The sequence below is a fragment of the Roseateles sp. P5_E8 genome, from assembly GCF_054177665.1.
Window position 1 is genome coordinate 1 of the sequence record NZ_JBGCUM010000043.1, and the last position, 50,824, is coordinate 50,824.

A 50,824-nucleotide genomic window follows, 5' to 3' on the forward strand; every position below is an offset into this window, starting at 1 on the left:
GCAGCAAAGAGGCGAGATTTTGATCTGCTTTCGCAGCATCGTCAAGTACTTTTCAAAAATTCTTTCGAACCCTTCGAAGCACCCGCCGACTTGTCTCAAGCCCGCCCAGGTCTTTCAACCCGACTCCGCCAACCCCTCTACGCCCTGCAATCCGCTTCCAGATCACTCAGCGCTTTGTCATCAGCGAAGCCCACGACTGTAGCACAGGTTTTTGCTTAGGTGGAAGCCCTGGCTGCACTTTGCGTTGAAGGTCGCCGGGTTCCTTATGCGGTCGCCAGGCGCTGCTGCTTCTTTCTATATGGATAGATCAGCGACTGAGCGCCGCGCCGCCGCAACTGCCGGACAGCCGGCGCCAGGCGCCAGGCGCCAGGCGCCAGTCTCAAGCCTCTTCCTGAAACGCTTCCTCGCGCTTGTTCTTGATGGACGGCAGCATGACGACCACGATCATCAGTGCGGCGGCGATCAGGAGGCCGGCGGACAGCGGGCGGGTCAGGAAGGTACTCCAGTCGCCGCGTGCCAGCAGCAGCGCCCGGCGGAGGTTCTCTTCCATCATCGGGCCGAGGATGAAGCCGAGCAGCAGCGGCGCGGGCTCACAACTGAGTTTGTAGAAGATGTATCCCAACAGCGCGAAGCCGGCCGTCATGAAGACGTCGAAGCTGTTGTTGTTCAGCGAGTAGGTGCCGATGCAGCAGAAGACAACGATGGCGGGGAAGAGGAAGCGGTAAGGCACCGTCAGCAGCTTGATCCAGATGCCGATCAGCGGCAGGTTCAGCACGATGAGCATCAGGTTGCCGATCCACATCGACGCGATCAGGCCCCAGAAGAGCTCGGGGTTGCTGGTCATGACCTGCGGGCCGGGCTGTATACCCTTGATGGTCATGGCGCCGACCATCAGCGCCATCACGGCGTTGGGTGGGATGCCGAGCGTGAGCATCGGGATGAAGCTGGTCTGTGCGCCGGCGTTGTTGGCGCTCTCGGGGCCGGCCACGCCCTGGATGGCGCCCTTGCCGAAGGGCACGCGGGGGTTGCGGACGACCTTCTTCTCCAGTGTGTAGGACGCGAAAGAGGCCAGCAACGCGCCGCCGCCGGGCAGCACGCCGAGGACGGACCCCAGGGCGGTGCCGCGCAGCACCGATGGCCAGGCATCCTGGAAGTCCTCCCGCGTGGGCCACAGGCCCCTGACCTCCTTGGTGAAGACTTCGCGGTGCTCCTCGGGCTGGCCGAGGTTGGCAATGATCTCGCCGAAGCCGAAGACGCCCATGGCAATGACGACGAAGCCGATGCCGTCGGTTAGCTCAGGGATGTCAAAGGAAAAACGCGCAGCGCCGGTGATGACGTCGGTGTTGACCTGGCCGAGCAGCAGACCGAGCACGATCATCGAGATCGCCTTGACCAGCGAGCCGGACGCCAGCACGACCGCGCCAACCAGGCCGAGCACCATCAGCGAGAAGTATTCGGCGGAGCCGAACTTGAAGGCCAGCTCGGTCAAGGGCGGCGCGAAGGCCGCAATGATGATGGTGCCGACACAACCGGCAAAGAAGCTGCCCAGGCCGGCGGCGGCGAGCGCGGCACCGGCGCGGCCGCGGCGGGCCATCTGGTAGCCGTCGATGGCGGTGACGACCGAGCTGGACTCGCCCGGCACGTTGATCAGGATCGCGGTGGTCGAGCCACCGTACTGGGCCCCGTAGTAGATGCCGGCCAGCATGATGAGGGCCGGCGTGGCGTCCAGCGTGTAGATGGACGGCAGCAGCATCGCGATGGTCGCGACAGGGCCAAGGCCCGGCAGCACGCCGATCAGCGTGCCGAGCACGGTGCCGAAGAAAGCGTACAGCAGGTTCTGCAGGCTCAGCGCGGTCTGGAAGCCGAGGGCGAGGTTGTTGAGCAGGTCCATGGCGTCGCCTCAGCCGGTGAAATAAATGGGCCAGAGCGGAATGGTCAGCTTCAGGCCCACGATGAAGAGAGCCCAGCTGCCCACAGTCAGCAGCACACAGCTGATCAGCACACCGCGCCAATGGAAGTCGCGGCCGGCCAGGGAGGACAGCACGATGGTCAAGGGCAGCGTGCAGGACAACCCCAGCCGCGGCAGCGCGAGGCCGAAGACCGTGATGGCCAGGATGATGACCAGCAGCGGTCGCCAGGCAATGTCGCCGATGGGGTCGCCGCCTTCGGACTCCAGCGTCAACGCCTTGAACAGCACAAAGCCACCGAGCACCGCCAGCAGGATGCCGAGGCCGAAGGGGAAGTAGGCGGGGCCCGGGCGTGCCGAGGACCCGAAGGAGTAGTCGGTGGCACCCCAAGCGAATGCCACGCCGATGGTCAGGAACATCAGCCCCGACCAGAAATCCCGCTGGCTCTTGATCTTCATCGCGTCTTGTCTCCGGCGCCGCGGGAAGGCGCGATATGTTGTGGAGAGAATTCTGGCAGCGGGGGGCGGGCGGCGGCCTGTGGATTACACGTAAGCCAGCCGGTCCAAGCTAACCTTCCCACGCTGGCGTGCTGCGCAGTACTTCTTCCACGGTCGTCACTCCCTCGGCCACCTTCATGGCACCGGCCAGGCGCAGCGGCCGCAGGCCTTCCTGCATCGCCTGCCGACGCAGCCCGGTGAGATCGCTCAGCGTCGACTTGACGCCCTCGGTCACCGTCAGCAGTTCATACAGGCCCGCGCGGCCGCGGAAGCCGGTGTTGCGGCATTCCAGGCAGCCGACCGGCTTGTAGGGCTTGACGCCGCCGCCCAGCCGCCAGTGCTTCACCAACTCGTTCAAGCTTTCGCGCGTGACCAGCGGGTCGGGCTCCTTGCAATGCGGGCACAGCGTGCGCACCAGGCGCTGGGCCAGCACGCCGATGATGGTGGCGCTGAGCAGGTAGCTCGGCACGCCCAGGTCCAACAGGCGGGTGATAGCCGAGACCGAGTCGTTGGTGTGCAGCGTGCTGAAGACGAGGTGACCCGTCAGCGCGGCCTGGATGGCCATCTCGGCCGTCTCCAGGTCGCGGATTTCGCCGACCATGATGATGTCCGGGTCCTGGCGCATCAGCGCGCGCAGGCCCTCGGCAAAGCCGAAGTCGAGGACGTTCTGCACCTGGGTCTGGTTGAAGGCCGGTTCGATCATCTCGATCGGGTCTTCGATGGTGGTGACGTTGACCTCGTCGGTGGCCAGGCGCTTGAGCGTGGAATAGAGCGTCGTCGTCTTGCCGCTGCCGGTCGGGCCGGTGACGAGGATGATGCCGTGCGGCTGCTTGACCAGGCTCTCCCAGCGGTCGGAGTCGTGGCTGCCGAAGCCCAGCGACGCCAGATCCTTGACCGCAGTGTCGGGGTCAAAGATGCGCATGACCATCTTCTCGCCGAAGGCCGTGGGCAGCGTCGACAGGCGCATTTCGACTTCGTCGCCGGCCGGGTTGCGCGTCTTGATGCGGCCGTCCAGCGGGCGGCGCTTCTCGACCACATCCATGCGTCCCAGCAGCTTGATGCGCGAGGTCATCGCCGCCATCACGGTGGGTGGCAGCTGATAGACCGTGTGCAGCACGCCGTCGATGCGAAAGCGTATGACGCCCATCTCGCGGCGCGGCTCCAGGTGGATGTCGCTCGCACGCTGGTCGAAGGCGTATTGCCAAAGCCAGTCGACGACCTGCACGACACCCTGGTCATTGGCATCGAGCTGCTTGTTGTTCCTGCCCAGCTCGACGAGCTGCTCGAAGCTCGCCACCTGACTCTGCTCGCCGGCCTTGGYGGCCTGGCGCACGGAGCGGGCCAGCGTGAAGAACTCGGTCGTGTAGCGCGCAATGTCCAGCGGGTTGGCGATGACGAGCTTAATGGGCTTGCGCACATGCGACTCGATCTGCGGCACCCAGGCGGTGTCGAAGGGCTCGGAGGTCGCCACCGTCACATCGTTGGCGCCGAACTGCACCGGCAGGCAGCGCTTGGCCTCGGCATAGCCGATGGACATCACGTCGCCGACGCGGCCCACGTCGACCTTCAGCGGATCGATGCGCAGGTAGGGCAAGCCCACGCGCACGGCCAGCCATTCGGACAGCGCCTCCACGTCCAGCGGCTTGCCTGTGGTGAGGCGCACCAGGCTGGCGTGGCCCAGGCGCACCAACGGGTGCAGCGAACTGTCGCCGGCCGCAAAGCGCTGCTCGGTGCGCAGGGCCTGGGCTTCGTCGATGAGTCCGTCCTTGAGCAGCCATTTCAGCAACTGCCGCCATTCCAGGCGACCTTCGGGCTTGGACGGTGTCGCGGGCGCTGGATTGGGCTTGGGGGTCATCGGCGTCGGTTCTAAAGCGCTTGCAGGATGCTCACGGGCAGCGGCCTCACGAGGCGCAGCCATTTCTGGGCCGGCAGTTTGAAGCGCGATTCGATATTAGCCGCGCGCTGCTCCAGCACGTCGCGGTGCGGCACCTGCACACCACGCGCCGCGACGACGACGGTGTTGCCCTCCTTGGTGGGCGCCAGGCTCCAGACCTGGTCCGACCCGAAGGCCCGGGCGATGCGCAGCGCACTGCGCGCAAAGCTGGCGCTGCGGCCGAACAGGTTGACCGTCATCAGCCCACCATCGGCCAGCACGCCACGGCAGGCGGCGTAGAAGGCCTCGTCGTCCAGCACGGGCGAGGCGGCCTCGTGGTCGTAGAGGTCGACGTTGAGGACATCGACAGTCTGCAGGTTCGCGTCGTCGCTGACCCAGCGCGCGGCGTCCTCGTTGACGACCTTGAGGCGCGCGTCGTCGGCGGGCAGGCGGAACCAGTGCCGGCAGGCGGCGATGACTTCGGGGTTGATCTCGACGGCCGTGGTGCGCATCTTCAGCTGGCCATGGCAGAAGCGTGTCAGCGCCGCCGCACCCAGGCCCAGTTGCACCGCGTGGCCTTCGGCCAGCGCGGTCGGGTCGCGCCACAGCATCCACGCACACATGCGCTGGATGTATTCGAGTTCGAGCTGGTCGGGCTTGCGGATGCGCATGGCGCCCTGGACCCAGATCGAGTCCAGGTGCAGGAAGCGCACGCCGTCGAACTCGCTCAGCGTGGCCGGGCCCCAGGTGGGTGTCTTGGATTTCATTGGCGAGGCATCCTAGGCCACACGTCCTTCGCCCGGCAGGTAAAGCTGCAGTGCCGCGCGCCAAGCCTCGATCTTCGTGGCCAAGCTCAGGCCCGCGTGCGCCGGGCTGGTGGACGGCAGGCGCAGCACAGGCAGGTTCGTGTCGCCCAGCGCCAGCATTGTCTGTTTGTGCGCCAGCGCGCCGTTGCAGGCGATGGCGCGCAGCGCTGGAAGCCGGGCCACCAACTCGCGCAGGTCGCTCGGCTCGGCGGCCTCGATGGCCGTATCCAGGCTGCCCTCGCGGTGGCAGGCGGCCACGGCATCCCACAGCGCGACCTGGTGGCGGCGCAGCGTCTGCAGACGTTCCTCATACGGCCGCGCGAGCAGGTCGGCCTCGCCGAGCAGCGCGCCCATCAGCGGCCAGAAGGCATTGCGCGGATGGGCGTAGTACTGCGCCGCCTGCAGCGAGGCCGCACCGGGGAAGCTGCCCAGCACCAGCAGCCGGGCCTGGGCGTCAAAGACCGGCGCGAGGCCGACAAGACGCTCAATTTCGGGGTTTGGAGGCTTGGCAAACCGGGCCGGCGGCTGCGACGATGCGCGGGTTTTCACAGGGAGTGACTCGACATGATGAATACGGAAGCCATCTGGCTGTTTCTCAGCACCCAGGGCGTGGACTTCGGCCTGAAGATTCTCGCGGCCATCGCCGCCTGGGTCGTGGGCCGGTGGCTCATTTCAATCGCGCTGCGCGTGTTCTCCGCCGCACTGCAACGCGGCCACCGCATCGATTCGACGCTGGCGACCTACCTGCGCTCCATCCTGAGCGTGCTGCTGAACCTCGTCCTCATCCTCGCGATCCTGGACATCTTCGGCGTCAAGACCACCTCCTTCGCCGCGCTGCTGGCCGGCGCCGGCCTGGCCATAGGCACCGCCTGGGGCGGGCTGCTGACGCACTTTGCGGCCGGCGTCTTCATGCAGGTGCTGCGGCCCTTCAAGGTGGGCGACTTCGTGCAGGCCGGCGGCGTGACCGGCACCGTCACCGAGATCGGCCTGTTCGGCACCACCATCAACACGCCGGACAACGTGCACACCTTGGTCGGCAACAACACCGTCTTCAGCAGCGCCATCCAGAACTATTCGGCGCAGGCCTTCCGCCGTGTCGACTGCCTGGCCAAGGTGGCCAACAGCGTCGACCCGCTGGACGCCATCGCGCGGCTGCGCCCGGCCATCGCAGCCATCCCCAATGTGCTGGCCACGCCGGCGCCCGACATCGAGATCCTGCAGTTCACGCCCGAGGGCCCGCTGCTGTGCGTGCGGCCCTACTGCCACACCGACCATTACTGGCAGGTCTACTTCGACACCCACAAGGCCGTCGTCGCAACCTTTGGCGCGGCGGGCTATCCGGTGCCCGAGACGCCGCTGGCGCCGCGCAACCGAGAAAACTGAGTCGACCATGGCTGATCTGATCGCCCGCATCGCCGGGCTGTGGCGCTACCCCGTCAAGTCCTGCGCCGGCGAGGCAGTCGACACGTTGCAACTCGACGCCGACGGCTGGCCCGTGGGTGACCGGGGCTGGGGCATCGTTGACGCCGGTGGAGAGCTGACCTGGATGGGCGCCTACTCCCGGCTGGCCCTCATCCATGCGCGGCTGCTGGGTTCGGACCTGGAGTTGCAAGCCGAGGGACGTTCGTTGACGGTGCCCGGCGAGGGTGGCGACGCGTTGGAGGTGCGCGGCTGGAACGGCGAGCGGCAGGACTTCGACGTCCTGCAAGTCTGGGACGCTGGCGAAGACGCTGCCGCGCTGCTGAGGGCGACCACTGGGGAGCGGCTGCGGCTGGTCAGGCTGAGCATCGAGGCGCAGCGCCGGCCGATCCTGAACGCGCTGCATGTCGTTGGTGACGGCTCGCTGCAGTCCTGGCAGGAGGCACTGGCCCAACCGCTGAACGGGCTGGCCCAGCGTGCACGCCCCAACCTGCTGCTGCGCGCTGAAGACGGCGGTGAGCTGCCACCTTTCATCGAAGACCTCGTGACCGAGGCCCGCATCGGCGCGCTGACATTGCGCCGCACGACGGTCTGCGTGCGCTGCGTGGTGCCGACGGTGGACCCCGATACCGGCGAACCGCAGCAAGTGGCGCTGGACACACTGACAAAGCTCAGCGCCGAGCGAGCGCCGGGCGCGCCGGTGCAGTTCGGCATCTATGCACGCGGCAGCGGCGCAGGCACGCTGCACGTCGGTGATCGCGTGGAACTGAGTCTCGATTTCGGCGCGGCTTGATGAAGACGGGCCTCATTGTCGTTTTGTTGGCCGGGCTGTTGTGGCTGAGTGAGACGACGTACCGGCTCTTCCTGCGCCCGGTCGATCCGCCCACGGCAACGATGCTGGCGCTGGCGGACCATTTCAACGCCCGCGGAATCAAGGGCCATATCTACGCCGTGCGGCACGGCTATCGCCATTCGGAGATGACGGCCGCGGCCGCGTTCCAGATCGACGGTTTTCCCCTGCCAATCTCATTCGACGACTGCCCGAATGAAGTCGCCGCCGAGGCGCTCTATCAAGCTATCCAGCGCTCGCCCAATCTGACCCATCCGCAGCGCAACGGCACGCTAGTCCTGAACCTGCCGATGTGGGGCGACGACACTGACGCGATGGCTGCCCGCGTCCGCGAGGCCTTCGGCACGTTCAGGCCGGCCCGCTGACGCGCCACTGCGGCAGCCTGTGCAGAGCAGCGCACGCGTTCGCGGTCGTGATCTCGGCGGTCCGCTCCAGCGTCCAGCCGCGCAGTTCGGCCAAGCTCCTGGCAATTCGCGGCAGCTCCGACGACTCGTTGCGTGCCTGGCCGGGGTCGGCCTCGCGTTCCTCGGCCGTCTTGTAGAGCCAATGCGGCGGGATGTCCGGCGCGTCGGTCTCCATGACCAGCGCGGTCTCCGGCACTTGTGCCGCGATGCGGCGGATCTGCAGCGAGCGCTCGAAGGTCAGCGTGCCGCCAAAGCCGAGCTTGAAGCCCAGGGCTATGAAGGCCTGCGCCTGCTGCTCACTGCCATTGAAGGCATGCGCGATGCCGCCGTGCGTAAAGCCGACGCGGCGCAGGCCGGCGAGCAGCTTGTCGGCGCTGCGGCGCACATGCAGCAGCACCGGCAGGCCAAAGCGCTTGGCGAGCTTGAGCTGCTCGACGTAGAAGTGCTGCTGGGTATCGGGGTCAATGCCCGGCACGAAGAAGTCCAGGCCGATCTCGCCGACGGCGACGAGGCGCGGGTCGATGTGATGCGTTTCCAGCGCCTCGGCCAGCTTGTCGAGATCACCCTCGGCAGCACCCATCACGCACAGCGGATGAATGCCGAGGGCATAGGTGAAGTCGTGCTCGATGGCCAGCAGGCGCACCGTGTCGAGGTTGGCCGCAGCGACGGCCGGGATGACGATCTGCGTGACGCCCGCCGCCTTGGCGCGTGCGACGACCGCGTCACGGTCGGCGGCGAACTCGGCCGCGTCGAGGTGGCAGTGGGTGTCTATCCACACTGCCGTTCTCCTTCAGCGGAACACGACCGTCCGGTTGCCGTTCAACAGCACCCGGTGCTCCGCATGCCACTGGATGGCCCGCGCCAGCGCCACGCATTCCATGTCGCGGCCAATGCCGACGAGTTGCTCGGGCGGCATGCTGTGGTCGATGCGGGCCACTTCCTGCTCGATGATCGGGCCCTCGTCGAGGTGGCTGGTCACGTAGTGGGCCGTTGCGCCAATGAGTTTCACGCCACGCTCGTAGGCCTGGTGATAGGGCTTGGCGCCCTTGAAGCTGGGCAAGAAGCTGTGGTGAATGTTGATGGCCTTGCCGCTCAAGTCGCGGCACAGCTCGGGCGACAGGATCTGCATGTAGCGGGCCAGCACGACGAGGTCGATCTGGTTGTCGGCGACGACTTCGCGGATCTTGTCTTCCTGCGCGGCCTTCTGCGCATCGGTGGCGCCCAGCAGCGGGAAGTGGTGGAAGGGAATGTTGTGCGACGCCGCGAGTTGGTAGAAGTCGCGGTGGTTCGACACGATGGCCGGGATCTCGATGGGCAGATGCCCGGTCTGCACGCGGAACAGCAGGTCGTTCAGGCAATGGCCCAGCTTGGAAACGAGCAGCAGCACGCGCGTCTTGCGGGCGCGGGCGACCAGTTCCCAGTCCATGCCGAACTCGGCGGCCAGCGGCGTGAAGGCGGCTTGCAGCGCCAGTTCCTCGGCCGCCGCTTCGAACTCGATGCGCATGAAGAAGCGGGCGTGGTCCGCATCACCGTGCTGGTGCGACGTCAGGATGTTGCCGCCCTGCTGCAACAGCATGCCGGTCACGGCGTGAACGATGCCGGCGCGGTCGGGGCAGGAGAGCTTGAGGACGAAACGAGGATTCATGACGCTTGAAATTGACCCGCGACGAGCAGCAGCTGCCGGTCGCAGCGCGCCGCGAGGTCGCGGTCGTGGGTGACGAGAACGAAGGCGGTGCCCTGCTCGCGGGCGCGCTCCAGCATCAGCGCGAAGACGGCGTTGGCGGTGTCGCGGTCGAGGTTGCCGGTGGGCTCGTCGGCGAGCACGCAGGCCGGGCGGGTGACCAGGGCACGGGCGATGGCCACGCGCTGGCGCTCGCCGCCGGAAAGCTCCGATGGGCGATGCAGCGTACGCTCCTTCAAGCCGACGCGGGCCAGCATTTCGGCCGCCACCTCGCGCGCGTGGGCTGGCGTCTGGCGGCGGATGCGCAGCGGCATCGCGACGTTATCCAGCGCGCTGAACTCGGGCAGCAGATGGTGGAACTGATAGACAAAGCCCAGCTGCTGGTTGCGCCAGCGGCCGCGCTCGGCCTCGTCCATGGACGCGAGCGACTTGCCCATCAAGGTGACGCCACCCTGAGTCGGCGAGTCCAGTCCGCCCAGCAGATGCAGCAGCGTGGACTTGCCCGAGCCCGACGCGCCGACGATGGCCAGCGTCTCGCCGCGCTTCACGTTCAGGTCGACGCCGCGCAGCACGGTCACATCCAGGCCGCCTTCCTCGAAGCGGCGGGTCAGCCCAGTGGCCTGAAGAATGAGTTCACTCATAACGCAGCGCCTCCGCCGGCTGCACGCGGCTGGCGCGCCAGCTCGGGTAGAGCGTGGCGAAGAAGGCCAGGCTCAACGAGCCGATGGCGATGGGCACGATGTCGGCCTGCTGCGGGTCGCTGGGCATCTGGCTGATGAGGTAGATGCTGCCCGGCAGGAAGCTGACGTTGAGCAGGTGTTCGATGGCCGGCACGATGATGTCGATGTTGAAGGCAATGAGCAGGCCCAGCACCACGCCGGCCAGCGTGCCGATAACGCCCGACACCGCGCCCTGCACGATGAAGATGCTCATGATGGAGCGAGGGCTGGCGCCCAGCGTGCGCAGGATGGCGATGTCGCTCTGCTTGTCGGTCACCGTCATCACCAACGTCGACACGAGGTTGAAGGCCGCGACGGCGACGATCAGCGTCAGCACGATGCTCATCATGCGTTTCTCGATCTGCACGGCGTCGAACCAGGTCGCGTTGGAGCGCGTCCAGTCGCGCACGCGGATGTCCGGGCCCATGCGGGCGGCCAGCTCGGCGGCCACGCGGCGGGCGTCGTGCACGTCGCGCAGCTTGAGCTGCACACCTGTCGGGCCGCCGGTGCGGAAGAGCTTGGCGGCGTCTTCCACATGCACCAGTGCCAGACCGGAGTCGTACTCGTAGTGGCCGGAGTTGAAGATGCCGACGACGTTGAAGCTCTTCAGCCGCGGCACGACGCCGGCCGGCGTGACCTGGCCGCCGGGCGCAACAACGGTGATCTTGTCGCCCTCGCCCACGTTCAGCTGGCGGGCCAGCTCGGCGCCCAGCACGATATTCCAGGCGCCGGGCACGAGCTTGGCGTAAGCCGTGTCCTTGAGCTGGGCGCCCAGGCCCGTGACGGTGGCTTCCTCGGCCGGCGAGATGCCGCGGATGACGGCGCCGCGCATGTCTTCCCCGCGGGCGATGAGGCTCTGGCTGGCGACGAAGGGCGCCGCGCCGATGACCTCGGGCATCTGCCGCGCCTTGGCGGCCGTGGCCTGCCAGTCCGGCAGCGCCTGGCCGGCATAGTCCAACAGCTCGACGTGGGCGATGACGTTGAGCATGCGGTCGCGCACTTCGCGCTGGAAGCCGTTCATGACCGACAACACGACGATCAGCGCCATCACGCCCAGCGCGATGCCGATCATGGACGCGCCAGAAATGAAGCTGATGAAGCGGTTGCGCCGCCCGCCCCGGCCGGCGCGGACGTAGCGCCAGCCGACCTGGAGTTCAAACGGCAAGGACATGGGGCGGGGAAAAGGCGTGCGGCATGGGGCCGGGATGGTAACTGGCGAGGCATTGCGAGAATGGCGCAAGCCCTTGTGTGGAGATGCGATGAAGCACCTGTCTGTCCTGTCCGCGGCGTTGTGGCTGACAACCGCCGCCTTCGCCTCACCGGCCATGGCCCTGCCAGAACTGGTCATCCTTGTGCGCCATGCCGAGCGCGCCACCGAGCCTGCAGGTGACCCGGCGCTGACTCCGGCCGGCGAGCAGCGTGCCCAGGACCTGGCCCAGGCGCTGGCCGGGCTGCGCGTGAATGCCATCCTGACGACGCAGTACCGCCGCACGCGCGACACCGCGGCGCCGTTGGCCAAGGCGCTGGGCATCCAGCCGCAGGTGGTCGACGCAAAGGCCGGGCATGTGCAGGCGGTGGCCGAGGCGGTACACGCACAGAACGGCGTCGTCCTCGTCGTGGGCCATAGCAACACGGTGACGGCGGTGCTCGCCGCCCTGGGCGGACCGAAGCTGGCGGATCTGTGCGAGACGAGCTTTCACCATGCCTTCGTACTGCAGCCGGCGGTGGAGTCGCCCAGGTGGGCGCAGTTCAGCTTTGGTGGCCCAAGCACCGCACCTCAAGCCGGCTGCCTCTAGTTGGCGCTGCCTCGCCTCAACTCCCACTGCGCCAGCGTGAACTCACGATACGGCACAGCCTGCGTCGTCAACGTGCGCTCGAACCACGGCAGCGCCTCGCCGCGCCGGCCTTGGGCCGCCAGCTGTTCGCCGATGAAGAAATAGGCCTCGGCCAGGCGCAGGCGCTCCTGGTCGGGCTTGGCCTTGGCGGCCTTGAGCAGCGCGTCGCGGTCCAGCGTGCCGCCCAGGTAGCGCAGCAGCTGGCCGCCCCATTCGTCAGCACGGCCGGCGTCGAGGTTGTCCACCTCGCCGGCGATTGCCGCGCGGCCGCGGCCGCCCTGGCGCTCGGCGGCCAGGTAGAGCCACAGCAGTGTGAAGTGGCGGGCCTCGCCGCTGGCGCTGGCGGCGCTGTCGCGCAGCACGGTCTCGGCCTGGGCGTAGTCGCCCAGCATGAAGTGGGCCGTGCCCAGCCAGGCGCCGGGCGTGTTGCCGCTGCCGAGCTGGGCCTGGCTGTTGAAAGCGGTCAGCGCGTCGGCGGGCCGGGCCAGGCCGATCAGGGCCACGCCCTTGGCCTCCAGCGCGGCGGCGGCGTCCTCGGCGGGCGGGTCGGCCTTCAGCGCCAGCTCGGCGTCGCGCAGGCCGGCGGCAAAGTCGCCCAGCGTGTTGGCGGCCTGGGCGCGCTCGGCCAGCACGCGGGCCGCCAGGCGGCTGCCCGGCGCCAGCCTGGGCACGAGGGTGAGGCCGACGAGGCGGGTGATCTCCTGGGTCTGCAGGATCTGCAGCAGCGCGTCGGGACGGGCGGCCTGGAACTTCACGAGGCGGCGGTCGATGGCGCCGAACTCGGCCTCCAGCGCCTTGTCGCGGAAGTCGATCAAGGACAGCCGCGCGCGGCTGCCCGACAGCAGGCGGGCGCGGCCGATGCGCTCGCGGTAGCTGTCGAGGTCGGCGGGCAGCACCTCGTCGCCACGGCGCTCGTAGCGGCTGGTGGACACCAGCTTGCCGCCCTGGTTCTCCACCCGTGCCTGGAAGCTGAAATGCTTGTCGCTGACCTGCTGCGGCGCCGGCCCCGGCGTGGTGATGGGGTGGGGGCCGGTGAGGGTGATCTGAAGCTCCATGCGGCGGGCGCCGTCCAGCATGAAGGGCTGGCGGCGGCGCGCCTCGGGCGGCAGGGCCAGCGCGTCGCCCAGCTCGATGGCCGGCAGCTCGATCTCCAGCATGCCGCGCTGGTATTGGCCCGGCGCGGGATGCTCGAAAGCGAGCTTGAGCTCGACCTCGTTGGCCGCGCGGTCGTCCAGGAGCTGAGGCGTGCCGACGCTGACCAGGCCCGGCAAGGCCTTGACGTAATGGCCGCCAATGCCTTCGGCGATGCGGTCAGTGCCGGCCTGCGCCGCAGCGGCGCGCCAGCGCTCGGCGGCCAGGCCCGAGGCCTTGAACGACGTGGTCAGGCGCGCCGGTCGCTTCAGGTCGGAGAGATCCCAGTCCTGCCGGTAGCTCAGGCTGTCCACGGCGAAGGCAGGCGGCTGGATGGCCACCGGTGCCTCGGTGCCGGCGGCGACGACAAGGCCGGCGCCGTAGGGCAGGTAGCCGCGCTTTTCCAGCGACAGGCCCTGGCCGTTCAGCGTCGGGTCGAGAAAGTAGACCTGCTCGCCGATCTGCACGCGGCTGATGACGTGGTCGAACACGTCGTGCGAGGGCAGAAAGTTATTGATGCCGCGGTTTCGCTGCACCGAGACCAACGTGGGCCGCGCGTCCAGGCCCAGGCCGGTGAGCAGTGCGTTCAGCAGCAGGGTCTTGTCCTTGCAGTCGCCCAGGCGTTCGGCCAGGGTGCGTGAGGCGGGCTTGGGGCGGTGCGAGCTTTCGCCCAGGCTGGCCGAGAAATAGCGCACCTCATCCTGCACAAAGCGCAGCGCGGCGGCCACCTGCTGTTCGGGCGTGCCACCCACAGCCTTGAGGGCGGCCACGCGCTCGGCGACGGCTGCATTGGCCGGCTCGGCCACGAACAGGGTTTGAGCCCACTGGTTGACCTCGGCCCAGCTCGCGTACTCGCTGATGTGGATGGCCGGGTAGACCTTGAACCAGGGTGGCGTGGCGGCCTCCTCCACCACCGCCGGCACATGCTCGCGCAGCACGCGCAAGACCTGGCGCCCGCCCTCCTCGAAGCGCTCGGGCTGCAGGTCGGTGGCCAGGCTTTTGACTTGCAGGCGCCGCTCGGCCGGGCCTTCCACGCGCAGGTGCAGGCGGTCGATGGGCACGTCGCCCGCCACCGGCAGCAGCGCGGCAAAGCGGCCGTCGAAGATGGGGCTCTCACCCACCAGCGTGTAGGCCACGTCGACGATGTCGCCCACGCGCACGTCGCTGATGACGACCAGCGCCGTGCGCACGCCGTCGATCATCTGGCGCTCCAGCAATTGCTCGCGGCGCATCAGCTCGATGCGGGCGTCCTTCAGCCGGTCCAGCCGCTGGCCGCTGCGGATGACGCCGATCTGGTGGATGACGAGCTGCTGGTAGGCGGGGTTGAAGCTGATCTGCGGCTCGGACACCTCGCGCAGCGTTGACGTATCCAGCGCCACATGCTGCAGGTGCAGCCAGGTGGCGGTGGCGGACTTGGGCGCGAGCTGGGTCTGGATGTCGACCAGCGCCTCGCGCCTGGCCTTGGCGCCCGGCGCGGGCGGCTTGGGCGACGCGGCGCTGGCCTCGGGCACGGGCTTGACCCAGGCGGGCACGGGGCCGAAGCGGTAGCCGGCGCCGGCAGGGACGGCGGGGTAGGGAGAGGTGGGCTTGGTCGCGGCGGCCTTGGCGGCGGCCGGCTTGGTCGGCGCAGTCTGTGCGTGGGCCATGCCCAATGACAAGGCCAGCACGAGGGCTGGCCAGAACTTCGAACTCATCCACTTCCTCCCGGCTTTTCCGGGCGATTGTGCTGGCTTCAGTGAAGCATCTGCTCCACCTCAGCCGCCGGGTCGCCCGCTGCGGCCACCTTGGCGGCCAGCAGGTCGAGGTCCAGGTGCAGATGCTCGATCAGCTCAGGCACGGCCACCTTGAGCGCATGCACCGGCTCGTCGTGGTGCTCGGCGGCGTCGGCCAGCACCTCGGCCACGTGCAGCACGGCGGCGATCAGCGAGAAGGGGCGGATCTCCAGCGGCGTGTTGGCGTCCTTGAAGGCCTCCACCATGCGGTCCGGGAAATGCCAGTGCTCGGCCAGCGACGCAGTCACGTCGGCGTGCGTGCAGCCAAAACGGTGCTCCTCCAGCGAGAAGCGGCTGCCGGGCTCGGCGGCGTGGGCCTCGACGTCGGCCACCAGCTGCGGCGCGTCAATGGCCATCAGCAGCTGGCCGGTTCGCAGCATCAAGCCGGCGAGGTAGGCGGTGTCGGTGGTGGCGCTGTCGGCGCCCAGCATGCGGGCGAGGATGCGCGCGTAGTTGGCGGTAGCGATGCTGTGCCGCCAGAACACGGTGCGGTCCAGGCCCTGCACCTTGGGGAAGGCGCCGCTGAGGCAGGCGGCCATGGCCAGGTTGCGCAGCGTCTCCAGGCCCAGCGCGTGGGCGGCGTCGATGACGGTAGAGATCTGGTGCGAGGGGCTGTAGTGGGCCGAGTTGGCCAGGCGCAGCACCTTGGCGGTCAGCGCTCCATCCTTCTCGATCAGGGCCGCGATCTGGGCCAGGCCGACGCGGTCGTCATCAAAGCTCTTGAGCAGCCTTGACGCCACCTCTGGCATGGTGGGCAGGGCGTTGTGCTTGACGACGAAGCGTTCTGCGGCAGCTGCACTCATCTGTGGCCTCCTTTGGCGATGTGGCCGAACCAGTCTAGGCCCAAGGCCTAGGGCACGCCACGAGCTTTGCCGGAGCTAAACGATCAGCAATGCACGGAAGTCATTCACGTTCGTGAAGCTGGGCCCGGGCGCGAGCAGGTCACCCAGCGGCGCGAAGAAGCTGGCGCTGTCGTGGCCGTCCAGCAAGGCCTGCGGGTTCAGCCCAAGCGCACGGGCGCGGGCCAGGCTGGTGGGCGTGAGCAGTGCGCCGGCATGGGKGCCAACGCCGTCGATGCCGTCGGTGTCGGCCGCCAGCGCGTAGACACCCGGCTCGCACTGCAAGGCCAGCGCGCAGCCGAGCAGGAACTCGGTGGCACGGCCACCCTGCCCTGTGGGCTTGGTGGCATCGACAGTCACCGTCGTCTCGCCGCCGGACAGGATCACGCAAGGCCTGGCGAAGGGCTCACTGCGGCGCGCGACGGCCCGGGCCAGGGCCGCATGCATGCCGCCGACGACGCGCGACTCGCCCTCGATCTCGTCGCTGAGGATGTGGGCGGAGAGGCCCTGCGCGCGGGCGGCGTCGGCGGCGGCCTGCAAGCTCATCTGCGGCGTGGCCAGCATGACGAGTTCATGGCCGGCCAGGGCGGCGTCGCCGGGCTTGGGCGTCTCGAACTGGCCCGACGCGAGGCCGGCGCGGGCGGCGTCCGGCAGATGGATGCGGTAGCGGCGGCAGATGGCCAGCGCGTCGGCGCAGGTGCTGGCATCGGCCACCGTCGGGCCGGAGGCGATGACGGCGGGGTCGTCGCCGGGCACGTCGCTGATGGCCAGGGTCAGCACGCGGGCCGGTGCGCAGGCTGCGGCCAGGCGCCCACCCTTGATCGCCGACAGGTGCTTGCGCACGCAGTTCATCTCGGCGATGGAGGCGCCGCTGTTCAGCAGGGCGCGGTTGACGGCCTGCTTGTCGGCCAGCGTGAGGCCCGGTGCCGGCAGGCTCAGCAGCGCCGAGCCGCCGCCGGAGATGAGGCAGATGACGAGGTCGTCGGCCGTGAGGCCTCGGGTCAGCGACAGCAGCGTCTGCGTGGCGGCCAGGCCGGCGGCGTCGGGCACGGGGTGGGCGGCTTCGACGAGCTCCAGCCGCCTGGGCTTGTAGCCCGGCGGCACATGGCCGTAACGCGTGATGACCAGGCCTGACAGCGGTGCGTCGGCCGGCCAGGCGGCCTCCAGCGCCTGGGCCATCGCCCCACCCGCCTTGCCGGCGCCGAGCACCAGGGTGCGGCCTTTCGGGGGCGGCGGCAGATGCGCGGCAAGCACCCGCCCGGGCAGCGCGCTGGCCACGGCCACCTCATAGAGCTGGCGCAGCAATGCACGCGGGTCCAGGGTCATGGTTGTTGAGCCCATTTGCCGATCAAGGCGCGTTCTTCCTCGGTCAGCCCGGTCGCGTTGTTCAGCGGCATCGCGCGCTGCACGACGACCTGCTGGTAGATCTGCGCCTTGTGCGCCGTCAGCGCCTCGGCCGAGTCCAGCCGCACGCCCTTCTGCGCGACTTCGCCGGTGTGGCACATCAGGCAGCGCTGCGCGGCGATGGCCTGCACTTGTGCCAGCATGACCGGTGCGACCGACGCAGCGGCCGGCTGGGGTACTGGCGCCATCCTGTAAATGAGCCCACCGATGAGCAACAGCGCCACGCCTATCGAGTCCCAGCTCTGGACGCCCTTGTGGCGCTTGACGAAGAAGATCCGGATCGAGACGCCTGCGTACATCAGCACGCACAGCACCAGCCAGTTGTCGGCGTGCTGAGTCAGCATGCCGTAGTGGTTGCTGAGCATCGCAATCAGCACCGGCAGGCCGAAGTAGGTGTTGTGCACGCTGCGCTGCTTGCCGCGCTGGCCGTGGATGGGGTCGGGCTTCTGGCCGGCACGCATCTGCGCGATGACCTTCTTCTGGCCCGGGATGATCCAGTGCGCGACGTTGGCGGTCATCATGGTGGCCAGCGTGGCGCCGACGATGAGGAAGGCCGCGCGGCCGGCGAAGAGGTGGCAGGCCAGCCAGCTCTCGAAGATGACGAAGGCCACGACGACCGCCATCACGCGGCCGTCATTGCCGATCTGCCCGTCCTTCGTGCGGCCCAGCGCCTGGCAGGCGATGTCGTACACCGCCGTGCCCACGACGAGAAAGCCCAGCGCCGCGCACACCGCCTGCCAGGGCTGGCCCCAAGCGTAGACGCGCGGGTCGATCAGCATCTGGCTTGCGTTGAAGAGATAGAGCACGACGAACAGCGCAAAGCCGCTCATCCACGTCCAGTAGCTCTCCCAGTAGAACCAATGCAAATCCTGCGGCAGGTTGCTGGGCGCCACCATGTATTTCTGCGGGTTGTAGAAGCCGCCACCGTGCACGGCCCACAGCTCGCCGTCGACGCCCTTGGCCTTGAGGTCGTCGGCCGTCGGCTTGACGAGGTGGTTGTCCAGCCAGACGAAGTAGAACGACGCGCCTATCCAGGCGATGACGGTGATGACGTGCAGCCAACGCAGCAGCAGGTTGGCCCAGTCGAGGAGGTAGATGTCCATGAAGCGGTGGTGCGGTGGTGTCGTTTGCACGGCCCCACCACGGCGGGTGCTGTGGGGCCCAAGGGTCGCGTCTGCGAGCCAGGGCCTGTCCCCCGAGGCCCGACACCGCTGCGACTGGCCCGCAGTGTATGCAGGCACCGTGCCAGGCGCGGCCGGTCGCCACGTTCACAATCGGCCCATGCCCGGCAACCCCTTGCTCCTGCTCGCCGCCATCGCGCTGGCCGCCATCCCGGCGCGGGCGCAGGAGCCCGCCACGGTGAACATCGCCACCAATGTCGAGCGCAGCTATTTCCCGCCTGCCGAGGTGCTGCTGCGCAAGGCCTACGCCACGCTGGGCCTGCAGGTCGAGTTCTCGCCCTGGCCACTGCCGCGCACCCAGGTCGAACTGCGCAGCGGCCGCGTCGACGCCGTGGCCATGCGCGTGGAGGCCTATTTCGAGCAAACGCCCTTCGTGCGCAAGGTCGACGTGCCGCTGCTCAACCTGCAGGTCTATGCCTTCGGGCGCCCGCCCTGCCCCGCCGCGCTGCCGGCAGAGGAACTGGCAAAGCGCCGCGTCAGCTACCAGCGTGGCATGGTCGCGGCCGAGGTGCTGGTGCCCGAGGGCTCGCGCCTGCCGGCCAACACGCCAAGCGATGCCTTCCTCAACCTCAGCTCCGGCGCCGCCGACTACGCGCTGGTGCTGACGACTCCGTGGATGGCCGGCATGCCGGTGGACACGCGCCAGGGCACGCTGTGCCGTGTGCCCACGCCGCTGAGCCGCGCGACGCTCTTCCACGGCGTGCACGAATCGCACTCCGCCTGGGTGCCGCTGCTGGAGCAGGCGCTGCGCGCGATGCGCGACCGCGGCGAGATCCAGCAGGCCTGGGCCGACTACGAGCGCCAGATCGCCGGGCAGGAGAACCGGCTGCAGGCCCAGCCCGGCCGCAGCCTCACGGTGACGCCGGCAACGTCAGCATCTGCGCCCGCACGGCCATCGCCATGACGCCGGCGCCAGCGCGGCTCCGATGTAGTCGGCTGCCTTAGCGATCGAGACGGAAAAAAGCGACAGCCTCCACCAACTGCTGAGCCTGCTCCCGCAGGCTCTCGGCCGCAGCGGCGCTCTGCTCGACGAGGGCCGCGTTCTGCTGCGTGGCCTGATCCATCTCGCCGATGGCCTCGCCAACCTCGTTGACACCGGCCGCTTGCTGGGCACCTGCGCCGCTGATGTCGTTGACGATGCGGTCCACCTTCTGGATGGCCTGCACCACCTGCTGCATCGTCGCGCCGGCGTTGTCCACCTGCGTGGAGCCCTTCTGGATCTGGTCAACGCTGGCGGAGATCAGCTGCTTGATCTCCTTGGCTGCCGTGGCGCTGCGCTGCGCGAGGCTGCGAACCTCGCCGGCCACAACGGCAAAGCCACGACCCTGCTCGCCCGCCCGCGCCGCCTCGACCGCCGCATTCAGCGCGAGGATGTTGGTCTGGAAGGCAATGCTGTCGATGACGCCGATGATCTCGGCGATGCGGCTGGAGCTGGTGGAGATGCCGCGCATGGTGTCGACGACGCCGCCCACCACCTCGCCGCCCTTGGCCGCAACGCCCGAAGCCTGCGTGGCCACGCCGCTGGCCTCCTGGGCATTGCTGGCACTCAGCAGCGCCTGCTGGCGCAGAGACTCCATCGAGCTTGATGTGCGCTGCAGCGCCGCCGCCTGCTGCTCGGTGCGCTGCGACAGGTCGTTGTTGCCCATGGCGATCTCCTGGCTCGCCGTGGCCACGCTCTCGGCGCCCTGGCGCACCTGGGCCACCACGCTGGCCAGGCGCTGCTGCATCTGCGCGAGGCCGGCCATCAGGCTCTCGTCGTCGGCCGACTTGACCGACACCGGCTGCGTCAGGTCACCCTCGGCAATCGCACGCAGCTGGCGCGCCGCCTCACGGGGCTCGCCGCCCAGCTCGCCGATGAGGCTGCGCGACAGCAGCACCGCCAGCGCCAGCCCCGACAGCACGCTCAGCAGCACCAGCCCCCAGGTCAGGCGTCTGGCGTCGATGAAGACCGCCTCCGCCTTCAGGCCGGCGGCCTCACCGGCCTTGAAGCCGGCTGCGGAGAGCCGGTCGAGCGCCGCCACCATGTCGTCGAAGTTGGACTTGCCCGCCCCCTCGCTGATCTCCTTGGCGTCCTCCTGCTTGCCACCCTTGCCCAGCGACACGACCTTGGCGGCAACGTCCAGATAGGCTTTCAGGCCCTTGTCCAGCGCCAGGCGCAGCGTCTGCTGTTCCCCTTCAACGCCGAGGCCCGCGTGAGCCGCCAGCGCCTCCTGGGCGGCCTTGAGCGCGCCGCCCATCTTCTCGCCGTACTCGTCCATGTAGCCGGCATCGGCCGCCGTCGAATGCTTGACCTCGAACTCGCGGTACTCCAGCAGCGCCGCGCGGGCCCCCGCCAGATGCCCCGCGCCGGGCAGCGAGCGCTGCGCCAGCTCGCCCGAGGCCTCGTGCACACGGCTCAGCGACGTCAGCGACGCGACACCCAGGCCGGCGCTGAGCAGCAGCAGCCAACCGAAGGCGAGCGCCAGCTTGTGTGCGGTGGCGAGACCCCCGAGCCGGCGGCGGATGGCCGCCAGCGCGCTCTTGGCGGGCCCGAACATTTCAGCTCTTCTTGAAGCCGACGTAGGTCACGCCGATGACGGCGCCCTTGCCATCTTTCACCGGGTTGTAGCAGGCGGAGAAGGGCGTGCCGAGCACGTCCACATCGCCGCAGAAGCCCTGGCCCTTGCTGACCGCCTCGTAGGCCTTGGCGCGGGCCAGCGCCGTGCCAACGCCGCGCTTGCCTTCCGGCGTGAGCACATTGGTGCTGACACGGACGAACTCGTCGCCGTCCTTGACGAAGATCGTCGCCGTCGCGCCGCTCTTCTTCTTGATGTCGTCCACCACGTCGTAGTTGTTGTTCAGCTTGCGCGTGCCGAAGAAGATGCCCGGCACCTCCTTGTCGCCTGCCTTCTCCTTGCCTTCCAGCTTGGCAGGGCCAAGCTTGGCCAGACGCGCGTCGAGTTCGGCGATGGTGGCCTTGGGGTCGTTGGCCTGGGCCGAAGCGCCGCAGGCCACGGTCAACACAGCCAGGGACAGGAGCGACTTGATGGCGATGGTCTTCATGGGGTCTCCACAGTTGCGAAGAGTGCTCAGAAATGAGCAGGCTGCAGCCATCTTCTACAGCGCCTCCAAAATTGGCAAGACCAATTTCGACCAATCGCCCAAGCGGGCCGGACATTTCAGCGCAAAGCGAGGATTTGTGCCAACACCGCCACGGCGATGACGGCCGGCTGCTTGCCAGCAAGACCCGGCACGCCTATAGGGCAGACAACCTGGGCCAGGTCCGACTCGCCGAAGCCGCGAGTGGCCAGGCGCTGCCGAAAGCTCGCCCATTTCGTGCGGCTGCCAATGAGGCCGATGAAGGCCAGGTCGCCACGTTCGCGCTGGCGCTTCAGGCAGGCGACCACGATGTCGAAGTCCTCGGCGTGGCTGTGGCTCATGATGAGCACGGCCGAGCCGGGCGCAAGGTCGGGCACCGCATCGGCGGGCGGGTCCACCGCCTCCTGGCGCCAGCCGCGCGCGGGCGGCTCGGCGGGGAACTGGTCGGCGCGGCTGTCGATCCAGTGCAGGGCCAGTGGCAGGTCGCGGGCAATGCGCGCGATGGCCAGGCCGACATGGCCGGCGCCGAACAAGGCCAGGGGTTTGCGTGGTTCGTCGGGCAGATGGGCGGTCAGGTCTTCACCCGCCGCGATGCGCTGGAAGTGCAGCCACACGACACCGCCACAGCACTGGCCCAGCGTGGGGCCGAGCGGGTAGCGCACTTCGTCTTCCAATTCGCCGCCAGCCAGCGCGGTGCGCGCCCGAGCAATGGCGTCGAACTCCAGATGCCCGCCGCCGACCGTGCCGGTGATGCCGTCCGGCGTCACCGTCATCCACGCCCCGACCTCGCGCGGCACGCTGCCCGACGTGCGGGAGACGGTGACGAGGATGCAAGCCACTTCAGCCACGCGTAGCCTTCCTCTTCATGCGCAGGCGCTTGAAGCGCAGGAACACGCCCAGCCCGAGCGCGGCCAGTGCACCGCCCAGCAGGAACTGGCCCATCGCGATGGCAATGCCAGCGCCGCTCCACACACCAAAGTTGGCCAGCCCCTCAAAGATGGCCAGGCCGCCATCGCCCAGGCGGTCCAGTCGCGAAGGCTTGTCAGCTGCCACGGTAGGTCGAGTACGCCCACGGCGAGGCCAACAGGGGTACGTGATAGTGGCTGCTCTCGTCGGCAATGCCGAAGTCCAGCGGCACTTCGTCCAGAAAAGCCGGCTCCGGCAGCACCGCACCCAGCGCGCGGAAATAGGCGGCGACTTCGAAGACGAGGCGGTAGCGGCCGGCCGTCAACGTGGGGCCGTCCAGCAGCGGGCCATCGGCGCGGCCGTCACCATTCAGGTGCAGGCTGCGCAGCCATTTGGGGCCTTCCGCATCAAAGCGGTAAAGGCGCACGGCCATGCCGGCGGCGGGGCAGCCGTTGGCGGTGTCGAGAACATGTGTTGTCAGTTTGCCCATGGGCTCTCCGGGTTCGGTACGGCTTGATGCAAAGTGTAGGGATGAGCACAGCCCAGCAGCCTCGGTATCCCCGCGACCTCATCGGCTACGGCGAGAACCCGCCTCACGCGCAATGGCCGGGCCAGGCCCGCGTCGCCATCCAGTTCGTCCTGAACTACGAGGAAGGCGGCGAGAACTCGGTGCTGCACGGCGACGCCGGCAGTGAGCAGTTCCTGTCGGAGATGTTCAACCCGCCCAGCTTCCCGGCGCGGCACCTGAGCATGGAAGGCATCTACGAATACGGCTCACGCGTGGGCGTGTGGCGGCTGCTGAAGGAGTTCGAGCAGCGCGCGCTGCCGCTGACCGTGTTTGGCATCGGCATGGCGCTGGAGCGCCACCCGGATGTGACGCAGGCCTTTGTCGAGCTGGACCACGAGATCGCCTCGCACGGCTGGCGCTGGGTGCACTACCAGAACGTCGACGAGGACACCGAGCGCGCCCACATGGCGCAGGCCATGGCCAGCCTCAAGCGCCTGACGCTGGGCCGCGACCCGCACGGCCTGGGCTGGTACACCGGCCGCGACAGCCCCAACACGCGCCGCATGGTGGCGGACTTCGGCGGCTTCGAGTACGACAGCGACTACTACGGCGACGACCTGCCCTTCTGGCTGCAGGTGCGCAAGACCAACGGCGACCTGGCGCCGCATCTCGTCGTGCCCTACACGCTGGACTGCAACGACATGCGCTTCGCGTTGCCGCAGGGCTTCAGCCACAGCGAGCCCTTCTTCGAGTACCTGAAGGACTCGTTCGACGTGCTGTATGCCGAGGGCGCGGAGAGCCCGAAGATGATGAGCATCGGCATGCACTGCCGCCTGCTGGGCCGCCCGGGGCGCATGCGCGCGCTGCAGAAGTTCCTGGACCACATCGAGGCGCATGACCGCGTGTGGGTATGCCGGCGCCTGGACATCGCGCGGCACTGGAAGACGGTCCACCCTTTTGACGCCCGCACCGCTTTTGTTTGGGAATGATGAAGCTAGCCGACCTCAACAACGCCAGCACCACCGACTTCGTCACGCTGCTGGACGGCACCTACGAACACTCGCCGTGGATTGCGGAGCGCGCTGCCGCTGCTCGACCGTTCAAGTCACTCGCCGCGCTGAAGGTGGCGCTGGCCCGCGTCGTGCGCGAAGCCAGCGTCGATGAACAGCTGGGCCTGATCCGCGCCCACCCCGAGCTGGCCGGCAAGGCCGCCGTGGCCGGCGAGCTGACGGCCGAGTCGACGAACGAGCAGCAGAAGGCAGGCCTCACCGCCTGCACGCCCGAGGAGTTTGCCAAGCTGCAGAAGCTCAACGCCGACTACAACGCGCGCTTCGGCTTCCCGTTCATCCTCGCGGTGCGCGGCCCGCGCGGCACGGGCTTCACGCGCGCCGAGATCATTGCCACCTTCGAGCGCCGGCTGCGCGCGCACCCGGACGTGGAGCGGGCCGAATGCCTGCGGCAGATCCACCGCATCGCCGAGATCCGGCTGAACGACAAGTTCGGCGTGCGCTGCGAGTTGGGCGAGCAGCTCTGGGACTGGGCCGCCGAACTGGCCGCGCACAGCGAGGACGAGGCCTTCCTGACCTGCACCTACGCCACGCCCACGCACACGGCCGTGGCCGAGCAGTTGATGACGTGGATGCGCGACTGCGGCTTCGACGACGTGAGCCGTGACGCGGTCGGCAATGTCATCGGCGTCTACAACGGCACGGGCGACCAGCGCCTCATGACCGGCAGCCACTACGACACCGTGCGCCGCGCCGGCCGCTTCGACGGGCGGCTGGGCATCTTCGTGCCCATGCTGGTCGTGCGCGAGCTGCACCGCGCCGGCAAACGCCTGCCCTTCGGGCTCGAAGTCATCGGCTTCGCGGAGGAAGAGGGCCAGCGCTATGCCGCGACATTCCTCGCCTCCAGCGCGCTGACCGGCGCCTTCGACCCCGCCTGGCTGGAGCAGACCGACGCCGCCGGCATCACCATGCGCGACGCGATGCGCTCGGCCGGCCTGCCCGCCAAGGTGGCCGCCATCACCGCGCTGAAGCGCGACCGCAGCCGCTACCTCGGCTTTGTCGAAGTCCACATCGAGCAAGGCCCGGTGCTGGACAGCCTGGACCTGCCGCTGGGCATCGTCACCAGCATCAATGGCAGCTACCGATACACGGGCGAGATCGTCGGCATGGCCAGCCACGCCGGCACCACGCCGATGGGCCAGCGGCGTGACGCGGCGGCGGGCGTGGCCGAGCTGATCCTGTTCGCGGAGAAGCGCGCCACGGCCGTGCCCGACATCGTTGCGACGGTGGGCATGCTGGAGGTGCCCTCCGGCTCCATCAACGTCATTCCCGGCCGCTGCCGCTTCAGCCTGGACATGCGCGCGACGACCGACAAAGCCTGCAATGCGCTGAGACTCGATGTGCTTTTCGAGCTGAACGACATTTGCAAGCGCCGCGGCCTGAGCTACACGCTGCAGGCCACCATGATGGCCAACGCGGCACCCAGCGACGGGAGGTGGCAATCGCGCTGGGAAGCCGCCGTCACCGAGCTGGGCCTGCCCCTGCACCGCCTGCCCTCTGGCGCCGGGCATGACGCGATGAAGATGCACGAGCTGCTGCCCCAAGCCATGCTGTTCGTGCGCGGCGGCAATGGCGGGATCAGCCACAACCCGTTGGAGTCGGTGACGGTGGATGATGCGGAGCTGGCGGTGCAGGCCTTCAACCATCTCCTGCAAGGCCTGGCCTGAGTTCATGCATTACGTCGCAACGAGTCTTGGAACGGATTGGCCGAGAAAGGAACAGGCCGTACCGATCTGGTTTCGTGCGCTCAAGCGCGTGGTGCCGGTCGCGAACCCCGATATCGAGTCGCTGTTTCCGCAGGTGCGATGCTGGTGGCTTGAGGTCGATGACGCCGGTGTCCCGCAGCGGGAAGTAGGTCTGGATGCGACGGGCACCGTGGTCGTCGCCGCGCCCGTCGACGAAAACATGGGCTTCTGGACGGACTCGTCCATGACCTTCCCGCCCTCCGAACAGAATACCGTTTCGCTTGACGATTTCGAGAGCGCCTGGCGCGCGTTCGTCGACAGATGGGATGCCGCGAAGTAGCCCCAGTCAAGCAAACGAATGAACCAGCAAGGAACAGAACCCATGTCATCCCTGGACCAGCAGATCACTTCCCGCTTCGACGCGCAAGTCCGATTCCTCCAAGAACTCGTCCGTATCCCCACCGACACCCCACCCGGCAACAACGCGCCGCATGCGGACCGCACGGCCGAGCTGCTGACCGAGCTGGGCTTCACCGTCGAGAAGCATGTCGTGCCCACGCCGGTGGTGAAGCGCGGCGGCATGGAGTCCGTCACCAACCTCATCGTGCGCCATCGCTTCGGCACCTACGGCCCCAAGATCGCGCTGAACGCCCACGGCGACGTGGTGCCGCCCGGCGAAGGGTGGACGCACGACCCCTATGGCGCCGAGATCGTCGACGGCAAGCTCTACGGCCGCGCGTCCGCCGTCAGCAAGAGCGACTTCGCGACCTACACCTTCGCGCTGCTGGCGCTGAAACACTCGGGCCTGCCGATGCGCGGCGCGGTGGAGCTGCACTTCACCTACGACGAGGAGTTCGGCGGCGAGCTGGGCCCGGGCTGGCTGCTGCGCGAAGGCGTGACGCGGCCGGACCTGCTGATCGCCGCCGGCTTCAGCTACCAGGTCGTCACGGCCCACAACGGCTGCCTGCAGATGGAGGTGACGCTGCACGGCCTGGCCTCGCACGCGGCCTATCCGGAGACGGGCGTGGACGCGCTGCAGGCCGCAACCAAGCTGCTGACGGCGCTGTACGCCCACAACGAGGTGCTGAAGACGCGCCGCTCCGAGGTGGAGGGCATCACCCACCCCTACCTGAACGTGGGCCGCATCGAGGGCGGCAGCAACACCAATGTCGTGCCCGGCAAGGTGGTGCTGAAGCTGGACCGCCGCATGATTCCGGAGGAGCAACCCGCTGCCGTCGAGGCCGAGGTGCGCGCGTTGATCGAGGCCACGGTGGCACAGTGCCCCGGCATCCGGCTGGAGATGAAACGCCTGCTCCTCGCCAACTCCATGAAGCCCCTGCCCGGCGCCGAGCGGCTGGTGGCCGCGCTGCAAAAGCACGGCGAGGAAGTCTTCGGCGAGCCCATCCCGACCTCGGGCACGCCGCTCTACACCGACGTGCGCCTCTACACGGCCCAGGGCATCCCGGCCGCCATCTATGGCGCGGGGCCGCGCACGGTGCTGGAGAGCAATGCCAAGCGGGCGGACGAGCACCTGGACCTCAACGACCTCAAGCGCGCCACCCAGGTGGTGGCACGCACGCTGGCGGAGCTGCTGGAGCGCCGCTCCGGGGCATGAACACGTCCCGATCGGCGCTACTGGGTTGCCCGCGATGAAACCGCGTCGCCGTGACGGCGCTGATCTGCAGGAGCTGCTGGCGCTGAACCTCGCCGACCTGCAGCTGCTGGCCGTGCTGCTGCAGGAAGGCAGCGTCACGCGGGCCGCCGAGCGCACCCGCCAGCCGCAGCCGGCGGTCAGCCGCAAGCTGCAGCGCCTGCGCGCGGTGATGGGCGACCCGCTGCTGGTGCGCAGCGGGTCCAGCCTGGTGCCGACCGAGCGCGCCGCGCTGTTGCGCGAGCCGCTGGCCGAGATCCTGTCGCAGGTGGCGCGGCTCAGCGCCGGCAGCGGCTTCGACCCGGCGACGACGCAGCGCGCCTTCGTCATCGCCTCGGCCGACAGCCTCGCGCCAACCTTCCTGCCCGAGGTGATCGCGCGCGTCACGGCGGCGGGCTCGCGCATCGCCATCCATGTGCGGCCGGTCGACCCGGCGTTCGACATCGCCCAGGCGCTGGACGCCGGCCACATCGACTTGGTCGTCAGCAACGAGCCGCGGCCCCGCGAGGACCTGCGCCTGGGGCCGCTCTACAGCGACGAGGTGGTCTGCATCATGCGTGAGGGCCACCCCCTCGCGCAGGAGCGGCGGCTGTCGCTCGCGCGCTACCTGCGCATGAGCCACCTGGTGCCGCACGCCGGTGCGACGCCACGCACCGGCCCCATCGACGGCGAACTCGCCAAGACGGGCTACCAGCGGCGCATCACCGCGACGGTGCCGGAGTTCAATCTCGTGCCCTATGTGCTGACGCGCTCCAACCTCGTCTTCACCACCGCACGCCGCTTCGCCGAACACTACGCGGCCATGATGCCGCTGGTGATCGTGCGGGCGCCGAGCGAGCTGCCGCCGATGAACTTCTACCAGCTCTGGCACGAACGCAGCCAGGCCAGCCCGGCAAGCCGCTGGCTGCGCGAGCAGGTCAGCGCCGTCGCGCAGGATCTGACGAGGGCTTGAGAAGCGCGGGGCCTGCATGGCCTGAGTGATATGAGCGGCATGGCCGGCGCATGGCTTTTGCTATGCCCCGCCGGTTCCTAGACTGAAGTCATTCATCCAGGAGCCCGCTCATGCAACGCCGCCAATTGCTCAAGTTCGCCGCCGCCTGCGCGCCGACGCTTCCCGCCGCCGCACGCGCCGCCACCGCAACCGCCAAGCTGACGCCAATCAAGTTCACGCTGGACTTCCGCGTCAGCGGTCAGGTCGCGCCATTCTTCGTTGCGCTGGCGAAGGGCTACTACCGCGAGCAGGGGCTGGACGTGAGCATCGACGTCGGCAACGGCTCGGTGGCGTCGATCACGCGTGTGGCCAGCGGCGCCTATGACATGGGCTTCGGCGACATCAGCGCGCTGACCGAGTTCAACGCCGAAGCGGGCCGCGCCGACCTCGTGCGCGCCGTCTACCAGTACTACAACCGCGCGCCCTTCGTCATCATCGGCCGACGCGACCGCGGCCTGGGCAACGACTGGCGCAGCGTCGCCGGCAAGCGCATCGCCGCCGGCGCCGTCGAATCGACGCGCCGCGCCTGGCCCATGGCCGCCAAGCACCTGGGCATGAAGACCGACGCGTTCGAGTGGGTCACGACCGACTTCTCGCAACGCGACAACGTCATCATCCGCGGCGACGTCGACGGCGCGACCTACTTCCACGACTCCGCGGTGTCGCTGTTCCAGCGCGTGCCGGTCGAGCAGCTCGCGGTATTGAAGTATTCGGACGCCGGCCTGCAGCTCTACGGCAACGCCATCCTCACGTCGACCAAGCTGGCCGCCGCCAACCCGAGCGCCGTTGCCGGCTTCCTGCGCGCTACCCAGCGTGGGCTGAACGAAACCCTGGCCGACCCGGCAGCCGCGATGGCGCATGTCATTGCCCGCGAGCCCCTGCTGGCCGCGGCAACCGAGATCGCACGCTGGAACATCACGGCCGGCTACGTGACCGGCGCCGACACGCGCCAGCACGGCCTGGGCGGCGTACACCGCACGCTGGCCGAGCAGCAGATCGCCTCGGTCGCCGAGACCTTCGGACTCAAGTCGAAGCCGGCTTTCGACGCGGTCTACGACCTGCGCTTCCTGCCGCCGCAATCGGAACGCATGGCCAAGGCCTGATCACCATGAGTGATTCCCTGAACGACACCGACGCGCTCTACCTGCGCCATGCCATCAAGCTCTCCGCGCAGGCCGGCGAGCGCGGCAACCGGCCCTTCGGCGCGGTCATCGTCGCGGGCAGCGGCGCGGTGCTCGGCGAGGCCCGCAACGACAACGCCGAGACCGGCGACTGCACGGGCCACGCCGAGGTCAACGCACTGCGAGTCGTCGCGCAAACGCACCCGCGCGGCGCCTTCGGTGGCGCCACGATGTACGCCTCCGGTGAGCCCTGCGTGATGTGCGCAGGCGCGATCTTCTGGTCTGGCATTCGGCGCGTCGTCTTCGGCATCGATGCCGTCAGCCTGCGCGGCTTCCGTGCCCTGCAGGCCGGCGCCGACGACCTGGAGATGTCCTGCCGCGACGTCTTCAAGACCTCTTCCCACCCCTTCGAGGTGCTCGGCCCGGCGCTCGCCGCCGAAGCCACCGCCCCCCATAACGCCTTCTGGCAACGCTGAACGGACATTGACATGAACACGATGCAGGAACTGCAGAGAGAGTCGCGCATGGGCGCGATGGGCTCCGAGACCCACCAGCGCGAGGTGCGCGTCATCGACCTGGCCGACTTCGAAGCCCGCCGCGCCGAGATCGCCGACCAGCTCTGGGACGCCGCCGTCGACGTCGGCTTCTTCCAGCTGAAGAACCACGGCATCGCGCCGGCTGCCATCACGCAGGCGTTCGCGCAGACCGAGCGCTTCTTCGCCCTGCCCGACGCGGTCAAGGCCCGGCACCCGCTGAAGAAGCAATTCAACGCCGGCTGGGAAAGCCGCGCCCAGGTGCGCCCGTCGACCGGCACGCCGGACCAGAAGGAGTCCTACCAGATCACCCGCCCGCACATGGAGGGCCTCTGGCCCGACGACGAGCTGCCGGGCTTCCAGGCCACGATGCTGGGCTTCGAGCAGCAGGCCTGGGCCGTGGGCATGCGCGTGCTGTCCTGCTTCGCGGCCAAGCTGGGCTTTGCGGACGACTTCTTCACCGTCGCGCACGACCCCTCAAAGCCCGGCTACCAGAGCACGCTGCGCCTGCTGCACTACTTCGCGATCGACCCGGCGCAGCGCGACCGCCTCGGCCTGTGGCGTGCCGGCGCGCACACCGACTTCGACTGCCTCACGCTGCTGTTCCAGCGCGCCGGCCAGGGCGGCCTGCAGGTGCTGCCGGGCAAGGACATGGCGTCGCAGGCCTGGACACCGATCAAGCCGGCCGACGACCTCATCACCTGCAACATCGGCGACATGCTGATGCGCTGGAGCGATGACCAACTGCCCTCCAACTTCCACCGCGTGAAGAACCCTGCGGCCGATGAGTACCAGGGTGCGCGCTACAGCCTCGCCTTCTTCGCGCAGGCCAACCGCGACGTGCTGATCGAAAGCCCGTCGGGGAAGTACCCGCCAATCACTGCGGAAGACTATTTGCAGCAGCGTGTAGCGGCGAACTTCGCCAAGTACTGACACCACCGCACTACATCGGGGCGAAAGGCCGTCGAGCCTCGCTCTCCCGTGGTGCAGGCAATGCCGCAAGGCCGCAACGTCCCGCACCACCGCAGGCATGGAACTTGTGTATTGCGTGGAAGCACCGCATCGCTCGCCCCCTCAAGGAAACCGAATGACCTTCTCCCAGCACGTCGGCAAGCTGATCACCGCCTTCGCCTTGCTCGCCGCGCCGCTCGCACAGGCACAGGACACGCCGATCAAGTTCCAGCTCGACTGGCGCTTTGAAGGCCCCGCGGCGCTGTTCCTGCTGCCGGCGGCCAAGGGTTACTTCAAGGCCGAAAAGCTGGACGTGAGCGTGGACGCCGGCAACGGCTCGGGCGGCGCGGTGACGCGCGTGGCCTCCGGCGCCTACGACATCGGCTTTGCGGACATGGCTGCGCTGATGGAGTTCCACGCCAACAACCCCGACGCGCCGAACAAACCGGTCGCCGTCATGGTGGTCTACAACAACACGCCGGCCGCSGTGCTGRCGCTSAAGAAGWSSGGCATMAAGACSCYGGCCGACCTGAMCGGCAAGAAGCTCGGCGCGCCGGTGTTCGACGCCGGCCGGCGCGGCTTCCCCATCCTGTCCAAGGCCAACAAGCTGGGCGCGGTGACCTGGGTCAGCATGGACCCGCCGCTGCGCGAAACCATGCTGATGCGCGGCGACGTGGACGCGATCACCGGCTTCTCGTTCACGTCGCTGCTCAACCTGGAGGCACGCGGCGTGAAGGCGGCAGATGTGACGCTGTTCCCCTACGCCGAGAACGGCGTGAAGCTGTACGGCAACGTCGTCATCGCCAGCCCCAAGTTCATCAAGGAAAAACCGGAGGCGCTGAAAGCCTTCCTGCGCGCCTTCACCAAGGGCGCCAAGGAAGTGCTGGCCAAGCCGGACGACGCGATCGCCTTCGTCAAGGAGCGCGACGGCATCATCAACGTCGACCTGGAGAAGCGCCGCCTGCGCATGGCCATCGCCGACGCCATCGCCAGCCCTGATGCGCGCACCGAGGGCTTCGGCCAGCTGAACGCGGGGCGCCTGTCGCTGATGGCCAGCCAGGTGTCCGACACCTACGGCACCAAGACGCGCGTGGACGCTGGCGCCGTGTGGAACGGCAGCTTCCTGCCCAGCACGGCCGAGTTGAACATCCTGCCGCCGGTGAAGAAATGAGGGTCTATGGGCCCAACGGCCGCCCGCGTGCGGTCGAACGACCGGCCGAGGCCGGTGGTGCCAGCGCCGGCAGCACCGGCAGCGCAGACAAGGCGGTCGTCGCTCCATTCGTCGACTTCCGCGACGTCTGGCTGGCCTACAACGACGAGCTGCTCGCGCAAGGCAAGTTCGCCGTCGAGGCCATCGACCTGAAGGTCGCCCGCGGCGAGTTCATCGCCATCGTCGGGCCGTCGGGCTGCGGCAAGTCCACCTTCATGAAGCTGGCCACCGGGCTGAAGCCGCCGTCCCGCGGCGAGATCCGTGTGGATGGCAAGACCGTGCACGGCCCGCTGAAGATCAGCGGCATGGCCTTCCAGTCGGCCTCGCTGCTGCCCTGGCGCACGACGCTGGCCAACGTGATGCTGCCGCTGGAAATCGTCGAGCCCTTCCGCTCCGAGCTGAAGACCAAGCGCGCCGAGTTCGAGGCCCGCGCCCGCGCGCTGCTGGCCCGCGTCGGCCTGGCCGGCTATGAAGACAAGTTCCCCTGGCAGCTGTCCGGCGGCATGCAGCAGCGCGCCAGCATCTGCCGCGCCCTCATCCACGAGCCCCAGTTGCTGCTGCTGGACGAGCCCTTCGGCGCGCTGGACGCCTTCACGCGCGAAGAGCTGTGGTGCATCCTGCGCGACCTGCAGGCGGCGCAGGGCTTCAACGTCATCCTGGTCACGCACGACCTGCGCGAGTCGGTCTTCCTGGCCGACAGCATCTACGTGATGACGCGCAGCCCGGGCCGCTTCCTGCTGAAGCGCGACGTGCCGCTGCCACGCCCCCGCGAGCTGGACGTGACCTACACGCCCGAGTTCGGCGAGATCGTGCTGGAGCTGCGCGGCCACATCGGCGCGCTGAAGAAGGCTGGCGCGGAGATCTCGCAATGAAGGCTCGCCGACTTCAAAAGCAGGCCCACTGGATCCTGCTCGTCCTCATCCTCGCCATCTGGCAGAGCGTCTGCGGCCTGTTCGACGTGTCGGAGTTCCTCTTCCCCAGCCCGTCGCGCATCGCGCAGCAGTTCTGGGAGCACCACACCACCATCCTCGGCCACGCCTGGCGCACCTGGTGGGTGACGATGCTGGGCTTCGGCATCTCCATCGTCGTGGGCGTGCTGCTGGGCTGCCTGATGGGCAGCTCGCGGCTGGCCTACGACGCCATGTACCCGCTGATGACGGCCTTCAACGCGCTGCCCAAGGCGGCCTTCGTGCCCATCCTGGTGGTGTGGTTCGGCATCGGCGTGGGGCCGGCCGTGCTGACGGCGTTCCTCATCAGCTTCTTCCCCATCATGGTCAACATCGCCACCGGCCTGGCCACGCTGGAGCCGGAGCTGGAGGACGTGCTGCGCGTGCTCGGCGCCAAGCGCACCGACGTGCTGTGGAAGGTCGGCCTGCCGCGCTCCATGCCCTACTTCTTCGGCGCGCTGAAGGTGTCCATCACGCTGGCCTTCGTCGGCACAACGGTGTCGGAGATGACCGCCTCCAACGAAGGCATCGGCTACCTGCTGATCTCGGCCGGCTCGTCCATGCAGATGGGCCTGGCCTTCGCCGGCCTGCTGGTGGTGGGCGCAATGGCCATGGCCATGTACGAATTCTTTGCCGTCGTCGAACGCCGCATGACCGGCTGGGCGCACCGCGGCCAAAACTGATTTCTATAACGAGGAGAACCCAAAGATGAAAAAGAAGACCCTGCTGGCCGCCCTGATCGCATGCTCAGCCGGCCCGGCGCTGGCCCAGAGCAGCGTGACTCTCTACGGCCTGGTCGACATGAGCGTCGGCAGCACCAAGGCGCCCGGCGCGACGGGCTCGGTGAAGGGCGCCGAAAGCGGCAAGATGTCGACGAGCTTCTTCGGCTTTCGCGGCAACGAAGACCTGGGCGGCGGCCTCGCGGCCATCTTCCAGATCGACAGCTTCCTGCGCGCCGACACCGGGCAGAGCGGCCGCTTCACCGGCGACGGCTTCTGGGCCCGCAATGCCTTCGTCGGGCTGACCAGCAAGGAGTGGGGCACGCTCAAGGCCGGCCGCAACACGACCAACCTGTTCGTCGCTACGCTGAGCTTCAATCCCTTCGGCGACTCCTTCGGCTACTCGCCCAGCATCCGCCACATCTTCAGCAGCAACACCGTCACCGGCGACTCGGGCTGGAGCGACTCGGTGATGTACACGACGCCCAACTTCAGCGGCTTCACCGCCACGGCCCTGGTTGCCGCCGGTGAAGGCGTGGGCGGCCGCAACGTGGCCGCCAGCGGCACCTATGTCAGCGGCCCGCTGGCCGCCGCGCTGGTCTACCAGAAGGCGCAGAAGGACGGCGCCACGGCCGTGGACGACACGACGGTCTGGCAGGGCAACGGCTCCTACGACTTTGGCATGGTCAAGGTCTTCGGCCAGTACGCCAAGGCCACCAACGACACCAGGAAGATCGACTACAAGATCTACGAGGGCGGCGTGAGCGTGCCCATAGGCCTCGGCAAGGTGCTGGCCCAGTACGGCCAGATCAGCCCCAGCGCGGGTGCCGGCCGCAAGACCTGGACCGTGGGCTACGACTACTTCCTGTCCAAGCGCACTGACCTGTATGCGATGGCCATGAGCGACAAGCTGAGTGGGCAGTCGACGGGCGAAAGCTATTCGGTGGGCATGCGCCACCGGTTTTAACGCGGCTTCAGCACCTGCTGCCGCTGCGCCAGCTCAGCCGCACCGAAAGGGCTCCAGCCGGGCTTGTCGGCATAGACGCGGTAGAGCGCCGCGAGGTTGGCGCGCAGCATGGCGTCGTCCGGCGCCATCGCCAGCGCCCCGAGCAGGCTGCGGTTCAGGCGCTGAGCGCTGTCCGGGCTGCCCTGCACGTTTGTGAGGGCGGTCACGGCGGCGAGGTTGGCGGCGGCGGCTGAGGCCGGCAGGCGCTCCTTGGCAGCGGCAAAAAGCGCAGTGGCCGCGCGGCGGTCGCCCTGGGTCCAGGCAAGTTGGCCGCGCAGCGCGGCGGCCAGGCCCCAGGCGGCGGGTGCCTGGTCGGCCGGCACGGCGGCCTCGTAGCGGGCCAGGGCGGCGTCCACGCCGCGTGCCAAGCTGGCGCGCTCTGGCTCGGGCATTCCCCCCACCTGCAGGCGCAGCCAGCCAGCCACGGCTTCGGCGTAGGCCAGCTCGGGCAGCCAGCGCGCGAGAGACCAGTCCGGTTGGCCTTCGCCCGCGCGGGCCAGCACCCAGCCGGCCGGCAGGCCCGGTCGCATGGGCTCCAACTGCATCCAGTCGCCGCGCGACCCGGTGATCCAGTAGGGGAAGCTCTGCCTGGCCGAAGCGCCGAAGGCCACGCCCGGCAAAGCCGCGTCCGGCGACGGCCGCACACGCAGCGCCTCGCGGCAGGCGGCGTCGATGCGGGCCAGGTCGGCCAGCGAGATGCGCCGCGGCGCAAAGGACAGCGCCTGCATGGGCAGGCCGGCCTGCAGCTCGGCGCCACCCCAGCTCAGCGCGATGCGCTCCGGCGTGAGGCCGCCCTCACCTTGGCGGGCAAAGCGCAGATAGGTCTGCACGAAGAGTTCGCCGTCCTGCTCGAAGAGCCGGCCCCAGATGGCCAGCACGGCCTGGCCCGGCGCCAGCGTGCCGCCCTGCACACCGCCACGGCTGACGCGCAGCAACACCTGCTCCACGTCGCAGACGGCGCCGTGTTCGGCCAGCAGGTCCACGGCGCCGACCGAGCCTATGGGCAGCATGGCCATCAGCAGCTGCAGATGGGCCAGCGACGAGATCTGCCGGCTGGCCGCCTGCAAGCGGGGCGAGCCGCCGTCTACCCGCCAGGGCAGCACCAGCGCGTTGACGGCCGCGCCGCGGAAGACGACGGGGTCGGAGCAGTCGCGGTTGAACATCGCCGCCTGCGCCGAGGTGGCGAGCAGCAGTGCCAGGAACAGGGTAAGGAAACGGCGCAGCATCATTCGTTCCCTGCACAGGGCTGGGCCGGCTGATGCAGGCGCAGCACGCCGGCCTTGGGGTAGGCCGGGTCGAGCAAGGCCTCGCGCAGCGTGCGGGCGGCGCTGGCGTGCACATGCTCGCGCAGCGCCGTCAGCTCGGTCTTGGCTCGCCCGGCCAGCCCGCGCTTGAGCATGGCGCCAAGCAGGCTGTGGGCACGGCAGAGGTTGGCGTGGGCCGGCTCGTAGGCGCGCTCGCGCAGCAGCTTCAGGCCCAGGGCGGTGGCGACGAAGGCGTCCAGGTCCAGCGGGCGGGAGACGAGTTGCACGGCGTCCTGGGCGGGCACGGCGCCGGCCTCGGGGTAACGCAGGCGCTGCAGCCCTGCCGGCACCGTCTCGCGCTGGTCGGCGGCAAAGCGCAGCGGCACGAGCAGGTAGTTGATCTGCGCGGACAGCACCGGCGGCGTGCCGTCGCGGTCCACCGCGCCCCAGACCTCCAGCAGCACGCGCTGGTCATTGAGCTGCTCGACGAGTTCGGGGCTGAACTCGCTGCCGTCCAGCGCCGGCGACCGCTTGGGGCAGGCACGAAAGGCCACGGGCGTCGCACCGGGGTTGATCCATTGCTCGTCGCGTTCCTGGTCCAGCTCGAACTGCAGCTTGTTCAGGAAACGCTCGATGGCCGCGCGGTCGGGCATGGCGCCGCCGCTGGGCTCGCTGAGCAGCACGGTGAAGCTGCCCGGCGCGGCAGGGCAGTTGACGACGGCGGCCTGGGTGTTGGCGCACAGCAGCAGCACAAGCAGGAAGGTTTTCATTTCATTCCAAGTTCGCTATGGCTTCGTCCACCGTCTGCTTCAGGCGCGGATACGCCTCGGCCGGCGCGGCGATGTCGCCACCGATGCGCTGGCGCAACTCGTCGGGCTTGCCCGCCACCGCCGCGTTGACGAGGTCGCGGTAGCGGCGCAGTTGCGGCAGCGCCTTGCGGCAGCCGTTGTCGCCGATCAAGCCCACCAGCGTGCGGTGGGCGCTGATGTCGTAATGCTGGTTGCGTTTGAGCAGCAGCGGCGGCAGCACGCGGCACAGCAGCTCGGCGTCGCGCACGGCCATGGCCTCCAGGCCCCGCGTGGCGGCCACGGCGTGCAGGTCGGTGCGGCGCAGCTCCATCAGCAGGGCCGGCAGCGCGGGCTCGCCGAAGGAAGCCAGCACGACGGCGCTGTTGTTGAGCTTGCCGAGGTCCTCCTCCTCGGTGAGCTTTTGCAGCACCACCAGCATCTCTTTCGTGTAGCTCAGGTTGAGCTGGCCCTGCTTGACGGCCAGGTCCACCGAGTCCTTGATCCAGAAGCCCAGCACCAGGGTGACGATGCCGGCCAGCAGCTTGGGCGCCTCGGCACCCATCCAGCCGAGAAAGCGGGCCGGCAGCGGCTTGGGGGGCGGGGCGGGGGCGTCCATGGCGCGCAGTGTGTGCCTGCGGGTACGCGCCGCACAACCCTAATTCAGCTAGCGGGCGCGCTGGCGGCTGTGGCCCTGGCGGCCAGCGCGCCATTGACGTGCTTGATGATGTCTTCGAGGCAACCGGTCTCGCACCAGCCGGACATCGTGGTGGCGATGGTGCCGTCCCCGCGCACTACCACGGTGTAGGGCACGCCATTCGCCTTGGCAAAGGCCTTGGCAGCGGCACCGTCCGGGTCATAGATGTGCTGCATCTGCATCTTCTCCGCCAACCCCCGGTGCAGTGGGCGGAACACGTCCCGCTCCTCGACGTTGACCGCGACGACGCGCACGCGCTCCTTCCTGGCCGCGATCTGAAGCCGCTCCATCTGCGGCAACTCGTTGCGGCAATGCGGGCACCAGGACGCCCAGAAGAACACGACCACCGGCATGCCTTCGAAGTCGGACAGGCGCACGGTCTTGCCGTCCAGCGTCTTGCCCAGCGGCACGTCCAGCGGCACGCGCTCCAGTGGCGGTGGCTTCGGCTTGTCCTCGGCTCGCACGGAGCCAGTCAGCGTCGCCAGGCCGGCCCAGGCCAGCAGGCCGCGCCGGTGCAGTTCGTTGTTCATGTCATCTCCCTTGGTCAGGCGCGTCAGGCACCGGACGAGCGCGATCTTAGGCAAGCGATGGCGCTGCCTAGAATCGCGACATGCCCGCCCTCCATCGCGCCCTCAGCAGCGCCCACCTGCGCCGCCAGTCCTGGTGGCTGCTGGCCGTGCTGGTGCTGGGCCTGCTGGCGCCGGGCATCAGCGCAGCGCTGGCGCATGCGCGGGGCGACTTCTCGGCTTGGCAGGACATCTGCCGTGCGCCCAGCGTCAACGGCAAGGCGGCCCAGCCAAAACCCATCGAGGCGGCGCTGGACCTGCTGGCCCACGGCCATTGCCCGGCCTGCCACATCGGCGGCGCAGACGGGGCCGGTCCGCCCCCGGTACCCGCGCTGCTGCTGCGCGACGACCTCGTGGCCGAGGTGCCCGAGCGCTTCTGGACCGCACCGGTCACCGGCCACGCCTGGCGGCCCGCCAGCGCCCGCGCGCCACCCGCGCAAGCCTGAGTCCCCTGCCCCGCCACCGCTGCTGCGGTGGATGCCGCCGCACCCGCGCGGCCGACTCTTGCTTGCCCTGATCCATGAAACTCCACCCGCTCGCGCTGGCGGCCGCTCTTTGCGCCGCCAACGCTTGGGCCTGCGACGACTGCGCCCCCGAAGCGCACGTCGCCGCCGTCCAGGAACCCGCCCCCCGTACCGCCCTCGGCCTGGTCACCGTCAACGGCGCCTCGTCCACGTCGCTGCCCACCGTCATCCCGACGACGCTGGAGGGCGTCACCGCCGCCGACATCGCGCGCAGCATCAACGCCACCGACGCCGAGGACGCGCTCAAGTACCTGCCCAGCCTGCTGGTGCGCAAGCGCTACCCCGGCGACTACAACCACGCCGTGCTGTCCACCCGCGCCTCGGGCACGGGCAACAACGCGCGGGCGCTCGTCTTTGTCGACGGCATCCCGCTGGCCAACCTGCTGGGCAACGGCGCGGCCTTCACGCCGCGCTGGGGCCTGGTCGGCGCCGAGGAGATCGCCCGCGTGGACGTGCTCTACGGCCCCTTCTCGGCGGCCTACAGCGGCAACTCGGTGGGCGCCGTCGTCGACTACCAGACCCGCCGGCCCCAGGCCTTCGAGGCCCACGCCGAGGTCGGCCTCTACAGCCAGCGCTGGCGCTATGGCGGCGATGACACCAGCTACCAAGGCCGGCACGCCAGCGCGTCGCTGGGCGACAAGGCGGGCGACTGGAGCTGGTGGCTGAGCCTCTCGCGCCACGACAACGAAGGCCAGCCGCTGACCTTCCCGACCCGCGCCGTCGCCACCACAGCGCCCGCCGGCAATGCCCAGCCGGTGACCGGTGCCGTGGCCGGCCAGGACCGCTTCGGCCAGCCCTGGTGGCTGCTCGGCTCGGCCACACAGATGCACACGGTGCAGGACCAGGCCAAACTGCGCCTGGCCTGGCAGCCCACGACCGAGTTGCGCGCGCAAGCCCTGCTGGGCCTGTGGCGCAACAGCGGCGATGCGAGCAGCCAGAGCTGGCTGCGCGACGCGGCCGGTAATGCCGTCACGACGGGGGCCGTCAGCATCGACGGCCGTGGCTACACGCTGGCCGCCAACGAGTTCGGCCTGACGCATGACGAAGCCGAGCACCGCATCCTCGGCGCTACGCTCAAGCGCAGCGTGGCCGATGGTTTGAACTGGGAACTCGCCGCCAGCCACTATGACTACGCCAAGGACCGCAGCGCCYAACCGCTGGCCCGCACCGGTGGCGCCGGGCGCATCACGCGGCTGGACGGCAGCGGCTGGACGACGCTGGCCGCCAAGGCCTCGGTGAGCGGCTGGGAGGGCGGGCTGCAACGCGAGCACCATGTCTGGCGCCAGCGCGTCGACGACGCCAGCGATTGGCTGAACGAGGGCACGCTGACACCCTTCACCGCCTTCAATGGCGAAACCACGCTGACCAGCGCCTTCGCCCAGCGCGTGCTGGACCTGACGCCCGGCCTGCGTGCCGTGCTGGGCCTGCGCCAGGAGAGCTGGCAGGCGCAGAACGGCAGCAAGACTGCGGCCAGCGGCCAGACGGTGAGCTATGCCGGCCGCCGCGAAAGCGCCCTCTCGCCCAAGGCCGCACTCGGCTGGGCCGCCAGCGACGCGCTGGACCTGCGCGTCAGCGTCGGTCGCGCCGTGCGCTGGCCCACGGTGGGCGAACTCTTCCAGGGCGGCCTCAGCGCCACCGGCGCCTACGTCGAGGGCGACCCCGTCACCAACCCCGACCTGAAGGCCGAACGCGGCTGGACGCGCGAGCTGTCGGCGCTGTGGCATGCCGAGGCCGGCGAGCTGCGCGCCACCGTCTTCCACGAGAACACGCGTAACGCCCTCTACAGCCAGGCCAGCGTCATCAACGGCAAGACGGTGTCCAGCGTGCAGAACATCGCCCGCATCGAGACGCTGGGGCTGGAACTGGTCGGCCGTGGCGACGTGGGCAAGGCCTGGCGCTGGCAGGCCAGCCTGACATTTGCCGACTCGACCATCAAGGAGAACGCCGGCTTCGTCGCGACCGCAGGCGACACGATTGGCCAGCAGCAGCCGCGCGTGCCGCGCTGGCGGGCCAGCGCGCTGGTCAGCTATGCGATCACCCCCACGCTGGACGCAAGCCTGGGCGCGCGCTACGGTAGCCGGCAATACGGCAACCTCAACAACGCCGACTTCAACGGCATGGCCTACCAGGGCTTCAGCCGCTACTTCACGGCCGATGTGAAGCTCGCCTGGCGCATCAACCGCCAATGGAGCGCCAGCCTCGGTGTGGACAACCTGAACAATGCCGAGTACTGGAACTTCCACCCCTACCCCGGCCGCACCGTGCTGGCCAACCTCCGCTTCGATCTATGAAAAATCTCGCTGCACTCACGTTGTTCGCTGCTGCGAGCGCCCAGGCCCACATCGCGCTGGAGCAGCCCGAAGCCCCGGCCGGCAGCAGCTACCGCGCCGTCTTCAAGGTCGGCCACGGCTGCGAGGGCGGCGCGGCAACGAAGGAGATCGTCGTCACGCTGCCCGAGGGTTTGCTCGGCGCCAAGCCCATGCCCAAGCCCGGCTGGACGCTGACGACCAAGCGTCGGGCACTCAAAACCCCTTACGACAGCCACGGCAAGCCCGTCATCGACGAGCTGGCCGAGGCCCGCTGGGTGGCCAATGGCGAGGCCAACTACCTGCTGGACGCGTGGTACGACGAGTTTGTGCTGCGCGCCTCGTTGCCGGCAGAGCCCGGGGAGGTCTGGTTCCAGGTGCGGCAGGTGTGCACCCAGGGCGAGTGGAATTGGGCCGAGGTGYCGAGCACCGCGACGCCAAAGCCACGGGCACCGGCGGTGCAGCTGAAGGTAGTGCCGGCTCGGGCGGAATCTCACGTCCACTGAAGCGAAAAAGCCGGGCCGACCCCGGCTGATCGCGGCTTCATCCGCGAGCCTGCGCGCCGATGATTCATCCCGTCACCAGTGCATGGCCCCCGGCAACGTTGCGGCCCCTGGCGAGGCGGCACCGCGAGCCGCACACGACCACGAAAGCACGAGTTCCGGCCCGCACTGCGTCACCCCCCGGTGTCGCCCGCGCCAGCCACCTGCGCTGTGATGAACGCCGCAGCCCTACGCTCACCGCAAGGTGAATGTCTCGGGCGGTGTGAAGCGCTCTTTCGCCCCGAACGGCCTTGGCCGCTCGGGGCTTTACTTTTCCCACATGCAAACGCCACTCGGCGTGCGCGGCGGCCTTCCGGGAACTGACCGGTAGCATCGCTACCTGTTGCAGCAGCAGGAGCTCGTCATGACAGTGCTCGCTCGATTCTGCGTGGCACTGTGGTTTGCGGCGGCGGTGCAGACTGCGGCAGCCGTCGAGGTTGTGCGCATTCCGCGCCCCGAGGTTCGGGAAGACCGTCGGTCGGTCTACGCCGATCAATTGCTGGCGCTGGCGTTGGCGCGCTGCGGCACCGAGTACCGGATCGAGCATGCGGGTGTCACCATGAACCAGGAGCGCCAGGTCCTTGAGCTGGAGGCGGGGCGCATGATCGACGTGGCGCCCATTCCTGCCTCGCCCGAGCGCGAAGCCCGCCTGCTGGCGATCCGCATCCCCGTCAATCGCGGCATGCTCGGTTGGCGGATTGGCCTCATCCGGCACGGAGATCAGGCACGGTTTGCGTCGCTCAACTCACTGCAGCAGCTTCAGCAACTGCGGGTAGGCCAAGGCCAGGGCTGGCCGGACACTGAGATCCTGCGCGCCAACGGCATTCCGGTCGTGGCTGGCTCGGCCTATCTGGCGCTCTTCAACATGCTGCAGGGAGAACGATTCGACTACTTTCCCCGTGGGTTGACCGAGGTCTGGGATGAACTGGAGGAGCGCTCGGCCCGCTTCGAGGTGGAGTCGCACGTGGTGCTGCACTATCCCTATGACGCCTACTTCATGGTGAACCGCAAGGCCACGAAGCTTGCCGCCGACATCGAGCGCGGACTGAACCAGGCGATAGCCGATGGCAGCTTTGACAAGCTCTTTGAAAGCTACTTCGGCGAACGGTTACGCCGTGCGCGCCTGCATGAGCGCGTGGTGATCGATCTCACCAATCCGCTGCTCACACCCGGCACCGCCACGCCTGCCGAACGTCCGGAGCTCTGGTACGACTTCCGGCGCTGGCCGGCGAAGGCGAAGCCGAAGTAGGCAACGACGACCTCACGCCGACAAGGCAAATTGCCTTTGAGACGCAAGTAGGCCGCCCACGCTCCCAGGCCGGGCGCGCTGCCTCAGCGCACCGCCACGACCCCACCATCACGCCCATGCGCCAGCAAGAACACCCCCGCCTCGCTTCGCTCCCCACTGCGCACCGTCACATCCACCAGGCAGGCCTGCCCCGCGTCCACCGCCCGCACCACCCGCGTCTGCCTCGGCGGCGATGAACGGCCCAGCCGTTCGACCAGCTCACCGTACACCGCCTGCCGGCCAACCGCGCCAGCCGCGCCGAGGCTGCCGTCCATCGCGAACTGCGCCGTCAGGCCCCATGCGTCGCTGGCGTTCCAGCGCGCGTCGAAGTCGTCCAGCCGGCGCTGCAGCGCGGCCTTGTCGTCGCAAGGCGATGCGGCCGCAAAGGCCTCGGACGGCAGGCTCAGCACACCGGCGGCAACGATGCCGAGGGCGGACACGAGGGCGGTGAACAGGCCCAGCGGGGCCGAAGAAATGAAGCGCTTCATGGATATCTCCTTGATGTCAGTCGGAAGGGTCAGGGACGGATGGCCGCCATCGGCGCAAGCGGCGCGAGGGGCTCCGGCACCTTGTTGCGGACGGGCGGCAGGCTCTTCAGGTAGGCGAACACGGCCTTGAGGTCGTCGTCCGTCATCTGGCTGTAGACAGGGATGGGCATGGGCGGCAGCACCGGCCGGCCGCGGCCGAGGTGGCGGCCGGTGCGGATGGTCTGCACGAAGTCGTTCTCGCTCCAGCGGCCCAGCCCGGTCTCGACGTCCGGCGTCAGGTTGGCCGAGAAGCTCACGCCCCAGGGGCCGGAGTAGGCCGTCGCGGTGGCGGCCGTGACCACCATCCACGGCCCCGGCGGTGGCGCGACCGGCGCGGTGATGACGAAGTCCTGCGGGTGACCTGACAGTGCCCGCGCCATGTCGGGCTCCGGGCCGTGGGCACCCATCTTCAACGGCGTGTGGCAGTCCCTGCAGCCGCTGGTGTTGACGAGGTACTGACCGCGCTCGATGCGGTCGGCGGCCTGGGCGGTGCCGGCCAGCAGGATGAGGACAGGGATCAAGGCTTTCATGGGCGGGAGGTCTCCGGGTTGAAGTGATGGGCCAACAACGCCAGGCCCTGGGCATCGAGGTCGCGGGTGCCCAGGGGCGGCATCTGCTGGTAGGGGTTGCGGGTGCCGGCACGCCTGAGCACCTTGGCCGCGTCCACCGGCGCGGGCGGCTGGCCCACGTCCAGCGCCAAGCGCAGCGGCACCGGCACGCCACCATCGAAATGGCAGTGGGCGCAGTTGCCGTGGAGATAGCCGCGGGCGGCGTGCTCGACGGAGTTGCTGGCAATGAAGTCAGGCGCCTGCGTGGCCCAGGCGGCGGGCGCGTTCTTCAGCAGGCCGTCGCGCAGCAGCGCCGGCACGGCCGGGCCCAGTTGCAGGGCCGCGAAGCCCAGTACCGGGCTGCGCGCGCCGGCGTGGCAGGCCATGCAGTCGCCGATCGACGGCACGTCATAGCGCCGGCCGCCGGGCAGGGTCAGCGTCAGGCCACGGGCGGGGGCGCGCACCGCGTCGTCGCCGTTCCAGACATAGCTGGCGAACTCCCAGCGGCCATCGGCGCCGAGCACGAAGTGCGGCGTCTCCACCGGCCGGCCGTCGACGCTGAACTCCTTCCACAGCCGCGTGCCAGTAGGGAAGCGCCAGGCGTCGGGCTGGCTGGCGTCCACCTGGCCGCCGGGCGGCAGCGCGATCCAGCGCCGCTTGGACGCGCCGTCCGACCACAGCGCGAAGCGCGGCTCGAAGGCGCGCACGCCGGGCCCGCCCAGGCCGGTCTGGCTGAGGCGCTCGAGCAGCGTCGCCCAGGCGGGGGCGGCGGCGCAGAGCAGCAGGGAGAGGACGAGGCGGTGCATGGCTGGGCACTTTGCCGAGCCGCCCGGGCGCCGGCATCGCCACTAAGAGCCATGCGACGGGCCATGGCCCTGGCCCATCGCGCATGGCCCGTCGGAGCGATGGCAAGCGCGGCGCCGGCCGGAACACTGCCGGGCATCCGGCCTCCTCTTCCAACTTCACGCCGGCCTTAAGGACTCACCATGACCACCATCGCCCCGCGCCTGGACCTCTACGCCCACATCCACAAGGCCTTGCGCCTGTTCATGAGCGACACGCTGCAGCAGCTGAGCCGCATCGACATCGACGACCCGCTGGACCTGGCCGCGAGCCTGGCCCAGTTGGACGCGCTGCTGGACGCCGCCCGCCACCACATCGACAAGGAGAACCAGTTCGTCCACCCCGCCATCGAGGCCCGCCGCGCCGGCGCCAGCGCGGCCATCGAGGCGGAGCATGAGGAGCATCTGGACAGCATCGGCGCGCTGCGGGCCGAATCCGCCGCGCTGCGGGCCATGCCGTCAGCGGGCGCGGCGCAGCGGCTGTACCGGCGCTTCGCGGCCTTCGTGGCGCACAACTTCGAGCACATGGCCGTGGAAGAGAGCCGCCACAACCAGGCGCTGTGGGCGGCCTACTCGGACGCCGAGCTGTTCGACATCCACGGCCGCATCATGGCCAGCATCGCCCCGCGCGAGATGAGCGAGACGCTGCGCTGGATGATCCCGGCACTCAACCCCGCCGAGCGGGCCATGGTCGTCGCCAGCATGCCGCCCGCGGTACAGGCCCCGGTACTCGCCTCGGCGCGGGCGCTGCTCAACGACACGGCCTGGGCCAAGCTGTGCCGGGCGCTGGGTCAGGCGAGCGTGCCGGGCCTGGTGGCCGCGTGACCACGCTGGTTCCACCAGGCCGCCGCCTCGCCGCGTGAGTTCAGCCCCAGCTTGTCAAGGATGTTGGCCACATGCCGCTTGACGGTGTGAGGGCTGAGGTCCAGCGCGCGGGCGATGTGCTTGTTGCTGGCGCCGGCGGCGATCTGGGCGATGACCTCGGCCYCGCGTTGGGACAGGCGCTCGTCGACCGGTGCGCTCGGCAGCGCTTCGACAGCCACGGCCACGGTCGCGGGCCGCACGGCATCGGCCCAGCCGCGCAGGCGGGCCAGGTCGGCGGCGTCCAGCAGGCCGACCCAGTCCTCCTGCGCCATCCGCAGCAGCTGCGGCGCAGCCCACAGCAGCCCGCCGGGCTCGCGGCGGGCCAGGGCCGGCGCCAGGGCTTGTGCCGCACCTTGCCTGTCGCCGCCGTCCAGCAGCGCAGCGGCCAGGCGCAGCCGCGTTTCATTCAACTGGCCGAGCAGGTCGCCGCCTTCACCATCGGCCAGCAGGCCACGCCAGGCGACGATGGCCTCGTCGCGCCGGCCCTCCAGCGCAGCAAGCTGAGCCTGCAGGCCCAGCAGCGGCCGGGGGCGGTGCGGCATGGTCAGGTCGGGGAGGTCCGCGCCCAGGCGGGCCAGCCGCTCCAAGCCCTCGCTCAGGGCCACGCGGTTGCCGCCAGCCGCGGCCATGCGGCTCATGAAGAAGGTGGCATGCCATTCACCCCAGCTGCCATAGCCCGGCACATGCTCGGCCAGCCGCAGCCGCATCAGATGCAGCGCCGAGTCGTGCCGACCCTGGAGGAGCTCCAGCATCGCGTGCAGCGCCTGGCCGTGGTTGCGGGCGATGATGAGCCGACCGAACCACGCCGCATCGGCCTCGGCACGCGCCAGGAGCTGCCGGCACTCCGCCACCCGCCCCTGCCAGAACAGGTTCCAGGCCTGGGCCATGTGGGCGTTGACACCGAAGGGCAGCGGCCGGTCGCCCAGCACCTGCAGGGCGCCGCGGTACCAGCGCTCCACCACCGGCGCAATGCCGGCGCAGCTGATTTGCCGTGGCGCCGGCGAGCCGGTGTACCAGGCCTCCAGGGACGCGCTCTGCAGCAGCTCCGTGACGAGGGAGTCCATCAGCGGCGCCACGGCGTCGAAGTGGCAACTCTCCATCGCATGCCACATGCGGCCCAGCAGCGTCATGCGGCGCAGCTCGCCACTCAGCGCGAAAGGGTCGAGGTCGCGCAGCAGCGCCTCGGCCTCGCGCAGCCGGCCCTGTGCGATCAGCAGGATGCTGCGGTGGGCGCTCGAGGCGCGCAACCCCGCCTCATCGCCGCGGGCCTCGAACAGCACCTCGGCGCGGCTGAGGTGCCACTCGGCCTGCTGCGCCTCCCACAGCACCCACAGGCTCAGCGCCTTCACGCGGTGCAGCTCGGGGCTCGCCTCGGCGAAGGCCGGATCGAAGCGGCGCGTCAGGTCCAGCAGGCCTTGCGCGCCGAGCTGGTTCATCAGAAGCGCGCCGTCGCCCAGCAGCAGCTCGGCCGCGCGCTCCGGCCGGCCGGCGGCCAGCAGCAGGCTCTGGCGACGCAGCGCGTCGGTCTCCAGCACGGCGGCGCGCTCCAGCATCTGGCGGTGCACTTCGGGCTGCTCCTGGCGCAGGCGCTGCTGCAGCATGTCGCGGAAGAGCTGGTGCAGGCGCAGCGTGTGCGGTGCGAGGTCGACGACGGTGACGAACAGCGACAGCCGCTCCATCTCCGCCAGCCAGCCCGCGGCATTCGCGTCCTCGCCCAGGGCCTGGCAGCGCGCCGCGTCCAGCTCGTGCAGCACGCTGGTGCGCAGCAGGAAGCCGCGCAGGCCAGCCTCCAGACGGTCCAGCACCTCGGCGGCGAGGTAGTCGAAGGTGGCGCGGTCGATGGCCGCGGGCAAGCGCTGGCCCTGGCTCATGCCGAGGGCCAGGCGCAGCCCGGCGGGCCAGCCCTGGCAGCGTTCGTAGAGGCCGGCTGCGGCGCTGCCGTCCAGGCCCGCCGCCTGCGCCAGCTGCTCGACCTCGCCGCGCGCCAGCGCCAGCTCGGTCGCGCCCAGATCGGCCAGCTCGCCGGTGGCTCGCAGCCGCGCCAGGCGCAGCGCCGGCTCGTGGCGCGCGCTCAGCACGAGGCGCCAGCGCTCGCCCATGCGGGCCAGCCAGCGGTCCAGGAACTGCAGCGAGGCCGTGTCGACGAGGTGGTGCGCGTCGTCCAGCACGATGAGGCCGTGCGTCACCTCGCAAGCCTCCAGCGCGTTCAGCATGGCGTCGGCCACCGTGACGATCTCGGCGCCGCCGCGCAGTGCCGCATCGCGCAGGCCCTCGGGAGCCGTGCGCCAGGGCGGGTCATAGGGCTCGAAGGCCGCGAACAGGCAGTCCAGCAGTCTGCCCAGATCGTCGCCCTCGTCCAGTGCCACCCAGGCGACAGCCGTCTCGGCGGACTGCGCGGCCAGGGCCTGGGTCAGCAGGGCCGTCTTGCCGTAGCCGGCGGGGGCGCAGATGAGCAGCACGCGCTGGGCGTCCAGTGCCCGCGCGACATCGGCCAGCAAGGCCGGGCGAGGCAACAGCATGCCCTCGCGGGGGCGCGGAGCGCGGGTCTTGGTGTGGGCGAGGGCCATGGCGGGAAATGATAGGTGCGGTCGGCGGGGCACCTCGGTTTGAAGCTGGCGACTGAAGTGCCAGGGTCTTCTCCTACGCGTTCATGCGGCCTTGCTCACCTGCCCATGTGGAGCAAGCTCGACTAGATTTGAATCGTCGAGAGCCAGAGTTGCAGCTGAAGAGTTGCACTACAGGCGATGACCGACATAAAGGCCCGATGCGAAACGCACCGGGCCTTTTCTTTTGTGGATGATGCGGGCATGAACCCCGTCCTCATCGAAGTCCTGCGCGGCGGCGCCGTCGAATCACTCCATGCCGGCGCGCTCGCCATCGTCGACGCCTCGGGTGCCGTGCACACAGCCCTGGGCGACATCGACCGGCTTATCTTCCCGCGCTCGGCGGTCAAGCTGTTGCAGGCGCTGCCGCTGGTGGCCAGCGGTGCGGCCGAGGCCTATCAACTCAGCGATGAAGAGCTGGCCCTGGCCTGTGCCTCCCACAGCGGCGAACCTGAACATGTGGCCACGGCCGCCGGTGTACTCGCCAAGCTCGGCCTGGACGAGACCGCGCTCGAATGCGGCACCCAGTGGCCCGGCCGCGAGCCGGTGCTGCGCGGCATGGTGGCGCGCGGCGAGCAGGCCACGGCGCTGCACAACAACTGCTCGGGCAAGCACAGCGGCTTTGTCTGCGTGGCTTGCCTGATGGCGCGCAACGCAGGCACCGACCCGGCCGAGTTCGCACGTGGCTACATCGCCGCAACACACCCGGTCATGCGCGAGGTGTCGGCGGCGCTGTCGGCAGCTACCGGCGTCGACGTGGAGCAGGCGCCGCGCGGCATCGATGGCTGCTCCATCCCGACCTTTGCGCTGCCGCTGCGGGCACTCGCGCTGGCCTTTGCGCGCGCCGGCACGGGCCAAGGCCTGTCCGCCGCCAACGGCCGCGCGGCGCGCCGGCTGCGCGAGGCGGTCGCACGGGCGCCCTTCATGGTGGGGGGCACGGACCGTTTCGACACGCGCGTCATGCAAGCCTTCGCTGAGCGCCTGTTCTGCAAGATCGGCGCCGAGGGCGTTTACTGCGCGGCGCTGCCCGAACTGGGCCTGGGCGTGGCGATGAAGATCGACGACGGCGCCGCCCGCGCCGCCGAGGCGGCCATGGCCGCCGTGGCTGCGGCGCTGCTGAGGGCCGAGGACGATCTACTGCAGGGCTACAGCCACCTCCCGCTGCGCAACTGGCGCGGCGTTGACGTAGGCTCGCTGCGGCCCGCGCAGGCGCTCACGCGGGCGTTGGCGCCGCAGTCCTGAGCGGCTGTCTGTCGCTCAGTTGCGGTCGCTGCGGGGCGGCAATGGCTCTTCGTTAACCGTAGTGACGGGCGCTGCCGGCGTCGTGGTGGTGGTGCTCACGCTGGTCGAGGGCTCGGGGCTGCTCGGATAGGTGGTTGTTGTTGTGGTGGTGATGGCGGGCGCCTGATCGGCCGGCGGGATCGCTGCCGTGTCGCTGGCCATGGGCACAGCGGCGGGTGCGGGCTCGATGACCGGTGCGGCGGCCACGGTTGCCACCGGGGCCGGCATGACGGGCGTGTCGGCCTGGGCCACGACGGCCTGCGAGTTGTCCGTCGACTCGCGCGACAGACCGGCGGTGTCGGTCCGCGTGCCCGCGCAACCGGCAATGCCGAGGATCAGGCCGGCAGTTGCAATAGCAACGCCGGTGCTCAAGGGGTTGAATCTCTTGCTCATGGTGACTCTCCAAGGTGGGTTTGGACGGCAAGTGCGGCGGATGCCGCTCCCATAACCCGGCAACCACCGTTCCCACGACGGCTCCAGCCTGTGCATAAAACGATACAAAACGAAACCAAGCAAGCGCTTGGTTGGCTGCTACATTCCAGCCCCATGCCCGCTCAACCCACCGCGCCGACACCCGCGAGCCCCGAACCCCTGCCCGCCCGCGACCGTCTGCTGGCCGAGGCGATGCGGCTGTTTGCCGAGCGCGGTTTTGACGCGGTGACGACGCGCGAGATCTGCGCCGCGGCCGGCGTGAACCCCGGCGCCATCCACTACCACTTCGGCGACAAGGACGGCCTCTACCGCGAGGTGCTGCGCCTGCCCGTCGTCGAGCTGCACCGGCAGCTGGCCGGCTTCGACGAGCCGGCCCTGAGCCTGCACGAGTCCATCTGCCGCTTCATCCAGCCCTTTTTGTTTGACGACGGCGCCTGCAGCGCGCAGCTGTTCTTCCGCGAGATGCAGGCGCCCAGCCCCATCTTCATGGAAGCAGTGGCGCGCGACGTCGGGCCCATCTTCGACCGCTTCGCCCGCCTGCTGGCCCGCCACGCGGGGCTTGCCGAACCCACGGCCGCCATCCACCAGCTCGCCATGGGCCTGCAGGCCATGGCCCACGACTACTCCATGACCCGGCCGATGCTGGACGCCTTCCACCCCGAACTGCTGGCCGACGACCCGCTGCTGGAACAGACCTGCCGCCGCCTGGCGGACTGGGGCTGCGCGCTGGTCGACTACGAACGCAAACGCCACGCCTCCCAATGAAGACACGCCCCCTCCTCGCCGCGTCCATGCTGGCGCTGCTCGCTGCCTGCACGACCGCCCCGCCCGCCGCGCCGCCCGCATCCGCGGCTATCCCTGAAGCCTGGCGCTCGCCCCTGCCGCACGGCGGCAGCACCGCTGCGCTCAGCAACTGGTGGCAGGCCTTCAGCGACCCGCAACTGGCCCGCCTGATCGAGCGCGCCCAGGCCCAGAGCCCGACGCTGGCCCAGGCCGCCGCACGCCGCCGTCAGGCCGAGGCCGGCGCCGCGCAGGCGCGCTCCGCGCTGCTGCCGCAACTCTCGGCCGGCGCCCAGGCCCAGCG

Annotated in this window: 52 protein-coding genes; 25 read left to right on the forward strand and 27 right to left on the reverse strand. The window is 69.3% G+C overall.

The features are described 5' to 3' along the window. Positions 1-379: 379 nt before the first annotated feature. From ACXRVZ_RS20515 to ACXRVZ_RS20535, 5 genes are all read right to left on the reverse strand, one after another. On the reverse strand, positions 380-1,891 hold the full coding sequence (locus ACXRVZ_RS20515) for a tripartite tricarboxylate transporter permease (protein ID WP_457426437.1): 1,512 nt from the start codon (positions 1,889-1,891) through the stop codon (positions 380-382). Between the two features lie 9 nt (positions 1,892-1,900). Next, positions 1,901-2,365 (reverse strand): tripartite tricarboxylate transporter TctB family protein, encoded by a 465-nt coding sequence (locus ACXRVZ_RS20520; RefSeq protein ID WP_457426439.1) that lies wholly within the window; start codon positions 2,363-2,365, stop codon positions 1,901-1,903. A gap of 109 nt (positions 2,366-2,474) precedes the next feature. Next, positions 2,475-4,259, reverse strand: a complete 1,785-nt coding sequence (locus tag ACXRVZ_RS20525; protein ID WP_458232771.1) for a GspE/PulE family protein — start codon at positions 4,257-4,259, stop codon at positions 2,475-2,477. Between the two features lie 11 nt (positions 4,260-4,270). Continuing rightward, positions 4,271-5,044, reverse strand: a complete 774-nt coding sequence (locus ACXRVZ_RS20530; RefSeq protein ID WP_457426443.1) for a spermine/spermidine synthase domain-containing protein — start codon at positions 5,042-5,044, stop codon at positions 4,271-4,273. A gap of 12 nt (positions 5,045-5,056) precedes the next feature. Then, a complete protein-coding gene (locus ACXRVZ_RS20535) occupies positions 5,057-5,632 on the reverse strand; it encodes a DNA-deoxyinosine glycosylase (RefSeq protein ID WP_457426445.1) in 576 nt (191 codons plus the stop codon). Between the two features lie 18 nt (positions 5,633-5,650). Between ACXRVZ_RS20535 and ACXRVZ_RS20540 the strand changes: the two genes are divergently transcribed. Genes ACXRVZ_RS20540 through ACXRVZ_RS20550 form a run of 3 tightly spaced genes read left to right on the forward strand, consistent with a single transcriptional unit; the run spans position 5,651 to position 7,717 of the window. Next, entirely contained in the window at positions 5,651-6,466 is an 816-nt protein-coding gene (locus ACXRVZ_RS20540; RefSeq protein WP_457426462.1) for a mechanosensitive ion channel family protein, read from the forward strand. A 7-nt stretch (positions 6,467-6,473) separates the two neighbouring features. Then, complete coding sequence (locus ACXRVZ_RS20545; protein ID WP_457426447.1) at positions 6,474-7,295, forward strand: MOSC domain-containing protein; 822 nt, start codon at positions 6,474-6,476, stop codon at positions 7,293-7,295. After that, positions 7,295-7,717: a hypothetical protein gene (locus ACXRVZ_RS20550; RefSeq protein ID WP_457426449.1), complete on the forward strand. Its 423-nt coding sequence runs from the start codon at positions 7,295-7,297 to the stop codon at positions 7,715-7,717. The genes ACXRVZ_RS20545 and ACXRVZ_RS20550 overlap by 1 nt, the downstream gene beginning before the upstream one ends. On the opposite strand, the gene ACXRVZ_RS20555 is transcribed toward ACXRVZ_RS20550, so the two are convergent. From ACXRVZ_RS20555 to ACXRVZ_RS20570, 4 genes are read right to left on the reverse strand one after another with little or no spacing between them, the layout of a single operon-like run. After that, positions 7,701-8,534: a TatD family hydrolase gene (locus ACXRVZ_RS20555; RefSeq protein WP_457426450.1), complete on the reverse strand. Its 834-nt coding sequence runs from the start codon at positions 8,532-8,534 to the stop codon at positions 7,701-7,703. The two genes, ACXRVZ_RS20550 and ACXRVZ_RS20555, sit on opposite strands and share 17 nt — an antisense overlap. 12 nt (positions 8,535-8,546) lie before the next feature. Next, a complete protein-coding gene (purU, locus tag ACXRVZ_RS20560; protein WP_457426452.1) occupies positions 8,547-9,401 on the reverse strand; it encodes a formyltetrahydrofolate deformylase in 855 nt (284 codons plus the stop codon). Beyond that, on the reverse strand, positions 9,398-10,078 hold the full coding sequence (gene lolD / locus ACXRVZ_RS20565; RefSeq protein ID WP_458232772.1) for a lipoprotein-releasing ABC transporter ATP-binding protein LolD: 681 nt from the start codon (positions 10,076-10,078) through the stop codon (positions 9,398-9,400). Before lolD ends, purU begins: the two co-directional genes overlap by 4 nt. Continuing rightward, entirely contained in the window at positions 10,071-11,327 is a 1,257-nt protein-coding gene (locus tag ACXRVZ_RS20570; protein WP_457426456.1) for a lipoprotein-releasing ABC transporter permease subunit, read from the reverse strand. Before ACXRVZ_RS20570 ends, lolD begins: the two co-directional genes overlap by 8 nt. A gap of 88 nt (positions 11,328-11,415) precedes the next feature. Between ACXRVZ_RS20570 and ACXRVZ_RS20575 the strand changes: the two genes are divergently transcribed. Next, positions 11,416-11,952 (forward strand): histidine phosphatase family protein, encoded by a 537-nt coding sequence (locus tag ACXRVZ_RS20575; RefSeq protein WP_457426458.1) that lies wholly within the window; start codon positions 11,416-11,418, stop codon positions 11,950-11,952. Here the strand turns inward: ACXRVZ_RS20575 and ACXRVZ_RS20580 are convergent. From ACXRVZ_RS20580 to ACXRVZ_RS20595, 4 genes are all read right to left on the reverse strand, one after another. Further along, the gene (locus tag ACXRVZ_RS20580; protein ID WP_458232773.1) at positions 11,949-14,816 is read right to left on the reverse strand and encodes a DUF3857 domain-containing protein; all 2,868 of its coding nucleotides are present in this window, start codon (positions 14,814-14,816) and stop codon (positions 11,949-11,951) included. The genes ACXRVZ_RS20575 and ACXRVZ_RS20580 overlap by 4 nt on opposite strands. A 38-nt stretch (positions 14,817-14,854) precedes the next feature. Continuing rightward, entirely contained in the window at positions 14,855-15,697 is an 843-nt protein-coding gene (locus ACXRVZ_RS20585; RefSeq protein ID WP_457423990.1) for an HDOD domain-containing protein, read from the reverse strand. Positions 15,698-15,772: 75 nt separating this feature from the next. Then, entirely contained in the window at positions 15,773-17,059 is a 1,287-nt protein-coding gene (locus ACXRVZ_RS20590; RefSeq protein ID WP_458232774.1) for a glycerate kinase type-2 family protein, read from the reverse strand. Next, on the reverse strand, positions 17,056-18,240 hold the full coding sequence (locus ACXRVZ_RS20595) for a urate hydroxylase PuuD (protein ID WP_457423994.1): 1,185 nt from the start codon (positions 18,238-18,240) through the stop codon (positions 17,056-17,058). Before ACXRVZ_RS20595 ends, ACXRVZ_RS20590 begins: the two co-directional genes overlap by 4 nt. 178 nt (positions 18,241-18,418) lie before the next feature. Here ACXRVZ_RS20595 and ACXRVZ_RS20600 point away from each other — a divergent pair, with 178 nt between their 5' ends. Then, positions 18,419-19,222 carry a substrate-binding periplasmic protein gene (locus ACXRVZ_RS20600; RefSeq protein WP_457423996.1) on the forward strand — a complete coding sequence of 268 codons (804 nt, stop codon included), beginning with the start codon at positions 18,419-18,421 and terminating at the stop codon, positions 19,220-19,222. Between the two features lie 37 nt (positions 19,223-19,259). On the opposite strand, the gene ACXRVZ_RS20605 is transcribed toward ACXRVZ_RS20600, so the two are convergent. The 5 genes from ACXRVZ_RS20605 to uraH form a co-directional block, all read right to left on the reverse strand. Further along, positions 19,260-20,855, reverse strand: coding sequence for a methyl-accepting chemotaxis protein (locus ACXRVZ_RS20605; RefSeq protein WP_457423998.1), 1,596 nt, complete (start codon positions 20,853-20,855; stop codon positions 19,260-19,262). A gap of 1 nt (position 20,856) precedes the next feature. After that, positions 20,857-21,360: a Cache 3/Cache 2 fusion domain-containing protein gene (locus tag ACXRVZ_RS20610; RefSeq protein WP_457424000.1), complete on the reverse strand. Its 504-nt coding sequence runs from the start codon at positions 21,358-21,360 to the stop codon at positions 20,857-20,859. Positions 21,361-21,476: 116 nt separating this feature from the next. Beyond that, positions 21,477-22,244 (reverse strand): xanthine dehydrogenase accessory protein XdhC, encoded by a 768-nt coding sequence (gene xdhC / locus ACXRVZ_RS20615; protein ID WP_457424002.1) that lies wholly within the window; start codon positions 22,242-22,244, stop codon positions 21,477-21,479. Further along, positions 22,237-22,449: a hypothetical protein gene (locus ACXRVZ_RS20620; protein ID WP_457424004.1), complete on the reverse strand. Its 213-nt coding sequence runs from the start codon at positions 22,447-22,449 to the stop codon at positions 22,237-22,239. Before ACXRVZ_RS20620 ends, xdhC begins: the two co-directional genes overlap by 8 nt. Further along, positions 22,439-22,792, reverse strand: coding sequence for a hydroxyisourate hydrolase (gene uraH / locus ACXRVZ_RS20625; RefSeq protein ID WP_457424006.1), 354 nt, complete (start codon positions 22,790-22,792; stop codon positions 22,439-22,441). The genes ACXRVZ_RS20620 and uraH overlap by 11 nt, the downstream gene beginning before the upstream one ends. 41 nt (positions 22,793-22,833) lie before the next feature. On the opposite strand from uraH, the gene puuE reads away from it, so the two are divergent. From puuE to ACXRVZ_RS20685, 12 genes are all read left to right on the forward strand, one after another. Beyond that, positions 22,834-23,799 (forward strand): allantoinase PuuE, encoded by a 966-nt coding sequence (puuE, locus tag ACXRVZ_RS20630; protein ID WP_457424008.1) that lies wholly within the window; start codon positions 22,834-22,836, stop codon positions 23,797-23,799. Then, positions 23,796-25,544 (forward strand): 2-oxo-4-hydroxy-4-carboxy-5-ureidoimidazoline decarboxylase, encoded by a 1,749-nt coding sequence (gene uraD, locus ACXRVZ_RS20635; RefSeq protein ID WP_457424010.1) that lies wholly within the window; start codon positions 23,796-23,798, stop codon positions 25,542-25,544. The genes puuE and uraD overlap by 4 nt, the downstream gene beginning before the upstream one ends. 4 nt (positions 25,545-25,548) lie before the next feature. Continuing rightward, the gene (locus ACXRVZ_RS20640) at positions 25,549-25,902 is read left to right on the forward strand and encodes a hypothetical protein (protein WP_457424012.1); all 354 of its coding nucleotides are present in this window, start codon (positions 25,549-25,551) and stop codon (positions 25,900-25,902) included. Positions 25,903-25,944: 42 nt separating this feature from the next. Beyond that, positions 25,945-27,177 carry an ArgE/DapE family deacylase gene (locus tag ACXRVZ_RS20645; RefSeq protein WP_457424014.1) on the forward strand — a complete coding sequence of 411 codons (1,233 nt, stop codon included), beginning with the start codon at positions 25,945-25,947 and terminating at the stop codon, positions 27,175-27,177. 34 nt (positions 27,178-27,211) lie between these two features. Then, a complete protein-coding gene (locus ACXRVZ_RS20650) occupies positions 27,212-28,165 on the forward strand; it encodes a LysR family transcriptional regulator (RefSeq protein ID WP_457424016.1) in 954 nt (317 codons plus the stop codon). 110 nt (positions 28,166-28,275) lie between these two features. Beyond that, positions 28,276-29,307, forward strand: a complete 1,032-nt coding sequence (locus ACXRVZ_RS20655) for an ABC transporter substrate-binding protein (RefSeq protein ID WP_457424018.1) — start codon at positions 28,276-28,278, stop codon at positions 29,305-29,307. Positions 29,308-29,312: 5 nt separating this feature from the next. Next, positions 29,313-29,801, forward strand: a complete 489-nt coding sequence (locus ACXRVZ_RS20660) for a nucleoside deaminase (RefSeq protein ID WP_457424020.1) — start codon at positions 29,313-29,315, stop codon at positions 29,799-29,801. A 12-nt stretch (positions 29,802-29,813) separates the two neighbouring features. Further along, the gene (locus ACXRVZ_RS20665) at positions 29,814-30,791 is read left to right on the forward strand and encodes an isopenicillin N synthase family dioxygenase (RefSeq protein ID WP_457424022.1); all 978 of its coding nucleotides are present in this window, start codon (positions 29,814-29,816) and stop codon (positions 30,789-30,791) included. Positions 30,792-30,945: 154 nt separating this feature from the next. Next, positions 30,946-31,980: an ABC transporter substrate-binding protein gene (locus ACXRVZ_RS20670; RefSeq protein WP_458232775.1), complete on the forward strand. Its 1,035-nt coding sequence runs from the start codon at positions 30,946-30,948 to the stop codon at positions 31,978-31,980. Beyond that, complete coding sequence (locus ACXRVZ_RS20675; protein WP_457424026.1) at positions 31,977-32,891, forward strand: ABC transporter ATP-binding protein; 915 nt, start codon at positions 31,977-31,979, stop codon at positions 32,889-32,891. The genes ACXRVZ_RS20670 and ACXRVZ_RS20675 overlap by 4 nt, the downstream gene beginning before the upstream one ends. Further along, positions 32,888-33,649 (forward strand): ABC transporter permease, encoded by a 762-nt coding sequence (locus tag ACXRVZ_RS20680; RefSeq protein ID WP_457424028.1) that lies wholly within the window; start codon positions 32,888-32,890, stop codon positions 33,647-33,649. The genes ACXRVZ_RS20675 and ACXRVZ_RS20680 overlap by 4 nt, the downstream gene beginning before the upstream one ends. A gap of 25 nt (positions 33,650-33,674) precedes the next feature. Continuing rightward, positions 33,675-34,652, forward strand: a complete 978-nt coding sequence (locus tag ACXRVZ_RS20685) for a porin (protein ID WP_457424030.1) — start codon at positions 33,675-33,677, stop codon at positions 34,650-34,652. On the opposite strand, the gene ACXRVZ_RS20690 is transcribed toward ACXRVZ_RS20685, so the two are convergent. From ACXRVZ_RS20690 to ACXRVZ_RS20705, 4 genes are read right to left on the reverse strand one after another with little or no spacing between them, the layout of a single operon-like run. After that, positions 34,649-35,917, reverse strand: coding sequence for a hypothetical protein (locus ACXRVZ_RS20690; protein WP_458232776.1), 1,269 nt, complete (start codon positions 35,915-35,917; stop codon positions 34,649-34,651). The two genes, ACXRVZ_RS20685 and ACXRVZ_RS20690, sit on opposite strands and share 4 nt — an antisense overlap. Continuing rightward, a complete protein-coding gene (locus ACXRVZ_RS20695; RefSeq protein WP_457424034.1) occupies positions 35,917-36,705 on the reverse strand; it encodes a hypothetical protein in 789 nt (262 codons plus the stop codon). Before ACXRVZ_RS20695 ends, ACXRVZ_RS20690 begins: the two co-directional genes overlap by 1 nt. A 1-nt stretch (position 36,706) precedes the next feature. Continuing rightward, the gene (locus ACXRVZ_RS20700; protein ID WP_457424036.1) at positions 36,707-37,339 is read right to left on the reverse strand and encodes a hypothetical protein; all 633 of its coding nucleotides are present in this window, start codon (positions 37,337-37,339) and stop codon (positions 36,707-36,709) included. Positions 37,340-37,383: 44 nt separating this feature from the next. Then, a complete protein-coding gene (locus ACXRVZ_RS20705) occupies positions 37,384-37,947 on the reverse strand; it encodes a TlpA disulfide reductase family protein (RefSeq protein ID WP_457424038.1) in 564 nt (187 codons plus the stop codon). A gap of 80 nt (positions 37,948-38,027) precedes the next feature. On the opposite strand from ACXRVZ_RS20705, the gene ACXRVZ_RS20710 reads away from it, so the two are divergent. The 4 genes from ACXRVZ_RS20710 to ACXRVZ_RS20725 all read left to right on the forward strand — a co-directional run bounded on the left by ACXRVZ_RS20710 (position 38,028) and on the right by ACXRVZ_RS20725 (position 42,604). Next, complete coding sequence (locus ACXRVZ_RS20710; RefSeq protein WP_457424040.1) at positions 38,028-38,429, forward strand: DUF2946 family protein; 402 nt, start codon at positions 38,028-38,030, stop codon at positions 38,427-38,429. A 74-nt stretch (positions 38,430-38,503) separates the two neighbouring features. Further along, complete coding sequence (locus tag ACXRVZ_RS20715) at positions 38,504-40,798, forward strand: TonB-dependent receptor (RefSeq protein ID WP_458232777.1); 2,295 nt, start codon at positions 38,504-38,506, stop codon at positions 40,796-40,798. Next, positions 40,795-41,319, forward strand: a complete 525-nt coding sequence (locus ACXRVZ_RS20720; RefSeq protein WP_458232778.1) for a YcnI family copper-binding membrane protein — start codon at positions 40,795-40,797, stop codon at positions 41,317-41,319. The genes ACXRVZ_RS20715 and ACXRVZ_RS20720 overlap by 4 nt, the downstream gene beginning before the upstream one ends. Before the next feature lie 400 nt (positions 41,320-41,719). After that, positions 41,720-42,604, forward strand: coding sequence for a hypothetical protein (locus tag ACXRVZ_RS20725; protein WP_457424046.1), 885 nt, complete (start codon positions 41,720-41,722; stop codon positions 42,602-42,604). An 83-nt stretch (positions 42,605-42,687) separates the two neighbouring features. Here the strand turns inward: ACXRVZ_RS20725 and ACXRVZ_RS20730 are convergent, their stop codons facing one another. Genes ACXRVZ_RS20730 through ACXRVZ_RS20740 form a run of 3 tightly spaced genes read right to left on the reverse strand, consistent with a single transcriptional unit; the run spans position 42,688 to position 44,524 of the window. After that, positions 42,688-43,131 carry a hypothetical protein gene (locus ACXRVZ_RS20730; RefSeq protein ID WP_457424048.1) on the reverse strand — a complete coding sequence of 148 codons (444 nt, stop codon included), beginning with the start codon at positions 43,129-43,131 and terminating at the stop codon, positions 42,688-42,690. 29 nt (positions 43,132-43,160) lie between these two features. Next, positions 43,161-43,700: a c-type cytochrome gene (locus ACXRVZ_RS20735; RefSeq protein WP_457424050.1), complete on the reverse strand. Its 540-nt coding sequence runs from the start codon at positions 43,698-43,700 to the stop codon at positions 43,161-43,163. Further along, a complete protein-coding gene (locus ACXRVZ_RS20740) occupies positions 43,697-44,524 on the reverse strand; it encodes a hypothetical protein (protein WP_457424052.1) in 828 nt (275 codons plus the stop codon). The genes ACXRVZ_RS20735 and ACXRVZ_RS20740 overlap by 4 nt, the downstream gene beginning before the upstream one ends. Positions 44,525-44,704: 180 nt before the next feature. On the opposite strand from ACXRVZ_RS20740, the gene ACXRVZ_RS20745 reads away from it, so the two are divergent. Next, positions 44,705-45,385, forward strand: a complete 681-nt coding sequence (locus ACXRVZ_RS20745; protein WP_457424054.1) for a hemerythrin domain-containing protein — start codon at positions 44,705-44,707, stop codon at positions 45,383-45,385. On the opposite strand, the gene ACXRVZ_RS20750 is transcribed toward ACXRVZ_RS20745, so the two are convergent. Next, positions 45,352-47,991 (reverse strand): LuxR C-terminal-related transcriptional regulator, encoded by a 2,640-nt coding sequence (locus tag ACXRVZ_RS20750; protein WP_458232779.1) that lies wholly within the window; start codon positions 47,989-47,991, stop codon positions 45,352-45,354. The two genes, ACXRVZ_RS20745 and ACXRVZ_RS20750, sit on opposite strands and share 34 nt — an antisense overlap. 240 nt (positions 47,992-48,231) lie before the next feature. On the opposite strand from ACXRVZ_RS20750, the gene ACXRVZ_RS20755 reads away from it, so the two are divergent. After that, a complete protein-coding gene (locus ACXRVZ_RS20755) occupies positions 48,232-49,269 on the forward strand; it encodes an asparaginase (protein ID WP_457424058.1) in 1,038 nt (345 codons plus the stop codon). 15 nt (positions 49,270-49,284) lie between these two features. On the opposite strand, the gene ACXRVZ_RS20760 is transcribed toward ACXRVZ_RS20755, so the two are convergent. After that, the gene (locus ACXRVZ_RS20760) at positions 49,285-49,701 is read right to left on the reverse strand and encodes a hypothetical protein (protein WP_457424060.1); all 417 of its coding nucleotides are present in this window, start codon (positions 49,699-49,701) and stop codon (positions 49,285-49,287) included. A 153-nt stretch (positions 49,702-49,854) separates the two neighbouring features. On the opposite strand from ACXRVZ_RS20760, the gene ACXRVZ_RS20765 reads away from it, so the two are divergent. Both ACXRVZ_RS20765 and ACXRVZ_RS20770 read left to right on the forward strand, forming a co-directional pair. Next, positions 49,855-50,505: a TetR/AcrR family transcriptional regulator gene (locus ACXRVZ_RS20765; RefSeq protein ID WP_457424062.1), complete on the forward strand. Its 651-nt coding sequence runs from the start codon at positions 49,855-49,857 to the stop codon at positions 50,503-50,505. Further along, a partial coding sequence (locus ACXRVZ_RS20770; protein ID WP_458232780.1) for a TolC family protein occupies positions 50,502-50,824 on the forward strand: 323 nt, incomplete at its 3' end. The genes ACXRVZ_RS20765 and ACXRVZ_RS20770, both read left to right, overlap by 4 nt.

Coding starts and splice junctions, on each gene's coding strand:
- ACXRVZ_RS20600 (WP_457423996.1), top strand. CDS start 18,419: ATGCCCGGCAACCCCTTGCTCCTGCTCGCCGCCATCGCGCTGGCCGCC.
- ACXRVZ_RS20520 (WP_457426439.1), bottom strand. CDS start 2,365: ATGAAGATCAAGAGCCAGCGGGATTTCTGGTCGGGGCTGATGTTCCTG.
- ACXRVZ_RS20515 (WP_457426437.1), bottom strand. CDS start 1,891: ATGGACCTGCTCAACAACCTCGCCCTCGGCTTCCAGACCGCGCTGAGC.
- ACXRVZ_RS20710 (WP_457424040.1), top strand. CDS start 38,028: ATGCCCGCCCTCCATCGCGCCCTCAGCAGCGCCCACCTGCGCCGCCAG.
- ACXRVZ_RS20540 (WP_457426462.1), top strand. CDS start 5,651: ATGAATACGGAAGCCATCTGGCTGTTTCTCAGCACCCAGGGCGTGGAC.
- ACXRVZ_RS20665 (WP_457424022.1), top strand. CDS start 29,814: ATGAACACGATGCAGGAACTGCAGAGAGAGTCGCGCATGGGCGCGATG.
- ACXRVZ_RS20640 (WP_457424012.1), top strand. CDS start 25,549: ATGCATTACGTCGCAACGAGTCTTGGAACGGATTGGCCGAGAAAGGAA.
- ACXRVZ_RS20545 (WP_457426447.1), top strand. CDS start 6,474: ATGGCTGATCTGATCGCCCGCATCGCCGGGCTGTGGCGCTACCCCGTC.
- uraD (WP_457424010.1), top strand. CDS start 23,796: ATGATGAAGCTAGCCGACCTCAACAACGCCAGCACCACCGACTTCGTC.
- uraH (WP_457424006.1), bottom strand. CDS start 22,792: ATGGGCAAACTGACAACACATGTTCTCGACACCGCCAACGGCTGCCCC.
- ACXRVZ_RS20685 (WP_457424030.1), top strand. CDS start 33,675: ATGAAAAAGAAGACCCTGCTGGCCGCCCTGATCGCATGCTCAGCCGGC.
- ACXRVZ_RS20730 (WP_457424048.1), bottom strand. CDS start 43,131: ATGAAGCGCTTCATTTCTTCGGCCCCGCTGGGCCTGTTCACCGCCCTC.
- ACXRVZ_RS20675 (WP_457424026.1), top strand. CDS start 31,977: ATGAGGGTCTATGGGCCCAACGGCCGCCCGCGTGCGGTCGAACGACCG.
- ACXRVZ_RS20645 (WP_457424014.1), top strand. CDS start 25,945: ATGTCATCCCTGGACCAGCAGATCACTTCCCGCTTCGACGCGCAAGTC.
- ACXRVZ_RS20580 (WP_458232773.1), bottom strand. CDS start 14,816: ATGAGTTCGAAGTTCTGGCCAGCCCTCGTGCTGGCCTTGTCATTGGGC.
- ACXRVZ_RS20725 (WP_457424046.1), top strand. CDS start 41,720: ATGACAGTGCTCGCTCGATTCTGCGTGGCACTGTGGTTTGCGGCGGCG.
- ACXRVZ_RS20605 (WP_457423998.1), bottom strand. CDS start 20,855: ATGTTCGGGCCCGCCAAGAGCGCGCTGGCGGCCATCCGCCGCCGGCTC.
- ACXRVZ_RS20650 (WP_457424016.1), top strand. CDS start 27,212: ATGAAACCGCGTCGCCGTGACGGCGCTGATCTGCAGGAGCTGCTGGCG.
- ACXRVZ_RS20740 (WP_457424052.1), bottom strand. CDS start 44,524: ATGCACCGCCTCGTCCTCTCCCTGCTGCTCTGCGCCGCCGCCCCCGCC.
- ACXRVZ_RS20585 (WP_457423990.1), bottom strand. CDS start 15,697: ATGAGTGCAGCTGCCGCAGAACGCTTCGTCGTCAAGCACAACGCCCTG.
- ACXRVZ_RS20735 (WP_457424050.1), bottom strand. CDS start 43,700: ATGAAAGCCTTGATCCCTGTCCTCATCCTGCTGGCCGGCACCGCCCAG.
- ACXRVZ_RS20760 (WP_457424060.1), bottom strand. CDS start 49,701: ATGAGCAAGAGATTCAACCCCTTGAGCACCGGCGTTGCTATTGCAACT.
- lolD (WP_458232772.1), bottom strand. CDS start 10,078: ATGAGTGAACTCATTCTTCAGGCCACTGGGCTGACCCGCCGCTTCGAG.
- ACXRVZ_RS20550 (WP_457426449.1), top strand. CDS start 7,295: ATGAAGACGGGCCTCATTGTCGTTTTGTTGGCCGGGCTGTTGTGGCTG.
- ACXRVZ_RS20655 (WP_457424018.1), top strand. CDS start 28,276: ATGCAACGCCGCCAATTGCTCAAGTTCGCCGCCGCCTGCGCGCCGACG.
- ACXRVZ_RS20680 (WP_457424028.1), top strand. CDS start 32,888: ATGAAGGCTCGCCGACTTCAAAAGCAGGCCCACTGGATCCTGCTCGTC.
- puuE (WP_457424008.1), top strand. CDS start 22,834: ATGAGCACAGCCCAGCAGCCTCGGTATCCCCGCGACCTCATCGGCTAC.
- ACXRVZ_RS20660 (WP_457424020.1), top strand. CDS start 29,313: ATGAGTGATTCCCTGAACGACACCGACGCGCTCTACCTGCGCCATGCC.
- ACXRVZ_RS20595 (WP_457423994.1), bottom strand. CDS start 18,240: ATGGACATCTACCTCCTCGACTGGGCCAACCTGCTGCTGCGTTGGCTG.
- ACXRVZ_RS20690 (WP_458232776.1), bottom strand. CDS start 35,917: ATGCTGCGCCGTTTCCTTACCCTGTTCCTGGCACTGCTGCTCGCCACC.
- ACXRVZ_RS20575 (WP_457426458.1), top strand. CDS start 11,416: ATGAAGCACCTGTCTGTCCTGTCCGCGGCGTTGTGGCTGACAACCGCC.
- ACXRVZ_RS20695 (WP_457424034.1), bottom strand. CDS start 36,705: ATGAAAACCTTCCTGCTTGTGCTGCTGCTGTGCGCCAACACCCAGGCC.
- ACXRVZ_RS20705 (WP_457424038.1), bottom strand. CDS start 37,947: ATGAACAACGAACTGCACCGGCGCGGCCTGCTGGCCTGGGCCGGCCTG.
- ACXRVZ_RS20530 (WP_457426443.1), bottom strand. CDS start 5,044: ATGAAATCCAAGACACCCACCTGGGGCCCGGCCACGCTGAGCGAGTTC.
- ACXRVZ_RS20755 (WP_457424058.1), top strand. CDS start 48,232: ATGAACCCCGTCCTCATCGAAGTCCTGCGCGGCGGCGCCGTCGAATCA.
- ACXRVZ_RS20570 (WP_457426456.1), bottom strand. CDS start 11,327: ATGTCCTTGCCGTTTGAACTCCAGGTCGGCTGGCGCTACGTCCGCGCC.
- ACXRVZ_RS20700 (WP_457424036.1), bottom strand. CDS start 37,339: ATGGACGCCCCCGCCCCGCCCCCCAAGCCGCTGCCGGCCCGCTTTCTC.
- purU (WP_457426452.1), bottom strand. CDS start 9,401: ATGAATCCTCGTTTCGTCCTCAAGCTCTCCTGCCCCGACCGCGCCGGC.
- ACXRVZ_RS20745 (WP_457424054.1), top strand. CDS start 44,705: ATGACCACCATCGCCCCGCGCCTGGACCTCTACGCCCACATCCACAAG.
- ACXRVZ_RS20610 (WP_457424000.1), bottom strand. CDS start 21,360: ATGAAGACCATCGCCATCAAGTCGCTCCTGTCCCTGGCTGTGTTGACC.
- ACXRVZ_RS20765 (WP_457424062.1), top strand. CDS start 49,855: ATGCCCGCTCAACCCACCGCGCCGACACCCGCGAGCCCCGAACCCCTG.